General features: G+C 57.5%; 46 protein-coding genes and 9 pseudogenes (1 of these 55 running past the window's edge). 32 read left to right on the plus strand and 23 right to left on the minus strand.

Annotated elements, in window-relative coordinates:
* Positions 1–1,028 (minus strand): annotated as a pseudogene (locus KFO72_RS21120) (ISNCY family transposase); the annotation flags it as partial.
* A 799-nt stretch (positions 1,029–1,827) separates the two neighbouring features.
* Between KFO72_RS21120 and KFO72_RS21125 the strand changes: the two are divergent.
* The 3 genes and pseudogenes from KFO72_RS21125 to KFO72_RS21135 all read left to right on the plus strand — a co-directional run.
* Positions 1,828–3,294: an amidase family protein gene (locus KFO72_RS21125; RefSeq protein ID WP_225032931.1), complete on the plus strand. Its 1,467-nt coding sequence runs from the start codon at positions 1,828–1,830 to the stop codon at positions 3,292–3,294.
* A gap of 63 nt (positions 3,295–3,357) precedes the next feature.
* Complete coding sequence (locus KFO72_RS21130) at positions 3,358–3,849, plus strand: DUF302 domain-containing protein (RefSeq protein WP_042265381.1); 492 nt, start codon at positions 3,358–3,360, stop codon at positions 3,847–3,849.
* A gap of 27 nt (positions 3,850–3,876) precedes the next feature.
* A pseudogene (locus KFO72_RS21135) lies at positions 3,877–4,047 on the plus strand (TetR family transcriptional regulator); the annotation flags it as partial.
* Between the two features lie 228 nt (positions 4,048–4,275).
* Here the strand turns inward: KFO72_RS21135 and KFO72_RS21140 are convergent.
* Positions 4,276–4,566, minus strand: a complete 291-nt coding sequence (locus KFO72_RS21140) for a hypothetical protein (protein ID WP_225032980.1) — start codon at positions 4,564–4,566, stop codon at positions 4,276–4,278.
* A gap of 301 nt (positions 4,567–4,867) precedes the next feature.
* On the opposite strand from KFO72_RS21140, the gene KFO72_RS21145 reads away from it, so the two are divergent.
* On the plus strand, positions 4,868–5,332 hold the full coding sequence (locus KFO72_RS21145) for an SOS response-associated peptidase family protein (protein WP_225032932.1): 465 nt from the start codon (positions 4,868–4,870) through the stop codon (positions 5,330–5,332).
* A gap of 734 nt (positions 5,333–6,066) precedes the next feature.
* Here KFO72_RS21145 and KFO72_RS21150 read toward each other — a convergent pair.
* The 3 genes from KFO72_RS21150 to KFO72_RS21160 all read right to left on the minus strand — a co-directional run bounded on the left by KFO72_RS21150 (position 6,067) and on the right by KFO72_RS21160 (position 8,701).
* Complete coding sequence (locus KFO72_RS21150) at positions 6,067–7,206, minus strand: sensor histidine kinase (RefSeq protein WP_225032977.1); 1,140 nt, start codon at positions 7,204–7,206, stop codon at positions 6,067–6,069.
* 838 nt (positions 7,207–8,044) lie between these two features.
* Positions 8,045–8,398, minus strand: coding sequence for a response regulator (locus KFO72_RS21155; protein WP_225032933.1), 354 nt, complete (start codon positions 8,396–8,398; stop codon positions 8,045–8,047).
* 123 nt (positions 8,399–8,521) lie between these two features.
* Entirely contained in the window at positions 8,522–8,701 is a 180-nt protein-coding gene (locus tag KFO72_RS21160; RefSeq protein WP_225032934.1) for a hypothetical protein, read from the minus strand.
* Between the two features lie 251 nt (positions 8,702–8,952).
* Here KFO72_RS21160 and KFO72_RS42580 point away from each other — a divergent pair, with 251 nt between their 5' ends.
* Positions 8,953–9,144, plus strand: a complete 192-nt coding sequence (locus KFO72_RS42580; protein WP_225032978.1) for a helix-turn-helix domain-containing protein — start codon at positions 8,953–8,955, stop codon at positions 9,142–9,144.
* A 664-nt stretch (positions 9,145–9,808) separates the two neighbouring features.
* Here the strand turns inward: KFO72_RS42580 and KFO72_RS21170 are convergent.
* Together KFO72_RS21170 and KFO72_RS21175 are read right to left on the minus strand one after the other, a co-directional pair.
* Positions 9,809–12,196: pseudogene (locus KFO72_RS21170) on the minus strand (PAS domain S-box protein).
* Positions 12,197–12,711: 515 nt separating this feature from the next.
* Positions 12,712–12,966, minus strand: a complete 255-nt coding sequence (locus KFO72_RS21175) for a hypothetical protein (protein WP_225032935.1) — start codon at positions 12,964–12,966, stop codon at positions 12,712–12,714.
* Positions 12,967–13,072: 106 nt separating this feature from the next.
* Between KFO72_RS21175 and KFO72_RS21180 the strand changes: the two are divergent.
* Positions 13,073–14,050 (plus strand): annotated as a pseudogene (locus KFO72_RS21180) (IS1182 family transposase); the annotation flags it as partial.
* Between the two features lie 183 nt (positions 14,051–14,233).
* Here KFO72_RS21180 and KFO72_RS21185 read toward each other — a convergent pair.
* Both KFO72_RS21185 and KFO72_RS21190 read right to left on the minus strand, forming a co-directional pair.
* Positions 14,234–14,485, minus strand: a complete 252-nt coding sequence (locus KFO72_RS21185; protein WP_225032936.1) for an AbiEi antitoxin N-terminal domain-containing protein — start codon at positions 14,483–14,485, stop codon at positions 14,234–14,236.
* Positions 14,486–14,814: 329 nt separating this feature from the next.
* Positions 14,815–15,642: a hypothetical protein gene (locus tag KFO72_RS21190; protein WP_225032937.1), complete on the minus strand. Its 828-nt coding sequence runs from the start codon at positions 15,640–15,642 to the stop codon at positions 14,815–14,817.
* Between the two features lie 541 nt (positions 15,643–16,183).
* On the opposite strand from KFO72_RS21190, the gene KFO72_RS21195 reads away from it, so the two are divergent.
* The 5 genes from KFO72_RS21195 (at position 16,184) to KFO72_RS21215 (ending at position 22,976) form a co-directional block, all read left to right on the plus strand.
* The gene (locus tag KFO72_RS21195; RefSeq protein WP_225032938.1) at positions 16,184–16,864 is read left to right on the plus strand and encodes a hypothetical protein; all 681 of its coding nucleotides are present in this window, start codon (positions 16,184–16,186) and stop codon (positions 16,862–16,864) included.
* On the plus strand, positions 16,861–18,828 hold the full coding sequence (locus KFO72_RS21200) for a hypothetical protein (protein ID WP_225032939.1): 1,968 nt from the start codon (positions 16,861–16,863) through the stop codon (positions 18,826–18,828). The genes KFO72_RS21195 and KFO72_RS21200 overlap by 4 nt, the downstream gene beginning before the upstream one ends.
* An 11-nt stretch (positions 18,829–18,839) precedes the next feature.
* Positions 18,840–19,913, plus strand: a complete 1,074-nt coding sequence (locus KFO72_RS21205) for an ATP-binding protein (RefSeq protein ID WP_225032940.1) — start codon at positions 18,840–18,842, stop codon at positions 19,911–19,913.
* Between the two features lie 123 nt (positions 19,914–20,036).
* A complete protein-coding gene (locus tag KFO72_RS21210) occupies positions 20,037–21,299 on the plus strand; it encodes a hypothetical protein (RefSeq protein WP_225032941.1) in 1,263 nt (420 codons plus the stop codon).
* 252 nt (positions 21,300–21,551) lie between these two features.
* Positions 21,552–22,976 (plus strand): hypothetical protein, encoded by a 1,425-nt coding sequence (locus KFO72_RS21215; protein WP_225032942.1) that lies wholly within the window; start codon positions 21,552–21,554, stop codon positions 22,974–22,976.
* A 779-nt stretch (positions 22,977–23,755) separates the two neighbouring features.
* Here KFO72_RS21215 and KFO72_RS21220 read toward each other — a convergent pair.
* Positions 23,756–24,052, minus strand: coding sequence for a helix-turn-helix domain-containing protein (locus KFO72_RS21220; RefSeq protein ID WP_225032943.1), 297 nt, complete (start codon positions 24,050–24,052; stop codon positions 23,756–23,758).
* 194 nt (positions 24,053–24,246) lie between these two features.
* Between KFO72_RS21220 and KFO72_RS21225 the strand changes: the two genes are divergently transcribed.
* From KFO72_RS21225 to KFO72_RS21255, 7 genes and pseudogenes are all read left to right on the plus strand, one after another.
* Positions 24,247–24,660: a hypothetical protein gene (locus KFO72_RS21225; RefSeq protein ID WP_225032944.1), complete on the plus strand. Its 414-nt coding sequence runs from the start codon at positions 24,247–24,249 to the stop codon at positions 24,658–24,660.
* A 355-nt stretch (positions 24,661–25,015) separates the two neighbouring features.
* Positions 25,016–25,678, plus strand: coding sequence for a type IV toxin-antitoxin system AbiEi family antitoxin domain-containing protein (locus tag KFO72_RS21230; RefSeq protein ID WP_225032945.1), 663 nt, complete (start codon positions 25,016–25,018; stop codon positions 25,676–25,678).
* A 584-nt stretch (positions 25,679–26,262) separates the two neighbouring features.
* Complete coding sequence (locus KFO72_RS21235; protein WP_225032946.1) at positions 26,263–26,706, plus strand: antitoxin Xre/MbcA/ParS toxin-binding domain-containing protein; 444 nt, start codon at positions 26,263–26,265, stop codon at positions 26,704–26,706.
* A gap of 412 nt (positions 26,707–27,118) precedes the next feature.
* The gene (locus KFO72_RS21240; RefSeq protein ID WP_225032947.1) at positions 27,119–27,367 is read left to right on the plus strand and encodes a hypothetical protein; all 249 of its coding nucleotides are present in this window, start codon (positions 27,119–27,121) and stop codon (positions 27,365–27,367) included.
* 303 nt (positions 27,368–27,670) lie between these two features.
* A complete protein-coding gene (locus KFO72_RS21245; protein ID WP_225032948.1) occupies positions 27,671–27,955 on the plus strand; it encodes an HU family DNA-binding protein in 285 nt (94 codons plus the stop codon).
* A 303-nt stretch (positions 27,956–28,258) separates the two neighbouring features.
* Positions 28,259–28,354 (plus strand): annotated as a pseudogene (locus KFO72_RS21250) (alpha/beta hydrolase); the annotation flags it as partial.
* Positions 28,355–28,456: 102 nt separating this feature from the next.
* Positions 28,457–28,692, plus strand: a pseudogene (locus tag KFO72_RS21255) (DUF2164 domain-containing protein); the annotation flags it as partial.
* Positions 28,693–29,519: 827 nt separating this feature from the next.
* On the opposite strand, the pseudogene tnpC reads toward KFO72_RS21255, so the two are convergent.
* The 5 genes and pseudogenes from tnpC to KFO72_RS21280 form a co-directional block, all read right to left on the minus strand.
* Positions 29,520–31,063: pseudogene (tnpC, locus tag KFO72_RS21260) on the minus strand (IS66 family transposase).
* 41 nt (positions 31,064–31,104) lie between these two features.
* Positions 31,105–31,392 (minus strand): IS66 family insertion sequence element accessory protein TnpB, encoded by a 288-nt coding sequence (tnpB, locus tag KFO72_RS21265; RefSeq protein WP_225032949.1) that lies wholly within the window; start codon positions 31,390–31,392, stop codon positions 31,105–31,107.
* Positions 31,393–31,524: 132 nt separating this feature from the next.
* Complete coding sequence (locus tag KFO72_RS21270; RefSeq protein ID WP_225032950.1) at positions 31,525–31,809, minus strand: YciI family protein; 285 nt, start codon at positions 31,807–31,809, stop codon at positions 31,525–31,527.
* A 78-nt stretch (positions 31,810–31,887) separates the two neighbouring features.
* A complete protein-coding gene (locus KFO72_RS21275) occupies positions 31,888–33,408 on the minus strand; it encodes a CoA-acylating methylmalonate-semialdehyde dehydrogenase (RefSeq protein ID WP_225032951.1) in 1,521 nt (506 codons plus the stop codon).
* 301 nt (positions 33,409–33,709) lie between these two features.
* Complete coding sequence (locus tag KFO72_RS21280; RefSeq protein ID WP_225032952.1) at positions 33,710–34,651, minus strand: NAD(P)-dependent oxidoreductase; 942 nt, start codon at positions 34,649–34,651, stop codon at positions 33,710–33,712.
* 550 nt (positions 34,652–35,201) lie between these two features.
* Between KFO72_RS21280 and KFO72_RS21285 the strand changes: the two genes are divergently transcribed.
* The 7 genes from KFO72_RS21285 to KFO72_RS42585 all read left to right on the plus strand — a co-directional run bounded on the left by KFO72_RS21285 (position 35,202) and on the right by KFO72_RS42585 (position 41,915).
* Positions 35,202–36,857 (plus strand): MFS transporter, encoded by a 1,656-nt coding sequence (locus KFO72_RS21285; protein WP_225032953.1) that lies wholly within the window; start codon positions 35,202–35,204, stop codon positions 36,855–36,857.
* Positions 36,858–36,942: 85 nt separating this feature from the next.
* Complete coding sequence (locus KFO72_RS21290; RefSeq protein WP_225032954.1) at positions 36,943–37,482, plus strand: NAD(P)-dependent oxidoreductase; 540 nt, start codon at positions 36,943–36,945, stop codon at positions 37,480–37,482.
* Entirely contained in the window at positions 37,464–37,841 is a 378-nt protein-coding gene (locus KFO72_RS21295; protein ID WP_263627758.1) for an NAD-binding protein, read from the plus strand. Before KFO72_RS21290 ends, KFO72_RS21295 begins: the two co-directional genes overlap by 19 nt.
* A 387-nt stretch (positions 37,842–38,228) precedes the next feature.
* On the plus strand, positions 38,229–39,158 hold the full coding sequence (locus KFO72_RS21300) for a LysR family transcriptional regulator (protein ID WP_225032956.1): 930 nt from the start codon (positions 38,229–38,231) through the stop codon (positions 39,156–39,158).
* 144 nt (positions 39,159–39,302) lie between these two features.
* Positions 39,303–40,277, plus strand: a complete 975-nt coding sequence (locus tag KFO72_RS21305; protein ID WP_225032957.1) for a quinone oxidoreductase family protein — start codon at positions 39,303–39,305, stop codon at positions 40,275–40,277.
* Positions 40,278–40,463: 186 nt separating this feature from the next.
* The gene (locus KFO72_RS21310; RefSeq protein ID WP_225032958.1) at positions 40,464–41,453 is read left to right on the plus strand and encodes a protein NO VEIN domain-containing protein; all 990 of its coding nucleotides are present in this window, start codon (positions 40,464–40,466) and stop codon (positions 41,451–41,453) included.
* A 243-nt stretch (positions 41,454–41,696) separates the two neighbouring features.
* On the plus strand, positions 41,697–41,915 hold the full coding sequence (locus tag KFO72_RS42585) for a UPF0489 family protein (RefSeq protein WP_225032959.1): 219 nt from the start codon (positions 41,697–41,699) through the stop codon (positions 41,913–41,915).
* Here KFO72_RS42585 and KFO72_RS21320 read toward each other — a convergent pair.
* A complete protein-coding gene (locus tag KFO72_RS21320) occupies positions 41,880–42,311 on the minus strand; it encodes a hypothetical protein (protein ID WP_225032960.1) in 432 nt (143 codons plus the stop codon). The two genes, KFO72_RS42585 and KFO72_RS21320, sit on opposite strands and share 36 nt — an antisense overlap.
* Before the next feature lie 639 nt (positions 42,312–42,950).
* Positions 42,951–43,121 (minus strand): annotated as a pseudogene (locus tag KFO72_RS42590) (transposase domain-containing protein); the annotation flags it as partial.
* A gap of 125 nt (positions 43,122–43,246) precedes the next feature.
* Between KFO72_RS42590 and KFO72_RS21330 the strand changes: the two are divergent.
* From KFO72_RS21330 to KFO72_RS21345, 4 genes and pseudogenes are all read left to right on the plus strand, one after another.
* A complete protein-coding gene (locus KFO72_RS21330; protein ID WP_225032961.1) occupies positions 43,247–44,491 on the plus strand; it encodes a tyrosine-type recombinase/integrase in 1,245 nt (414 codons plus the stop codon).
* Positions 44,488–45,414, plus strand: a complete 927-nt coding sequence (locus tag KFO72_RS21335) for a tyrosine-type recombinase/integrase (RefSeq protein ID WP_225032962.1) — start codon at positions 44,488–44,490, stop codon at positions 45,412–45,414. The genes KFO72_RS21330 and KFO72_RS21335 overlap by 4 nt, the downstream gene beginning before the upstream one ends.
* A gap of 14 nt (positions 45,415–45,428) precedes the next feature.
* Positions 45,429–46,412 (plus strand): tyrosine-type recombinase/integrase, encoded by a 984-nt coding sequence (locus KFO72_RS21340; protein WP_225032963.1) that lies wholly within the window; start codon positions 45,429–45,431, stop codon positions 46,410–46,412.
* A gap of 242 nt (positions 46,413–46,654) precedes the next feature.
* Positions 46,655–46,858: pseudogene (locus KFO72_RS21345) on the plus strand (transposase domain-containing protein); the annotation flags it as partial.
* 288 nt (positions 46,859–47,146) lie between these two features.
* Here KFO72_RS21345 and KFO72_RS21350 read toward each other — a convergent pair.
* From KFO72_RS21350 to KFO72_RS21375, 6 genes are all read right to left on the minus strand, one after another.
* A complete protein-coding gene (locus tag KFO72_RS21350) occupies positions 47,147–48,814 on the minus strand; it encodes a 3-(methylthio)propionyl-CoA ligase (protein ID WP_225032964.1) in 1,668 nt (555 codons plus the stop codon).
* A 136-nt stretch (positions 48,815–48,950) separates the two neighbouring features.
* Positions 48,951–49,325, minus strand: a complete 375-nt coding sequence (locus KFO72_RS21355; RefSeq protein WP_225032965.1) for a BON domain-containing protein — start codon at positions 49,323–49,325, stop codon at positions 48,951–48,953.
* A gap of 76 nt (positions 49,326–49,401) precedes the next feature.
* Complete coding sequence (locus tag KFO72_RS21360) at positions 49,402–50,460, minus strand: porin (protein ID WP_225032966.1); 1,059 nt, start codon at positions 50,458–50,460, stop codon at positions 49,402–49,404.
* A gap of 472 nt (positions 50,461–50,932) precedes the next feature.
* A complete protein-coding gene (locus tag KFO72_RS21365) occupies positions 50,933–52,369 on the minus strand; it encodes an MFS transporter (protein WP_225032967.1) in 1,437 nt (478 codons plus the stop codon).
* A 24-nt stretch (positions 52,370–52,393) separates the two neighbouring features.
* Positions 52,394–52,699 (minus strand): DUF4387 domain-containing protein, encoded by a 306-nt coding sequence (locus tag KFO72_RS21370; RefSeq protein ID WP_225032968.1) that lies wholly within the window; start codon positions 52,697–52,699, stop codon positions 52,394–52,396.
* Positions 52,686–54,080, minus strand: coding sequence for an acyclic terpene utilization AtuA family protein (locus KFO72_RS21375; protein WP_225032969.1), 1,395 nt, complete (start codon positions 54,078–54,080; stop codon positions 52,686–52,688). Before KFO72_RS21375 ends, KFO72_RS21370 begins: the two co-directional genes overlap by 14 nt.
* A 160-nt stretch (positions 54,081–54,240) precedes the next feature.
* Between KFO72_RS21375 and KFO72_RS21380 the strand changes: the two genes are divergently transcribed.
* The 3 genes from KFO72_RS21380 to KFO72_RS21390 all read left to right on the plus strand — a co-directional run.
* On the plus strand, positions 54,241–55,410 hold the full coding sequence (locus tag KFO72_RS21380; protein WP_225032970.1) for a citrate synthase family protein: 1,170 nt from the start codon (positions 54,241–54,243) through the stop codon (positions 55,408–55,410).
* A gap of 87 nt (positions 55,411–55,497) precedes the next feature.
* The gene (locus KFO72_RS21385; RefSeq protein WP_225032971.1) at positions 55,498–56,526 is read left to right on the plus strand and encodes a cyclase family protein; all 1,029 of its coding nucleotides are present in this window, start codon (positions 55,498–55,500) and stop codon (positions 56,524–56,526) included.
* Between the two features lie 1,009 nt (positions 56,527–57,535).
* Positions 57,536–57,671 carry the 5' portion of a hypothetical protein gene (locus KFO72_RS21390; protein ID WP_225032972.1) on the plus strand. 44 nt of this gene lie beyond the right edge of the window, so only the first 136 of its 180 coding nucleotides appear in the window; its start codon is at positions 57,536–57,538; its stop codon lies off the right edge, out of view.

Genomic DNA, 57,671 nt, shown 5'->3' on the forward strand with positions numbered 1-57,671 from the left:
GCGTGAGCCAGCCGCTTGTGCTCGATCACCGCGCCCTGATCGACTTCCGCGAGCTTGTCGTAGCGCCGGCACGCCAGCACCTGGCCATCGGCGCGGATCTCGATGCGCCCGTCCGGGTACTCCCAGACGTCGATGTACCGGTGCACCAGCCTGCGGTTATCCGGCGTGTCGTCGAGCAGGTACAGCACGCGGTCATACAGCACGGTCAGCGCCTTCGACACGCGGCGTGTCTCGCGCCAGGTCATCAGCAGGTCCAGATTCTCGTCCGCCCGCAGCGGCCGGTGCGCGTCGAACGCGCTCTTCGGCGGCTTCGCGAAGCGCGCGTTATAGGCCGCCACGAAGCAGGGCGCGTACGCGTTGGCTTGAGCGACCGTGCTGATGCCCTTCAGGCGCAGTTCCTTGACGAGCCGGTCCTGCAGCGTCAGGTGCGCGCGCTCCACGCGTCCCTTGGCCGGGCTGCTGTTGGCACAGAAGGTGTCGATGTTCAGCTCGTACATCGCACGGCCGAAGTGCGTCACGCTGCGGCCCGTCCTGCCGGCCGCCGGGCTGCGGAACACGCTGGCCCTGTCGCTGTAGAACGCGACCGGCTTGCCGTGACGCTCGATGTACGCGCGCGTCGCCTCGAAATAACTGAAGGTCGACTCGGTGGCCGTGAAGTGCAGCGTCATCAGCCGGCTGGTGGCATCGTCGACATACACCAGCAGCGTGCAGGCCGGCGCCCGGTCCTCGAACCAGCGGTGATCGCTGCCGTCGATCTGCACCAGTTCGCCCAGGCAGGCGCGCCGCGCCCGTGGCTGGTAGATCTTCGGCGGACGCTGCCGGCGTGGAATCCACAGTCCGGCGTCCGTCATCAGCCGGCGCACGGTTTCCTTCGACAGTACCAGCCCGTGGCACTCGCGCAGTTTCTCGCACGCGAGCGTCGGCCCGAAATCGGCATAGCGCTCGCGAATGATGGTCAGCGCACGCAGCGCCAGACCTTCGTCGAGTTTCCGGTTGCCCGGCTTGTCGCGTTTGCGCGAGGCCAGTCCAGCGCGGGGAACTAAATAATGAACTTTTCGCATAGTGAAAACCTTGCTGTGCGGGCATTTCACGGCTGTGGGGGCAAAGGGAAGAAGGACTAGGTATTGAAATTACTTCCAGTTTTGCGGAACTAAATATGTGACTTTCCTGCTTTTGGAACTAAGTTTCGTACCATTATGAGAGGTCAATGAGTCACGTAAGCGATCGAACCGTCTGATCAGTGAGAATAAAGTCGGTCACGCGACAATAAAGTCAGCCGTGGCGCCCCGGCGGCGCGGACGAAGCGAGACGTGACCTGTGGAAAGGCGAGGAAAGGAATATTGCCGAGCTGTGCGCCGTCGGCGGGCCGGTGTCGACCCGAGGCAGACGAACGTTGAGTCGCTAAGTCGGCGACGGTTTCCGAGGACACAGCAGCCATTCGTCGACCAACCGTGCCTTCGGTCCAGCCACGCCCCATCGCGCTGCCCCGGAACAAACCGCGACAATGGGACGGCGACCCACTGTCATCGTTCGGATCGGCTCGCGAACAGTCCCAATTTTCTTACCCGTTCGAAACCCACGGATCTCGGCATCTCTCGTTCAACTGCGGGTAAGACCAAATAGTAGTCATCGAGCACTGCACAGTTCCGCAGCGAGTGGGACCCGAGCACAGTCCAGATCCTCCCGCGCTTCGCAACGAAGTGGTATACGCTGCGAACCCTATTGCATTACGTTCATAATTCTATATTATGAGCGTAATGCGATGCGGCTGCGACCCTCTGCGAGGTCGTGAAATGCTGGGTCACACACCATTCTTGTGAGGAATTTATGAACGACACAATCGCCAGCTCTAGCCAAACGTCTGCGCCAGAAATGCAGAGGTTCGCTTCGCTCGGGCTCGCCGCGGCCGCCGACGCGATCCGCGGCGGTGAGATGACATCGGAGGCGTACGCCACGGCTTTGCTGCGGCAGGCTCGGTCGCACGCTGACCTTAACGCTTTCATCACCATCGACGGAGACGCCGTGCTTGAGGCTGCGAAGAACGCAGACAAGGCGCGGTCGGCCGGGGCGGAGGCTCCCCTACTGGGTGTGCCGATCGGGGTGAAGGACAGCTACCTGACGACGGGGCTGCCCACGAGCATCGGCCTCGATCGTCTGGCGCACTTCATTCCGACGGAAGACGCCGATGCGGTCCGGGCGATCAAGGAGGCAGGCGCCCTCGTCTTCGGCAAGAACAATCTGGTGGAGATGTCCTATGGGCTGACCGGGCACAACGAACGCTACGGCCAGGTGAAGAACCCGCGCGCCCACGATCGCGTCACGGGCGGGTCATCAAGCGGTTCTGCCGCATCCGTGGCCGCCGGGATAGTGCCCGCCTCCTTGGGTGGCGATACAGTCGGATCGATCCGTGTGCCCGCGTCGCTGTGTGGTGTCGTAGGGTTCAAGCCGACCACAGGACGCTGGCCGCGTAACGGCGTCGCACCGATCTCCCACACTCTCGACACGACGGGTGTGTTCGCGCGTAGTGTTGAGGATTGCATACTGTTGGACCAGGTCGTCACCGGGGAGCAGGCTGCGGAGCCCGTCGAGCGGGATTTCAACCTCAAGGGAGCCCGACTGGCCTTCGCGCCGCGGCAGTTTCTGGGTTTGGTGGACCCGGAAGTCGAGAATCGCTTCCGCGAGGTAGTTCGGCGGTTGCAGGACGCCGGCGCCGAGGTCTTTGAGATCGACCTCGGGGAAGATTTCAATGCACTCATCCAGACAACTACGTGGGGCATTTTCGCCCATGAGACCCAGGGCGCGATCTCGGAATTCCTCCGTCTACACAATATTCCGACCACATTCGAGGCGATTTACGAAGGCCTCAAGCCTCAGCTTCGCCAAGCGTGGGAGCATATCGTACTGCCGGGCGGTGCTGGTGCTACCTCAGTGGAGGCCTATCAGACTGCGCTCAACGTAAGCCGTCCGGAAATCCAGCGCCGCCTGAACCGGGCATTCGTCACGCGAGGGGCGCTTGCCATTCTGCAGCCGACGACGCCCTGCACGGCGCCTTCGATCGAGGAGCAGGGAGAGTTCCACATCGCGGGCCAGGAAGTCAGCAACCTCGCTTTGGCGAACCACACTTTGTCAGCGAGCAGCGTGGGGCTGCCGGGTATCAGTCTCCCTGCGGGCATGTCTCGCGCGGGCCTTCCGATCGGTCTTGAGCTGGACGCCCCGCTGGCGAGCGACCGGGCGCTCCTGAAGCTTGCCCGCCAGATCGAGGCAGTCTTAGGCACCCAGCCGCCGACGCTCTGACGTTCTAGCCCTTTCCGTGGGAAACGGGCCAACCCGAACAGCAACCGAAACGAGGATCAACAGATGGCCAATGCACTGTACTCCACGCGCACCATTTCGATTGAGCACGTCACAATCAAATCGATAAAGCCATTCGAGGAAGTTCGAGCCAAGCTCGTGGCCTTGGCGCCTCGCATCGATGACGGCATCTTCACGCTTCTGCGATACGGCGAAAGCACGCGCGCGCTTCGAGAGTTGGAGGCATGTCCGCCACTCACAATTTTCGGCCAGCGTGACCACGGGGCGCTGCTGGCTATTGCTGGGCTGACGCGCCGATCCATCCAGTACGATATCGGCAATCCGCTCACCGCATCGAAGATGACCCGCCATCAACTGTCGGCGGGACTCTATGCACCCATCCGTGTGCTGCTGCGCGAGGACGGCGATGGCGGTGTCGGGTTTGAATATGATCGACCAGCCTCCGTTTTCGGCCAGTTCGGCAGCGAGGAGGTCAATACCGTGGCTCAGCAGCTTGATCGCGACCTCCAAACCTTGTTGGAGGCGGCTGCAAACTGACGGCTGCGGGACACTAGTGGAGAGAAAATGCGTTTCGAAAAAGGTCACAAAGCCGTGACTCGGCAGCATATCCTTGAGGTCGCCTCGAAATGCTTCCGTCGGGAAGGGGTCTCGGCTGCGGGCATCAGTGGGATCATGGGAGAGGCCGGCCTAACCAACGGCGCGTTTTATCTCCACTTTGAGTCCAAGGAGGCGCTTGTCCGAGAGGCGGTTGGGAGCGCGCTAGCGGAGCGGCAACAGAACCTCGAAGAGAAAGTTCAGGCAGGCGTTGACCTCGAGGGAGTAATTCGAAGCTATCTCAATCAGGCGCATCGCGAAGACCCAGCATGCGGATGTCCATCAGCGGCCTTGCTTCCGGAAATCGCTCGGCAGTCTGTGCCAACACGGCAAACCTATGAGGATGGGCTGCAAAGCTTCGTTTCGACGCTAGCCGCATTGCTCCCAGAAGCCGATTCCGCTGCAGCCGGTCGTCGGGCGACAGCCATCTTCGCTCTCATGGTGGGAACTCTCCAATTCGCGCGCGCCGTGCCAGACGTTGCACGCGCGGAGCAAATCCTGGAAGGCGGCGTCGAGGCAGCGCTCCTCCTTGCCCGAGCGTCGCCCGGCTGAAGATCTCGTGGCGCGCACCCCAGCCTGCTCGGGCTGAGCCAGCTCAGTGCCGAGATCCAAGGTGACGGATGAACCGCCGACTGCCACCGGCGTGAAGCAGCTGTTCAAGCATCCGCCGTGTGACCCCATTGAACGGCAGAAACTGGCCCGGTTGTAGCCAGTCTCGCAGATTGGGGAGGCGCATCCGGGCAATCTCACCATTTAGCGCCAAAGCCAGGCTTCCGACGACCCGGATAGTTGATTAATTCATTGATCTTGCGGCCGCCCCAGTCTCACGAATTCCGTTTCCCGGCACTCTGGAAAACTTTTGCGCGGCACGGATTCAGACCACTGTGTTTATATACAGTTGTTTAGCGTATCACGCGTCCGATGGGCAGCGGCTATTATCAGTCTTCAAGGAGGGCGCTATGTGCACGAGCTACGAAGCGAATCCGAACGACGCGTGGGACGTATTCAGCTTCCCGTTCCAAACTTTGATTGCAAAGATAACGTCTACAAGGACTATTACGCGCCGATTTTCGTGCGCGGTGGCCACGCCGTTGAAACTGTCCCTGCATCATTAGGAATTGTGCCTCGGCGGCACATCCTGCCTGGCGTGAAGGTCTTCGACACGATGAACGCGCGTTCAAAATCGGTCGATCAGAAGCGCAGTTTCAGCGCTGCATGGAAGAACCTGCAGTTGTGTCTGATACCGTGTCGAACGTTCTACGAGCCGAACTATGAGATGGGGAAGGCAGTGCGCTGGAAAATCGGCATGGCAAACGGCGATCCGCCTGCAATTGCTGGACTGTGGCGGAAGTGGAAGGAGGTCGACGGGTCGCAGACGCTCGCGTTCACAATGCTGACGGGTAACTCAGACGAGCACCCGCTATGAATCGCTTCCACAAGCCGGGCGATGAAAAGCGCGCCGTTGTGATCGTTCCAACAACCGATTAAGTCGATTGGCTGTCGTGTAAATCGACAGACGAGGCGCGGTCGTTCCTGCAGCTCTATCCTGTAGAGGCTATGCATGCTGCGCCTTATCCTGTGCCGCCCCGCAGGTCGACACCGAAAGAGGTCGACAACGGACAACAATCACTGCTTTAACCAGTCAATATGTCCACAAACAGTCTTGACGAAGAAGCGCGGGCCGAGCTGCTTTGCCATCTCGTCGTCGCACAACTCCTCGCTCGCGCCAAAACCGAGGAATGGTTGCGGACAGATCACCTCGTCGAGTCGACGCGGATCTGGGCACATGCCAATGGCGCCACGCCACGTTGGACAGAGAGCGTTCGGCTGTCTCAACTGTCGGTGCACCTTGCATCATCCATATGGGCTATTGAGCTACTGCGGGATGCCGGGGAACTGGCGCAGCTGTTCACTAACGGATGGCGACTGGACTATCGGTCGCCGATCGTCCGTGGCATCCACGATGTATGCGCGGCACGGCTGGAAACCTGGTGGTACGAGTCGTGGCGATCAGCGGCCACGGCACCTCTGAACGCCCAGCACCGCGTACTTGGGACCCCAAAAGCGCCACTCGGCGCCCCGACGGACAAATGACGGCTTACTGTACAGCGTGTGCCTGCGAGGTCGACTGTCGGGCCCGCTTCCTGCCGCGATGAACTGTCAGCGCGTTGTCATAGTTCCGTCCGCGCGAGGGAGCAGCACTGAAAATGAAGTTTCGTTCCCGTCGGACCGCGCTTCGATTACACCTTGATGTGCCTTGGCAATTTCGCTTGCGATATACAGACCCAGTCCAAGACTACCGGCCCTCTCGTGTGTACCTTGATGGTCTGGCCCCCGACTTAACGGCTCGAAAATCTGCGCCAGGATTGCGCTGTCGATGGCAGGTCCGGAGTTGCTGACGTTGATCCGGACATGCGTTAGGTCGCCAGTTAGTGTCACGCGAACTGGAGAATCCTCCGCTCCATACCTGACGGCATTGAGAACCAGATTTCCAACCAGTTGCTGTAGGCGCGGACCGTCCCAGACCCCCTGTGGATCTCCGCTAACGTGTAACTCAATCTGCCTGTCAGGGTGAATTGCGCGCAGCTCGTCCACCTCATCGGCAAGGACATCCGCGAGATTGATGCTCGTGGGAACTACATTAATACCCAAGCCAAGGTTGGTCCGGTTGTAATCGGTCAGGTCATCAAGCAATGCCTGCATTCGTGCTCCGCTCCGTATCAGGCGGTCCGCCGCGCCCGAGACGCGCTCCCCTTCATTCAGTGCCGCGAGAAACGAAGCAGTCGCCAGAATCGCCTGCAAAGGGCCGCGCATGTCGTGTCCCAGCATGCCAAGCAGGAGGTTACGGCTCTGCTCGATTTGCGCACTGAAAAAGGCGACCGATTCGGCAATTGCCTGATCGATCGCTTCGTTAAAACGGATGACGTCGTCCAGCTCAGGCGCTTCGGGTGCGCAGTCGTCCATCCACAAGCGCAGTACGCTTGCCCGCAGGGCTCGATATTCGGCGGCGAGCTGGTTGATGTCGAAACCGGACCGTGCCCTCAACAGCGCATGAGTTTGCGCGGCGGTTTCGGTCGCGTCGATCGGACCGGGTGCGCGACCCAAGGATTTTTCGCGTTGGGCTTCCCTGGTCTGCGAAGTCCGTAGGTCCTTTACTATAGCGAGAAGAATGTGCTGCGCGTGGTTGCGTAACGCCAGCGATCCCATGTTTGCCGCCGCCGGCAGGAGGGTGGCGGCGAATGCCTCCCATTGCACCAGAATCGGCTCCATATCGCGCGAGATGAAGTCAGCAAGTCGCATGTAGGCGGCCCCGAAGACGTACACGGAATATAAAAGCGTACCCATCTTACGCGGAAATCAGGGATGGACTTCAATCGGGGTAAGCCCCATTGTGGGGCACGGGCGGGTTTGAACGGAAGCGGTCGTTTGCGCAGCGCAGTCGAATGTCTCAAAGGGAGCGCCGTTTGTCATCAAACGAGCGCGCAACCGGGGACTGAGGTAGTCCGCGGATTCTTGCGGGAAATTCCCGACGCTACAGATTTGTTATAACAGGACGCCGAGGTCACATAGCACTGGGTCTTTCCTGTCATTCCACCCCTGAACTATCGCCGCCCAGGAAGGCTCCGCAAAGGGACTTTGACCGTCCCGGTTCGACCCTCAACTGCCGGCCAAGTCCGCATGCCCTGACGGGCAGGGCTGCGAATCATAACCGACGTTAGCATCGTGACGCTGTTGTGCGCGCATCGGCCAACAGCTGCCGGCGCTTGTAATATAAAAAGAAGCCGACGTATTCAACGTCAGCCAGGCGGATTTTGGCATGCGAGGGCCAACCAGAACCCGCGAAAACTGAGACCCAGCGCTCAATCCGCCATACCTGCAGCTCAATCGGATTAAACATTTCGGGTTATAGATGAACCCCATCCCGAGCCCGCAACCAACGGCGCTCTGATGCGAGAGACCGGATTCACGAGCGTGGTGGTATGGCCTGCGGGAGCACAACAATGCCTAGCTTCTCGTGATTACGCTATTGTACTAATAGACGCGTTCCATCTCTCGTCTCCCTTGCGAGACCATTCCAGGCACGAGTATCCCTATGTACTCGTGTGTTCAGCCATTTCCCGTTTCGCCGCCCGCAAAACTAGCTGCCAAGCAAGCGCTGTATCGAAGATCGTAGGCATTCCGCCGACACTGGCTTTTCCAAAAACTCGTCGCACAGGGCTGCGTTTGCCACAGGGAACAAATCCGCGCTGGTCAAAATCAGTCGAACAGTTGAAAATTTCTCATTCGCTCGCAGACGCCTGCACAACTCGACCCCGCCCATGTAGGCCATAGACTGGCCAGCGATAAGGAGTGCTGGTTTGGCTGCCACTGCGGCCGCGAGCCCCGTCAGTCCATCGGATGCCGTTTCCACCGTGTATCCTTCGAGAGACAGGAGGCGGCGCCACGCACGCACGACGCCAGGATCGTCGTCGACAATAAGTATGGTGGTCATGTCCCTGACCCGGACGTTTGTGCTGCATTTACTGTATCGCAAACGGAATGTAACGATGATGCACGGGCGCTAGGACGCCTGGACCGCAATTGTTCTATGCCAACTCGAGAACGACATACAGTCTCAAAAAGAATCAAGGCAGGTGAGATGCTCATGGCCGGCCACAGCGTCCTGCATATCGTGCAGGAACTTGGCCTTTCCGACAATACGGTGCGAAAATATCGAGCGATTATGGAACGTGGCGGAATGGCCGCCCTTCGAAGCCTTTCCGTTGGCGGCCGACGATCGGTGCTCGATATCCATGCGCGAGGGAAGCTTGCCGACGCACTGGCGGGAATACCCGAGACTGTGGTATCGATGCTGATCGTTGGACTATCGGTGTGGTGGGGCGGTTGCTCCTGCGGGACTTCGGGCTATCATTTTCGCGTGTCTATGTGCGACAGCTCATCATCGACCTCGGGTTCGGCGACAGGCTACGGTCTACGCCGTTGTCCAGTACGCCCGGCAATTCGGCGAAGCTCGATGAGGAAGGTTTCGCGTGGCTCCGCGCAATAGTGAAGCAGTCGCCCCGGGTTTGCGGCATCGATGCGGATCGTTGGACAAACGCCCAACTTCGCCAGGCCGTCAAGGCGCGGTACGGTGTAAGTTATTCGCACTCTCACATGTGGAAACTTATCTCGGACTTCGGCATTTCCTCCCGCGTCGGTCGTGGGCGAGAACCGGCAGCGAAGGCGGAAGGAGGATAACGAGCATCGACTGCCAGCTTGCTAGCGGACCGCTGTTCGGCGTGAGGTCCCCGTCGAGCGGCATCATGAAGGCGCGACCGCAGAAAGTCACCCGACTGCGGTCAGATGGGCCGGGGAGAACAACCGACGCGTTGGAGTGGCCTTTTGCGATAGTGTCGGTGCAACGGTCGTTTCGCGCTGATCCCCGCTCCGCATGTTCGGATCGCCGATCCTGCAAAGACGCTTGTGTAGACCACCGCCGATGATGTCCGGAAAAAAAGCCGGCCCAAACCGCGCCGGCGGAAAAACTCCGACTTTCCCGAGGGAGGTCAGCCAGAGTTGAGAGCCATAGCCGAACCCACGCCACGCTTCGACTCCCAGCAGGCGCATTATATGATCCTCAATGAATGTTCTGCTCGAAGATTTTGCATGGAAGCTGGTCGAGAAGACAACAAAAGGCGCAGTTGCCACGAAGCCTGACGAAGCAGGGTGAGATGTCGCGCCGTCCCAGCGGCCGGCTGTCATTCATCCTGCAAACGTGCGAACGATTTTCAAGAAACCGCCGCCGACAATGCTGCACGCGGGCCGACCGTTAAGGCCCGACTCAAAAACGGCAGGCAGGGGGAGCACTGAAGGGGGCAATGATGACGTCGCCTGGCGCCAGGGTGTGGCCCTGCAAGGTGCCTCAACTCTTTCTTCCCGTTTCGCCGCCGCCATGTATTGCCCCGATTAATGCATGCAACTGCTCGATCGCAAATGGCTTGCGCAGCGATGTGCAATCGAATCCAACCTCGTTTGGCCTCGGGCCATCGCTACCCGACACGAACACGATCTTGATGCCTGGGTTGCGTTCGATGGCCGCCTTGGCCAGTTCAACGCCGGACCGCCCTGGCAGTACGATATCCGTGAGAAGCACATCGATCTTTCCCGTCATCAGGGTATGCAGTCCCGCTTCTGCATCCGCGGCCTGGCGCACGTCGTACCCCATGCCGGTCAGCAATTCGCTGATTGCCTCGCGCGAGCCGTTGTCATCATCTACGACGAGGATTGTCAGGTTTGCCGGCGCCACCGGGGGCTCGTGCGGCGGAGGTTCTGTCGGCGGTGCCGCGAGCGGCGGCTGCACGTCGGCCATGCCGCTCGGCCCCAGCATCTGGCGAATTTTTGATGCGAGCTGCTCCCGGCTGTAGGGCTTGCTCAGCAGATGAAAACCCGCGTCCAGCCGGCCACCATGGACGATTGCATTCTGCGTATAGCCTGACGTGAACAACACCTTGAGATGCGGCAACGATCTGGTCGCCTACGTGGCCAGTTCAGTACTGCGCATCGGGCCGGGCATTACCACGTCCGTGAAGATCAGATCGATAGGTATCCCGCTTTGGACGATGACGAGCGCACTGTGGGCGTCGTCTGCCTTGAGTACTCTATAGCCCAGTTGCCTGAGGGTTTCGACGACAGTCGCTTGAACACGTCGGTCATCCTCGACAACGAGAATAGTCTCGGTTCCGCCGGTAAGCGCAACCGATTTTCTGGATTCTAGGTCGACCGCCGCCTCCGTCGAACGAGGCAGATAGATCTTCACCGCGGTCCCGTGGCCAGGTTCGCTGTAAATCCTGACGTGACCTCCACTCTGCTTCACGAAGCCATACGCCATGCTCAGGCCAAGTCCGGTGCCCTGTCCTTCTGGTTTGGTCGTAAAAAACGGTTCAAAGGCGCGCTCGAGGACCTCCTGGGTCATACCTGTTCCGGTGTCGGTGACAGCCAGCAGCACGTACTGTCCATCGCGAACGTCTTCGGTCAACGCGGTATAGTGTTCGTCGAGCATGGCGTTCGACAGCTCCAGCGTCAGCTTGCCGCCCTCCGGCATTGCGTCGCGCGCATTGATGGCCAGGTTCAACACCACATTTTCGAGGTGGTTTGGATCGACCACCGTATTCCATAGCCCGCCCGCGATGACCGTCTCAACGTCAATGAGTTCGCCTAGCGCCCGCCTGAGCAGGTCGTCCATTCCCCGTAACATCAACGCCAGGTTCACGACAAGCGGCTGCAACGCCTGACGGCGACCGAACGAAAGCAGCTGGGAGGCGAGAGTGGCGCCGTGCTCGACGGCTTCAATCGCTTTGTACAGGCGTTCGCGTGTCCAGACATCACGTCCATGGCGACCTTCGAGCAGCTCAAGGTTGCCTCGTAACACCTGCAGCACGTTGTTGAAATCGTGTGCGACGCCACCCGTCAGTTTTCCGAGGGCCTCCATCTTCTGGGACTGAAGCAGCGCCGCCCGCGCCTTTTCAAGTTGTTCCTGCGCGGTTTTGCGTTCGGTGACGTCGCGCGTGATCTTGGCGAAGCCGACCAGTTCCCCATTCTCATCGCGGATTGCATCAATGACCACATTGGCCCAGAACCGGCTGCCATCTTTCCTGACCCGCCAGCCCTCCGTCTCGTAACGCCCTTCCGTCGCAGCCGTATGCAGGCCGCGCTCAGGCAGACCCTGGGCCGCGTCTTCCGGCGTGTAGAACCGCCTGAAGTGGGTGCCAACCACTTCGCTGGCCTCATAGCCCTTGATGCGTGCGGCGCCCAGATTCCAGTTCGTCACGTGTCCCTCAGGAGACAGCATGAAGATAGAGTAATCGGTCACCCCCTGAACCATCAGCCGGAATCGCCGCTCGCTCTCGAAGACCGCTTCAGTGGCCCTGCGCTTGTCGGTCACGTCGCGCACGATCTTGCCAAAGCCGACAAAGGTGCCATCGGCCGTGTAAAGAGGCGTGATGAGAACGCTGGCCCAGAAGCTTGTGCCGTCCTTGCGCATGCGCCAGCCTTCGGAATCGTATTGGCCATGCTCGCGCGCCGTGCGAAGCGCCGTCTCGGGAGCGCCGCTGCGCCGGTCCTCGTCAGTGTAAAAGACGGAGAAGTGCCGGCCGATAATTTCCTCGGCCTCGTAACCTTTAATGCGCCGGGCGCCGGGATTCCAGCTGGCCACTTCACCGCTCCCGGTCAGTCTGAAAATCGCGTACTCCGATACGCGCGCAACCAGCAGCGGCAACCACGTTGATCCCACATCGTCCTCGTCACCGTCCATCAGATTTCCCGTTCAGTTTTAGCGGCCCGGCGTGCGATCGATTGAGCCGTTACTTGTGGGCATCCCGCATAGGCTCATTTGCCTTATACAGGCGAGGAGAGGCCCACGAGAGCTGACCACGACTACCTACATGGCGACAGTCCTCTCCGCTCCCGCCTCGAGTTCCTTCAGGCACGCTCAGGAGTGAAAAGGACACATAGCGCGTCAGCTTCGCGTACCCAGAACGTATAGGGTACCTGCCTGCTTCCTCAGTTCCTTACTTTACATGCTTGCTTCGCGGAATTTCCCACGAAGTAGAAGCACTAGACGTTAATCTTTGCCTGCTCCGAACGTCGGGCGTACAGATCCATTAGGCATATAGAGGTTTCAGGGTGGGGTTGCAATATCAGTGGCCGCTATGCGCCAGGGAGGGGACGGTGGGACGTCCACCCGCCGACACATGTGAACGGCGGCTTTTGGCCGAGACCGTGTAAAAACGCACGCAGAATGCCTCGAACGAGAAACTACCGTTCAATTCACGCGGCCTCGATCCAAATCGGTTCGGCGGGATGGTGCTCTTGAATTACGGCAACTGCGCACGCCATTTCCTTGGTGTCTCCCGCGCGAGCATGGCCCGCGAAATTCGTGACGAGTGCTCCTGTAGAGCGAAGCACCGCAATTTCTTCCTCAGTTAGCACGCCTGCATCCACCCACAATTGATGGTCGTTGTTATCGCGCCATAGACTTTCGAATGCGGCAACCCCGATCTTCGAGCATGCAAAAAACACCATCTCCGTCTCCATTGTGTCGCGACTGACCACGTGTTGAACGGATATATTGCCCGGAATCCAGATCAATCACCTAGACTGAATCAACCTGTTAGCGCGAGAGGCGGAGATGGGGCGATTTGTCGAAGGTGCAAACCGCAATCAGGCAACGCTGCTGCCGGAATGTCTCGAAGACTTTATCGCCGAAGACAATCCCGTGCGGATAGTTGATGCGTTCGTCGACGAACTCGATCTTGCTGCGATGGGATTCGAGGGCACCACGCCTGCGAATACGGGCCGACCGTCTTACCATCCGGCCGTTCTGCTCAAACTCTACATCTATGGCTATCTCAACCGCGTGCAGTCGAGCCGACGTCTGGAGCGCGAGTGCCAGCGTAATGTCGAACTGATGTGGTTGACCGGGCGCCTCGCGCCGGACTTCAAGACAATCGCCGAGTTCAGACGCAACAACGGTGTTGGCATTCGCAATGTATGTCGGCGCTTCGTGGTGATATGCCGCGACCTGAAGCTCTTCACGCAAGCAGTCGTTGCCATCGACGGCAGCAAGTTCAAGGCCGTCAACAGCCGCGATAACAACTTCACGCCCAATAAGATCGCTAGGCGTCAGGAACAGATCGAACAGAGCATTCAGCGTTATCTGGATGCTCTGGAGACGGCGGATCGCACGCAGCCAGTCGAGGTGGAAGCCAAAACCGAACGGCTAAGAGAAAAGATCCAGACGCTGCGCGAGCAGATGCGGGAACTGGATCGAGCCGCAGAACTGTTGAATGACTTACCGGAAAAACAGGTCTCGCTGATTGATCCCGACTCGCGCTCGATGATGTCGCAGGCAAAAGGCACAGGCGTGGTGGGCTACAACGTTCAGGTGGCTGTTGATACGAAGCATCACCTCATCGTGACACACGAAGTGACGAACGTCGGTAGTGACCGCGCGCAGCTAAGCCCAATGGCCAAAGCCGCGCGCGAAGCGATGGGCAAGAAGAAGCTCAAGGCACTGGCCGATCGTGGATACTTCAATGCAACGGAAATCAAGGCTTGCGACGACGCGGGTATTGCGGCGCTGGTACCGAAAACACAGACATCAGGCCGACTACCGTCCGACGAACCGGCGCTCCGCATCCGACGGGGCTTGCTCCAGAACGAGCAGCCCTGCTGCGGTGCCCGTGACAGACTTTATTCCAAAGCGCGTGCCAATCTCGTTGCATTGCGCTGGTGTGACTGACTTTGCAGCCTGCCACGCCCGGGCCTGATGTGCCGTGAAATCAAGGTTCTATGAAGAACATCGATGACTGACTTTATTCACACGGACCACGTCCCTCGTGGAAGGGCCCCTTGTGGGAAAGTCCCTGGCGAGAAGGTAGACGCCCTGTGTGAGCCGCTGCAACCACCCGGACTCGGCCGTGTTTGCCGCGAGTGCAGCGTTGATCCTCATGTCCCTTAGCCTGTCGGAATCGATAGCATGACCGTGCAGGCTTCCACGCAATATCTGGCGGGCGCCAAACTCGTCCGGCCCCGAGATCATGGCCGAACACCAGGGTGCTGCCGCTCTGGCCGTGGAACGTCACTAAGTTGTCTTGCTGCCTTGATCATTACGTTGATCTTGACCGCGGCCGTCGCTCCGACAGCGTGGCTTGACTATCGAGACTTGTCAGCGTGATTCCGTTCCGAAGTATTCAGCGGTGCGGAGTCGGGCCCGGAACTAGGAGCTTCGGCAGTCCGCGCAAGACGCTCATGGTGTCACCTTGTGTCACGCTTGCCTTCGGAGCCAGAAAGGCCTCGGGTTTTTCCATTCTGCGCGCCGGCGGGACACGACGTAGTGGCCTGGTTACGAACCGGGTACCGGGTATCTGGTCAACCGTCCGAAGTCCGGCGCAGTCTGCTAATGCGTTTGCTTATTCTCCTGCCGTTTCCGAGGTCAACCATTTCGAAATACTCATCATAAGAGGGTAGAGGTGGTTGAGATGCCAAAGGCTCTTTGAGCAGTTCCTCATCAACTCGCGCCTTTGGCCATTTGGCGTCGATGAACGGACAAAAATATGCTGGGCCAAGGTTCTCGTGGTAGGTGTATGAAAAGAATGCTCTTGCTTGAGCGTGCAGTTCCTCGGGGATGAACAGGAAGGCAACGTCCTTGGGTTCGAACATCAAGTCGCCAATATGGCGCCACTCTCTCTCCCATTCATATTCGTACGAAGTCAACCCATATACGCCAGGTGCGTCGATCATCGCAGTGATTCGCCAGACTGGATGATCAGGGTCGCCTTCGCCCATTCTCATCAACTTCTTCAGTGCCTTGTTTTGTTCACTGCCGTTTCTCGCGTACCAGATTGGACCACCGCCTCGCTTCGAGATGAATTGCTTGGAAAACCCAATACCGTAAGCTGAACGGCGGCGCTCGCTCAAGCGCAGCCATTCACCGGGAGGTATCTCACTGAAGCAAACCGCACGTTGTCGCGCGGGGTCGGGGGCCTCTTTTCTGCCGATCCCGAACGCTCCTCCCGGCCTAAGGCGACCGGTGGACAGGACGCTCATCATAGTCCAGTAGCCGGGATCGGCTGCGCGCGTCGCTGTAATCGTACTACTAAACGTTTTATGAGCTCTGCCATTCCCCTTTGCGAAGTGGACAAGATAGTTGGACATGTCAGTCCAGTGGCTAGGATAGTCGGTCGACATCTTTTTCATTGTGTTCCAGGCTAGTCGTGGGGCCGGGCGGAGGGTTTACACCACTAGGATAGCGTTCAGGACGTTTTGTAAAGAAGGTTCGTGCCCACAGTTTTGAACGCGGGGCGGGAGCGCAAACTGTGCGACGCCCATCGGCAACCCTTGATCTGAACAACCGGCGGATACAAGCGAGGCTTCCTTATTGAGATAAACCGAATTGTGCCACGGCATGGAGGTATGGCACATCTCAACGCCGGCCCTTACATTTTCACCGTGAAAACGCACGCGACGCCGACGCCACATTTCAACTCAAATATGCAGACGGCCCGGTTCAGCATGGAACCGCCGATTTCGAGACCGTTCGCGGCTCTACTCGCGACGGGCGCGTATTGATTTCACGATGACGTAGTCGTCGGTAGGTGGAGGAGGGCGCCCCACTGTGGTCCTCTGTGTTTTACATACTTCTATCCAGGAACTAAATTTTGCACCTGACTAGAGAGTGACCTAAACTCGTCAAGCATGCCTAAGTTGGGCCGCGGTAAATAGCATCTGTGGAGGTTCGATGTCGAAAAGTCGCACCTTGCCGTCAAGACAGCGATCGAATGTAATCCGCGCATATCGTTCACGCGGGAAAACGAATCGAGACCTAACGCTTGTCTATAGCCTCAAGACGAATCGTGACTGGATCATCCGCAGTGGTCGTCATCTCGTGCATTGGGCTATTTTTCTCGAGACGAATCCTGAAGTCCGGACCTTTAATCTTGATCTTGACGACGCATCCATAGGAGGCGCTGAGAAGAAGCGAGGACTGGACTTTGATGCAGAAGTGGAATTGGCCTCCGGTGCGAGTGAGTACCATAAGCTTCTGTTCGGCGAAAATGCGTCGGACAGCTGCGCCCAAACAGATGTTCTCTCCAATGCCGGCCAGAAGACTGTGCGTACTTTCGTCGAGACGGATTTTTCGGGGCGCGGCGAGGAGGCAATGAGGTGGATGAAGGTTCTCGCCTACTGCGCAGCCATACGCGATGAACAGCAGACTGAGGCTAGCCAGGTTGCTATCACAGTCATGCGCGGGCTCAGCCATGGGGTCATTCTCGATGTGACTGAATCGATGCACGACTTCGATTCCCAGATCGCTCTCGGGGTCATTTCTCGAATGGCTGTTCTGGGCGATATCGGACTTGACCTTTCTTCTTCAGGATTCACATTGTCATCCACGTGGGTTTGGAGGGCAGACCAATGAGATGGGCGAAGAGCGTCGCACGTGCGGAAGCGCCGCCATTAGACGAATGGCCCAAGCTCGACTATTCCACGCTGTCGAAGGAGGATAAGGAATTCCTCGAGAACAGGGAGCTGGCCGTCCGAATGCTGTTTCAAGGTGCGAAATATGCTGATATCCGCGACGTGACGGGAGTGAGCAAACAGCAGACTATCCAGATAACAAAGACTTGTCTCTCAAGAGCGAGCGACGGGAAGATTATGGGCTTCCGCGGACTGCTCCCCTTCACGCGGACGAGCCGAAATACTCGCAGGAATGAGATAAAACCGAAACGGAGGGATCAGCAGGGAGGGATGGCGTGCGCCCTGCAAGATACACTCGCACGCTATCCGGACCTGGAGAAGAAGCTGATTGCGCAGGTACGCAAGGAAAAGAAGGAGGGCTTGATACCGGAATTCAAGATCAAAGGCTCCCATCTACATCGCCTCTTCCTTAACGAATTAGAAAAGTACGACCCTGCCAAAAGTGGCTGGCCCTTCACCGCAAAATATAGGGGAATCAAAAGTGTGGTTCTATTTATGCGGGATCTGCTAGACAAGAACCTGGGTGATGCTGTGCGTGCGCGCGGCGGAAGCGACGCAAAGGCGCATTTCGCGACAGGGTCCGGCATCTCGCCGATAATTCCCTTCTCGGATCCGTTCGATGCGGTTGAGATCGACGCGCATCATATCGATGCTCTCTTTACGGTCGTATTCAAGACTCCGATCGGCACGGAGGTCGAGTCTGTCCTTGAGAGGCTTTGGTTGCTTGCTGTGGTGGAACGTCTTTCTACCGCCGTCCTCGCTTACCGCGTTGTCTACCGGACAGAGGTGACTGCTGTCGACGTCGCGGGCGTGATACGTGACGCGATATGCAAACGATGGGTGCCGAAAGATTTAACGTTAGGAACACTGGAATATCCCCCCGGTGGCGGATTTCCGAGCGGCTTAATACCCGAAGCGGAGGGAGCCCTCTGGACAGTAACGCTGTTGGATGGTGCTCTGGTCAATCTCTCGAACTTGATCCATGACACGATCCGTAAAGATACCGGTTCGATGGTGAACTGGGGCGCCCCGGGTCACTTCGAGCGTCGCCCGAACATCGAGCGGACGTTCAAGCAGATAACTGACAATATTTTTCTCCGTCTACCTTCCACGACTGGCTCCAATCCGAAGTCGGGACGAGCGGCGGATGCCGCCGACGCTGCCAAACGGTATCGGATTCGTGCCGACGATATCGACCAGTTGTTGGACGTGGCATTTGCCGCGCACAATGGCTTGCCGGGTCAGGGAAACTTCTATAACTCTCCACTCGAAACGCTTCGGCAATTGATAAGTGGGCCGTCGCCACCCGTAATGGTTAGAAAGCTCCCGTTGTCGGGGAGCACCCGTGTGCGTTCGTTGCTTCGGCGGGAAGTACGAAAGGTGCGTGGCGGTATCCAAAGTGGGCGCAAACCCTATATCCAGTACGAGAACGCGCTGTACACGAATCCGGTCCTGAGCATGAGCGGAGCGCTGGTCGGGAAGGAATTGACGATCTACATCGACGACGAAGACCTTCGTAGCGTCAAGGCATACACATCGAGCGGTTACGAGCTGGGTGTTCTGTCCGCAATGCGCAAATGGAACTTGACGAAACATAGCCTCGCAACCCGCCAGGCGATATTCCAGCTGGTTAGCAGACGAATTATGGTCCTGAGTGAGTCGGAAGATCCGGTTCAGGCATACCTGCGCTACCTGGCACAGCAGGTGGAGAAATCAAGAAAAGGGGGAAAGGGCTCTGCGAAAGACGCAACTAACCTCACCCGAGTCGCAAAAGAAGCGGGGGAAGGGATCCCTGCGTTGGCCGGTCCGGATTCTGCGGTGTCAATACAGGCTGTACTGCCCGGGGGACCACGCCTCCGGCTCGTTCCACTGTCCGGGAAGCGCTACAAGGTAACTAATCGATGAGGAAGGCTGCCATGTCGACACCAGCAAGCGAACGGCCTCAAAGGACATCAGTGCGTAAAGCAGCTGACGACATGCAATCCTCTGAAAAAGAATCGAACGAAAGTGCTAAGTCCCCGTTCGACGAGGCTTCGACCGAAGCAATCCCGGAAGGGGTGCCTTCCTGGTCGATTGCGCGACGTGAAGAAATACTCAGTGATCACCCCGTCTCACGAGGCCAATACACAATCCCAACGCCGATGTTGATAAACGTCCACGAAGAGGCGCGCGAGCGGGTGGGGGCGCGCAGGACAGGTATTGTGTTTACCGGAGAAACGCGTGCTGGCAAGACTACTTGCGCAACAAGCATCAAAAACTATCTGGCTGAAGAATTCAACAACATCTATGTCGTGATGGCCAGTGCACGACACTCATTGAGGCCGAAACAGGGGTTGATGTCACGCCTGATCCTGGAGGGAAGCGGACACGTACTGGCTGCACGGCGTGACCCTGAAGCACTTTTGCGTAACGTGATCCTTGACGTGATGACTAACGTTTCGAATCTGGGGGGAGACCAGTTTGTTCTGATACTTGACGAGGTCAACCTGTGCAACGAATCGGACTTCGGGGAACTTCTCGAGATTCACAATATCCTCTGCATGAAAGGCATCACGATGACGACGATATCGTTCGGGCAGCCAGAGATTTTGCACCTGATTTCCGCGCTTGCGCTGAGTAACCAGAGACAGATTATTGCACGTTTCTTCAGAAAGCCAATTCAATTCCAGTGCTGTAATTCAAAGGAAACTCTCACCAGGATCTTACGAAGCCTAGACGAGGAGACTGAATGGCCGGAGGGATCGGGATGGAGCTACACATATTTCTTTTTTCCGGAGGCGTTCGGGGCCGGTTTTAGAATTCACAAATACGGAAACGCGATCTGGAACGCCCTTGTCAGCGCAACGCCAGGGAGTAAAGGGGGCTTTACCATGGAAAGCATAGTACTGACGATCAACGGGCTTTACCTTGGAAAGAAGGACGCGGATAGCAAGACAATGGTCCTTTCGGAGGAGGACATTGTGCAGGCAATCGCCCTGGCAGATCTGTGAGCGGAAGCGACTTTTTTCAGTTGCCGACTTTATATGCCCTTCCTGTCGACACTCGAGCGACTTACCTGGAGGAATCAGGGCCCAGCCCCATTCGAATCCGCCTCAAATGTTTTTTTTAAAGTCATGTCGCTCAATTCGCTGACTTTTGGTGAGTTACGCGCCCTCATTCAAAGGGAAGAGGAGAAAATGCATGACTTCCCCTGGGCGCTGACGCATGGGAACTGGGTGAACTTCTTCCGCTATTCTTCCCTCTTGCGCGTCGATCAGGCTCGGCTGAAAGAAGGCTTTCTGGATTGGCTGGGTTTCGATTCTCCGAACGGAGGTGCAATTGGCTTCCGGCATTGCACCGAATGTCTCGGACTCAACTATCACTGCACGCTCTTTAACCTCGCAATCGTGACAGAATGTCCATGGCACCGATGCCCGCTTGGCAAAGGCTGCTACGCCTGCGCGGCAAGGCTCCAAACGAAGGGCACACCAAGATGCGCAACGGATGTACCTTGCAGTTGCGGAAGCGACTGGAGCTATCTGTTTGAGTGGCCTGACGTCAACCTGGTGCCGACTGCGCTGGCGAACCAGATTAACAGTTACTGTCGACGGTTCGTTGGTTGGTGGGCGTATGTGAGACAGAATTCTCACAGCGCTTTTCCGCTGCTTGCGCCAATCATAGAAACATTTTCGACACAATATCAGCTCAACGAACAGCGAGACATGGCTTTTTATTTCGCGGACAAAATAGCGCCATTTCCGTCGCCGTGGCGCCATTCCATAACGCCGACCGCGGCGCGAATTGTCAGGCTAAATCGACCTGAGCAAGTGGAATTCACCCGAGCGAGTAAGAAGCAAAGAATGCAAGAGCTACGATCGGTCCGGCGGTACATCTTCAAACGCTTCGTCAAGCCACATCGTCGATGCCTTCGGACGCTCCTCATCATGAACGAGGCTGAGCGCCGACCGCGGGATTCAAGCCTCTTTTGTAGCGTTTGCATTGCTTACGTCTCGTGGCTCGGCCCCCAGGCTCAAATGCGGGAGACCTGGAGTCAGGCGACGTCAGACGAGGCGAACGCAGAACAAGCGGTGTTTGAAAGACTCGTGCGCACCCGTTCGGACGATTGGGGAAGGTTCGCCGAACAGGCATTGTTGGGTTTTCTGACAACGTGGGCCAGCATCGAACATTTCGTGTCCTGCTCCAGTTCTAGTCTGCACAACTACGTGGACGTAACTTTTCGTGTCCGCGTCAATCGGAGATGGACCGCCGACAGGCAGCACGTATTTTTCGAAGGTGCTTCAGGCTGCGAGACCTCGTCGGTGGGATTTCTGCTCATGGATGAGGTCGAACTGGAGAACCGTGCCAGATGTCGATGCGGAACAAGAGAGCCAAAATGAGATGCGATGACGAACCTTATTGGATTTTGTAATGCCAATTACGTGGTCAACGGGCGGACTTTCAGCGGAGCTGCGGCAAAATTGAAGATAAGAGAATACGCGCGTTTCGTATCGAATTCCTATTTCAGCGTTCTATCTGGGTAAAACTTATGGGCTACATCGCGTTTCGTGGAGCTGATGTCGGAGCCATTGGAAGAGAGATAGATAGCAGCTGCGAACCGATCGCATGGGTTGTGAAAAGGATGAACTTTGATGAGGAAAATGCGGGAAGGAGCCGACGGCACTGCCCGTCTGACCTGGGATGTCAGGGCGCCGGCACCGTTTGAATCTGCCTGGAACATCCTGATCAAGATTCAGTTGCTGAATGCCATTGGCTCTGAGGAAATACAACGGATCGGAGGAGTTAACTTAGGGGAAGCCGACCCGCATCGGTTGTTTCACTCGTCAGCAGGCTGGGACGTGCCGTATATCGCATCCTGTTTGCACGTCGACTCGGCTCGGATTCGCACCGCCTTCATGGAGCACCTGGGTTTTCCGAGGCGGGAAGGAGAGAAATACGCAGTACGTCACTGTCCAGATTGCAGCGCGTTGAACTATCACTGCACACTGTTCAACCTGCCTCTTATATCCCGTTGTCCGTGGCATGGTAAGGATTTGACGCAAGGCTGTGAACGCTGTGGATGGTTGCCGATTCGCTGGAGATGGCGCGCGAACGCAGATTTGCTCCGGTGGGCGTGTCCGGACTGCGGTCATGTCATTGATCTGGGCGGTAACCTGACGGTCAAATGCATCCCAGCCGAGACAGAAGAAGCAGTCCGTACGCACTGTCGACAGATGCTGAACTGGTGGAGCAAAGTTCAAAAGGCAACTGGCGACGCATCGAGCCTGTTAAATCCGCTAGCTTACGAAGCCCGACCGTTCGACTATGAGTGGATGTGGCGACTCAACTGGGCAACGGGTGTATGCGCTCCGCCCGCCGAGTGGGGCGTAGTTCCTCCTACGCTGAGTGCGGGCGTGCTCGTGAGATTGCCTGGAGAAGGTCTGCCACAGTGCAATAGCCGCGAATGCCTGAAGGCACATCGATTGGTTCGAAAATCCATCTTTCGGCGCTTCATATCAGGTCATGCAGAATGTTTCTCCGAGCTGATGGCAATGGGTCCATTCGAACGGATATCGCTGGACTGCTCTGCCATATGTACTCTATGCGTGGCCTTCCTGAGCTGGCGCGCGGCCCACGAGAGACGGCTTCCATCTTCTGAACGGCAGGCAGATCAAATGCCTTCGCCGCGCTTGCGGGGAGTTACCCTCTCGGGGATTTCGTCGAATGGCCAGTATGACGCTATGCTCAGTTTTTTGAACTTTGTTCGGATCTGGGCACAGATAGAAGAGCAGTCATCGGTGTCCGCGTTCCGGATCATTGCTTTGCGTGGAGAGTCTGAGCCAATGCTCATTCCGCATGTCGTTGTGAACGGAGCGCGCGAGCAGGTCGTCTGCGTGATTCCCCGTGCTGCCGATCTCTTTGAAATTGCGACGAAACGATGTGCGAAACGGCGCTCCGGCGATGTACCGATGGCACATCCTGTCGGCTGGAACACGGTGATTGATGGAAAGGTGCTGTTCGCAGCTCGTCACCATCAGCCGCACTATAGAAACTCGTACCACCATATTTACGTTTGAGACGGGTGTTTTTCTTCGTACAGACGAATGTCGGTCGCCAGTATCGAATGTCACTTTTCTGAAGCGAGTACACGTGGACGCGGTGCGGACGAGGGCGTACGAAAGTTCGACAGGGAAGATTCGCCCACGGCTCGTCACGGTCATTTCGCGTCGCCTGTTTAGCGCGCGGGATTCTTGGCAGGATCGCCTCGTGCACAGGTATCTCATGGTCAACGTGACGGGCGTGGAGATCGACGCGACTGCGGTCATCGCGGCTGATGGCGCGACGTGCGGGGCGGCGGGTTCTGGGATAACGTTTCTTTGGTGGCAGTCAGCGGCTCTGTGCCGTGGTCTCATCCCAGATTCAACATCATTTTCGGTTTCTATTCACGCTCCTGCAAACACTCGAGGACGCGGCATGAATCGATGAGGAAGCTGATCTATGACGGTCAACTTCATCGGGAATGGGGCGGTGGCATCGTCCTATGCTCGTATGAGCAGAGATGCGCTGGAAATTTCATCGTGGAGGTGCGTGATTCGGAAGCCGATGAGCGCGCGGCTCCCGCTACTCTAAACTTTTACGCCCCGAAACGACTAGCGAAGAAGTGTCAGTTTCATGCCGACGGCATGGAGATACCAGGTCGGAGGCGTTGCATTAGACGCATATCGAATTCTTCGCGAACCACGGTCCATTTAACCGCCTCAGTGAAAGGTGAAGCATTTGCGGATAGTGGGCGGAGCCCGGCCCGGACGACCGTGTGAGGAGCAGGGAACGTCCATGGGCGCAACACCGAGCAACGCTAGTCGCGCGCGCTGTCGTATTTTTCAAGCCCGGCAATCTCAGAGCGCACTACTTGTCCCAACTCCCGAACTTCCTGAGGCGTCAGGCCGACTGCGTATGCATAGAAGAGCACGCTGAGAGGATGAACGCCTATCGCCCGTGCGATTTCGTCGAGCTTGTCTAGCGTAGGCGTCTGCTTTCCAAGCTCGAGCGCGCTTAGATAGGTTCTGCTTGAGACGCCAAGACCGTCCTGAGACACGCCGCGCATTCTGCGTGCTGCCCTCAGTCCGCGCGCGAGGCCAAGACGAAGCGTCATCAGTCATGTTGGTGAATTTGAAGACGTAACTGTCGTTGGATGCACACAATTGCGCTACAATTGATAATGTGCAAAATGTAACAATCGACCAGTTTATGCTCGCAGAAATTCGCTTGACCCAGAGGGCTGAAGCGCAGGGCATTGCGCTCAGCGCTGTGCTGCCGGTAATTTCAGTCCATTGATTTCTTGAAAAGATGCTGCTCACAAAATCTCAGTGGGAGACGCCGTTCAGGACGAGGCATGACCCGTTCAACCGTTGGCGCCTCGCTGGCATCAACCATATAGCTACAACGTTCCTGGTACGCGCTGCCGGAACGCGGCCCGATGATCCGGACGGTTATTCGTTTATCGTTGCCGATCCATCGATCCTTGTTTCAGTTCTCGAGGGGTACGGCGCAACAAAGCCTCGTTTGCTGGCGATCGACTGGGAAACGATGGTTCCTGTTTCGAGCCTGTGGTCGTACCTGTGCGCCGATCGTGGATCGAATTTTCTCGCCTATGCGGACGCGCATGGCCGCCTGAGAGCATGCGAGCCTCAGCAACCTGATCCTCTTGAAGCGAGTAGCAAGGTGCTTGTCTGGGCGCATGCTGATGCAGACGCGGCCTAACCCACAGCTTATGCATAAGAATGGGCGACGAGACTGCCGGGCGTCTCTGCGCAAGCATCTGCCCGTAAGAGATTGTGGTGCACCGTTTTTTTTGGTTTGGATGGCCTTTGCTGCATTTGTGGGCAAATCTGCGCCGCTGCGTTCCAGCGTGGACACCGCGACTGGATAGATCATCCGGAGGGCGATTGCGTATGTGCGAGTCTGAGGTCGTATCGGCACAGCATGCCGATTTACCATGCGCTTCGGAGCGGCTTCAAAGCTGGCGCGAGGCCGCAGGGGCGCGGACGGCGAGGGATAGTCAAACATGAGTCAGTGTATCGGCGTGTCGTCAGAGATGACCAACTGAGGAGCCGGCATGCAGGACGCAACAGAAATCGTGCAGTTCCTCATGGATTTCGCGCCACGGTCGCAGCCGGTGGGCTTGCGCTACTTCGCGGAGCTTGAAATCGACGCGCGTCAGGTCGGCGAACTCGTCAAACGAGGGTGGTTGCGGCAACTGTCTGACGACGCCTATCTGCTGCGTGGAGACCAGCCAGGCATCGATGGCACGATTGCCTATTTGCAGGCATACACTTCAAATCTCCACGTGGGAGGAAGAGCCGCGCTGGAGTGGCACCGGATGATGCATCATCTTCGCTTCCGCGACCGGATTGATTTGTGGGGGCGGGGATATTGCAACATTCCTGGCTGGGCGGTGGAAAGGCTTATGTGTTCCTACTATTCCCTGGCTCTGTTCGATGCGCGGATGGATGAAAGCTACGGATTGAAGCCGCTTGCGTGGCGCCATCCACAGGTGCTCGTTTCAGTCCCGGAACGCGCAATTCTCGAATACATGAGTGTCTCGCTGGACTTGGTCTTGATAGAAGACGTGAGAGCCATCATCGGGAGCCTTAGAAACATCCGGCTGAACATCCTTCAGGAACTGGTCGATTGCTGTTCACGAAGAGACGTAGTGTGGGGGCTGAAATTTCTCGCCGAGGACGAAGACATAAGCTGGGCTCGCCAGTTGCGCGTCTGAGCACTGTGGTGCGATGGCAGCGGTAATCCTGTCCGGAGTACGGTTTGAAAACGCGTCGATGAGCTCGTATGCCGGTTTGAGCGTCGACGTCGTTTGCGGGCTTTGGGAGCGCTACCGAGGGGGGCGTTAGCAGTTCGATTGAACGCTTGTTCGAAGGGAGCTGGGACGGATATTCGGTGGTCGTCGGCTTAGAGAAGCCGACACAGTTTTCGGTGCGGACACCGGCGAGCCATCCCTCGTACGCGTGGGGATCCACGTTGCATTTGCAATCGGTGGGGCGATATTTTCACACCCGGGATAGGGATGCGATGGATCTTCGGGTAGATGATGTGCTGCTCGTGGTGATCTCGTTCACCGAGGAATCGTGCGAAGCGTATAGCCACTCGGAGGACCGGAAAGTGCGAGGGAAGAGCGGTTTGCCCGAGCCGCCCGGTTGGCGGCCGTTGTCCTAGTAGCAGAAGGGTGCTGTGAGAGCGAAAATAGCCGGGTTGGCCCGGAAACAGGGCTGAAACTTTTGTCATTCCCCACCGAGGTCGCTGTCGCCTCGTGTACATCTGAGACTCAAGATCCGTCGGAGTTGCTCCATGACAGACCATCCCGAGCATAACCTCGCCACGAAGGAGGCCATCGGGTTCCGTGACGAGTTGCTCCGACAAGGGTGGCCCGACGCTCGTCATGTTGCTGAACTGGTGGGTTTTTCGACCGGACATGAGGGCACCGCGTACGCGATTCAGGCCCGAGCGACAGGCGCTTTGCTTGGTGTCTGGTCTGAGCTGCAGCATCGGTTCATCTATCCGGACTTCCAGTTCAATCGATTGGGCGCAATCCGGAAGGACGTCGCTGAACTTCTCGCCGCCCTCCCGCCGGACAAAGACGATCGCGGAGGCTGGCGACGTGCTTTTTGGCTCTATTCGCCGCATCCAATGCTGGGCGGGCAGACGCCGGCAGACGTGTTTGCGAACATTCCGGTTCGCGTGATCGAGGTCGCAAGAGTGGAATTTCTGGGCGATCCCGGGACGACCTGGTGAACCTCCGACCGGAATGGGAGCGACGGTGGATGCGGTTCGCGCTGGGCCTGCATACTCCTCTGATCAGGACGACCCGCAGATCCTTCAGCGAGTCGTGGTGAAGACGCAGGCGAGGCGTACGCCGTGCGGGGTCGCGAACGTGTGGGGCCGCCGCTGTTCGGCCCGGATGGCTGCGGCTTGCATCAGCGCCTGGGACTGGTCGGACTGGCACGACGGATGGAGCTGAGCGGAGCGGAGGAACGTCCCCATGGACGGCGGCGGCTCGGCGCGCCAGGGCCACGCACGCGCAAGTCCTGGCGGCGCTCGCGATACGATGAGCGTCCGGCGCTCGAGGACATCCCAGCTCGATATGCCGAAAGGTCATCGCTTGTGAGGTTTTCGCGGGCGCGAAAATATCGGAGACGTGAGCACGATGGCAACCATCAAGGTTTTACGGCCCGACGATTTTCCCGGAGACGAGAATTGTGGGGACAATCGGATGAGAGGGCTTGCACAGGAAAGCGGCCCGTCCGATGTTAACGCCACTGGCGCAGATGAACGGTCTGCTCGTTGGCAGAATGAAAACTCGGAAGCGATCGTGCTACAACGATTACATCGAGAAGAATGGGATGCTTCTCGACCAGTTAAGAATATTCTGATGGTCAACCAGTTCCAGTCCTGACCCGCAGGCGCGGCTACACGCATACGAATTCACCGCGCTGCGCGCATTCGCCCAGAGGCTCAGTGCGCAGCGGTGGCATGCCCGTCCTTTGCGCCGGACGACAATGGTAATGACGCTGCTTCGGCGCCATACGGGGAAAGAAGTGTTTGCGTCGGGCGATTGCCCTAAGGTTGTCCAACCTCGGGACTTGTGCCCGGCACGCCGGCCAGGTTAGGGTATGCGTGCGGTCGTGCCTTGCGCTTCGTGATAACACTCGCGGGAAGGCTAAACTTGATTGAACTTGCAGTAACAGGAGGAATGTCTGTGAACAAGCAGGAACTGATCGACGCGGTCGCGGCGTCTACGGGTGCAGGCAAGGGCGTCACCGGCGAAGCAATCGATGCGGTCATCGGCGCGATCATGCAGGCCGTCACGAAGGGCGAAAGCGTGCAGCTGGTTGGCTTTGGCTCGTTCAGCCAGGGCACTCGGGCTGCCCGTACGGGTCGTAATCCGGCGACCGGTGAAGCTATTCAGATTGCAGCGGCCAAGACGGTCAAGTTCACTGCCGGCAAGGCGTTCAAGGATGCGGTCAACGCCGCCAAGCGTTAGTTCGCCTATCCCATAATCTGTCACCCCCCTCTGTACTCGCACTGCAGATGCCGTTACCGGACACGAGGCGCAAGCACCTTCCCGACAGACAAGGATGTGGTGCGTTCTTCGAATTGCTGCCGAAGTCGCCCATCGGGCGGGTGAGGGGAATTACCGTTCATGGACTGGTACCGCTGAGTGCAGCTGGACGGCGCGCAGATCTGCGCCCGATTTCATAGACGCAAGCGTCCATTCAATGATTCAATGGAGCGTGGCCATGCCGCAGGGCATTGTGAACGACGGTTGCCGCCACGTGAATTAGTCGCGACGCTCGAGGTCTGCGTAGGTGGCGCGCACGCTATGTGCGTGACGGAAGCCGACAAGGTCAATGCCGATCTGCTGGCGTTCATCAATGGCTGAGTTGACGGCAGGGCCCGGAAAACGGCGCTTCCTTGCGGGGCGCACTGTTTTTCATCTGTGATGCTGCATCGCCCGGTGCAGATCACACACAGATGAACCCGCATGGCAATCGAAGTGGACAAGGACGTGCGCAGCGAAGCGATCGCTTCGTTGCAACACTACTTCGTGGAGAACATGGACGAGCCGATCGGCAAGATCCGGGCGGGCGCGCTGCTCGCGTTCTTCGTTGAGAAAATCGGCCCGGTGATCTAGAACTCGCAGTGCAAGACGCGCAGGAACGTCTGCTCGCGCGCGTGTCGGAACTCGATATCGAGTGTCATGAGGACGCGTTCGGCTACCGAAGAAGTAGTATGTCAAGCGCCGTTAGTACGCGGCGCGGCCTTGCATCAGGGCACGTCGCGGCGACGTTGTCGCGCAGCACGAAGTCGACGAACGCGCGCGAGGGCGCGCGCCGGGAACGATGCCTGCATCCGGATCTATCACGAGCGTGCCTTCATGGGCGCCATCACCGTGTCGAGCTACCGCTGCGGTGAGGCTCCGGTCGGAATGCCAAGCACCTGACCCCACGGAGGCATGGCGTGAGGAGCGGTCCGCTCGTGTAGAAAGATTTCTTGAGATCGGTAGTTGGTTAACTGCTGTGCGATGTGACGAGATCGCCCCTTGGCTAGGCTAGGCTTGGCGAAGATCACGCTGCGGAGTCTTTGCAGCTTCCCGGTATGAATAGCACATAACGACGAGCTGCTGTAGGAGCGCATGCCCACGGCTTCGGCAACTTTCGATCAAACAGATTACGGGTCGTCGCGAAAAGCGAAGTGCGAGCTGTATGGCTAAAAGTGACCAGATCGGCGAACTCGGAACTCAGCATCAGCGGCGGCAGCAAACATCGTGGCTGTTGCAGGTTGTATACATTTGGCAGACGCCTCGATCAAGTCGCTGATATCCACCTGCGCCGCAACCAGAGAAATAGCGCCTCTCGACAGCCGTCATTCGCGACGTCCGTCGCAGCGTTTACCGTGCTCACCGTTCCCACAACATCTGCATTCAAGTGGGTCGCCGAACCTTTTGGCGTTTCGGCTCGTCGGCTTTAGTGACCAGGTACTTGGTAACCGTCCGACCACGCGCGTTCTGTAAGCGTGGCACCAGCGACGTCTTGACTGGGCTCGTTTCAGGCTGCTGTGCGCAGCTGAGCGGCAATGACCCACGGTGCAAGTTCGTCGATGCGGTTGATCGCATGGTCGGCAATGCGTGTGAGCACATAGCGCAGATACGCCTGAGGATCGATGCCGTTGAGTTTTGCAGTGCCAACGAGGCTGTAGATCGCGGCGGCACGTTCACCGCCAGAGTCTGCTCCAGCGAACAGATAGTTGCGGCGGCCGATTGCCACCCCGCGGAGGGCGCGCTCGACTGGCAGGTTGTCGATTTCGGGCTGGCCGTCATTACAGTAGCGTGTGAGCGCCTCCCACCGGTTCAACGCATAGAGGATCGCCCGACTCGTGTCCGATTTGCGCGAGAGCGTTTCCAGCGTCGCTGTGAGCCACGCATGGAATCGGTCGAGTAGTAGCCGCGCGTGCTCTTGGCGAAACGCGCGGCGCTGGTAGGGCGGTTTGCCCCTGATCGTTTCCTCGATCCGGTATAGCGCACCGATGTGTTCGAGCGCTTCGGTGTTCAACGCATTGGGGCGCGCTACGTGCAATTCATAGAACTGTCTCCGGGCATGCGCTCAGCAGGCTGCCTCGGTGACGCGCCCACTTTCGTAGATGGCCTGGTAGCCCCCGTATGCGTCGGCTTGCAGCGTACCGTTGAATGACTCGAGATGCTGTTGCGGATGGATGCCCTTGCGGTTCGGCGTATAGGCGAACCATACCGCCGGCGGCGTCGTGTCGGCCGATGCTCGATCATCGCGGACGTACACCCACAGGCGACCGGTCTTCGTCTTGCCGTTGCCCGGTGCCAGCACTGGAACCGGCGTGTCGTCGGCGTGCAGTTTCGTCGCCGAGATGACGTGTCGACGCAGCGTTTCAACGAGCGGCTGCAGCAGCGTCGCCGCGTGACCGACCCACTTCGCCAGCAGCGAGCGATCAAGCTCGACGCCTTCTCGCGCGTACATGACCGACTGCCGGTAGAGCGGCACGTGGTCTGCGAACTTCGAGACCAGCACATGGGCCAGCAGCCCCGGGCCGGCGAGACCGCGCTCGATGGGACGACTCGGTGCAGGCGCCTGAGCGATGTGGTCGCAACACACGCAGGCAAACTTCGGGCGCACATGACGGATGACCCGGAAGCTTGCCGGTACGTACTCAAGTTGTTCGGCGACATCTTCGCCCAGCGACTTCATCAGGCCACCGCATTGCGTGCACTTCCCGGCGGATTCGGGCAAGTGCGTTCGGATCTCGCGCGGCAGATGTTCAGGCAGTGGCTTGCGCGGTGTCTGTTCCACAGCCGTGCGAGGCGTCTTCGGGATTTCGAGCGGCGCCGCGCCTTCGTCGGCCTCAAGCTCTTCGAGGCGCAGCTCGAGTTGCTCGATCTGATGGTCCAGCTTCTCCGACTTGCACCGAACTGCATACGGCCAAGCTTGGCAATGAGGAGCTTCAGGTGTTCGACTTCGGCTGCGCGCGAAGCCAACGCGGCTTGTTGCGAGTCGACTGTTTCTTGCAGTTTGAGCACTTGCGCGTCGCGCTCGCGCAGCGCCGCTGCCTGGCTGAGCAGCATGGCCTTCAGCGTTTCGACATCGGGAAGTGGGCTCGCGCGCGTCATGCAGGCAGTTTACGCGCCGGCAACGACGTTTGCAACGCTGAGGTTGGCTGTGCTGTTCTCGTCGGTTGCCGCCAGTCGATGCCTTCCAGCAGCATTGATAGTTGCGCCGGGCTCAGGCAAATAACGCCACCGTCGGCTTGAGGCCATACGAAGCGCCCCTTCTCGAGTCGCTTCATCAGCAGGCACATGCCATCGCCGCTCCACCACAGCACCTTGAGCAGGTCGCCGCGTTTGCCACGAACCACGAAGACGTGCCCGCAGCGACGGTTGGGGTTAAAGTGCACTTTCTACTGAATCCGGTGTTTCCCGATGGTTGGCCTGATCGGGCGACGACTCGAGAAGCAAATAGCTTCCGCGAGTCGAATCAAGTGCCAGCAATCGCGATAGGAACTGCACGGGAGCCGCTGTTAGCGATCTCAACGCGTATCGATGTTCTTGATGAAAGGGTGTATGCGCACGTCTTTCCATACCTTGTTGACGAAAAATGGATCGTTGTGTGCAAACTTTTTGGCTTCATCTAGCGTTTGAGATTCGACGAGAAGCATACTGCCAATTTTTCTGTTCGAGCCTTCCTCGGTATAAGGACCTGCTACGAGAATCTTTAATGGCGCCTTCTTCAGATGCGCGCGATGTTCCGCGTAGTGGGCTTCGCGCGCATCTGAGGTAGCGGGATCATCAACGCAATATATAACGGTTAACATGTTGCCTCCGGAAGTTGTTTTTTGCTCGAAGAACTCCCCGCTCCGGCCTGCAGAAAGTAAGGAGCCTTCGAACTTGGCTTAACGAAGATTGATCGTGGTGTTGACGCCGTCATTCACAGTGGCGTCATCAAACCAGCGCGCTGTAACTGTCTTCGTCTGCGTATAGAATTGGATGACCTGCTTTCCATAGGGACCGAGATCGCCGAGCTTCGAACCCCGGGAGCCCGTGAAGCTGAAGTAGGGAACCGGCACCGGAATGGGGATGTTGATCCCAACCTGACCAATATCGATTTCACTCTGGAAATGACGAGCAGCAGCGCCACTTTGGGTGAACAATCCAACGCCATTACCGAATGGGTTGCTATTCACCAGTTCGATAGCAGCGTCAAGAGTGGGTACCGTCAGCACGACTAGCACGGGGCCGAAGATTTCCTCACGATAGATCGTCATATCGGTCGTCACGTTCGAGAAGATCGTCGGACCGATAAAGTTCCCGCTCTCGTACCCCTTCACTTTCACATCGCGACCATCGAGCAGAAGGGTCGCACCTTCATCGACGCCGCTCTGAATCAGTCTGAGGACGCGTTCTTTCGCGGCGCGCGAAACAACGGGTCCAACATCTGTTCCCGGTTCGTTGCCCGCATTCACCTTCAGTGTCTTGGCGCGTTCGACCAGTTCGGGAAGCCATTCTTGCGCTTTTCCAACAAGCACCACTACCGACGTCGCCATGCAACGCTGTCCAGCCGCTCCAAAACCCGCGCCGGCCAGTGCATTCAGGGTATGCTCGCGCGACGCGTCGGGGAGAACCACAGCGTGGTTCTTGGCGCCCATCATTGATTGAACACGCTTGCCGTGTTCGCTCGCGAGCCTGTAAACGTGTGTGCCGACGGAGGTTGAGCCGACGAACGAGACAGCCTTGACATGAGGGTGAGAGCACAGGGCGTCAACTACTTCCTTGCCGCCGTGAATGACATTGAGAACCCCGCTTGGTACACCTGCCTCGATCGCGAGCTTCACAAGCTCGATCGTCGACAGCGGATCTTGCTCAGATGGTTTGAGCACAAAGGTGTTCCCGCACACGATCGCCATTGGGAACATCCAGAGCGGAATCATGGCGGGAAAGTTGAACGGCGTAATGCCGGCACACACGCCGATGGGTTGGCGCAAAGTATACGTGTCCACCTTGCCCGCGACATTCTCGAGAAACTCTCCTTGTTGTAGGGTACCTATCGATGCCGCGTGTTCTACGACTTCCAGTCCTCGGAAGATGTCACCTTCGGCGTCGGGAATCGTCTTTCCCTGCTCAGCGCTGAGGATCTTGGCGATCCGCGAACTGTTGGCGCGGATCAGGTCCTGATATTTGAGCATGATGCGCATGCGAGCGCCGACAGACGTGTTTTTCCAGGACTGAAACGCCGTATGCGCTGCGTTGATAGCCGCTTCGATTTCCTGTCGGGTGGAGTAGGGGACGGGACCGATGACTTCCTGCGTTGCAGGATTCACGATGTCTCGCCACTCCTTCGTCTCGGAGTTGACGAAAGCCCCATTAATAAGGAGCTGAGCCGTGGAAAGTGTTTCCGGGGATTTGGGTGAGTTCATGGCTGGGTATGGTCAGTTTGTCGGAGAAGCCTCACCGTGTCGCGGCGCGCGCCTACGGGCAGGTTTTTCTCGTGTCAATAACGGGGCAGAGTGCAATGCTGCGGTAGACGAGTCAATCGAACCGGGGACTTGCTGGTGCTTGTGCCCGTGACTGATTCCCGCCCGGTGCATAAAGGGTTTCGGATGTCGGCGCGGGCACCATCACCGCTATCTATGCAGGAACACGCCTCGTGTGTGAGCTAATGTCTACTGCACGCCCCGATCAGATTGTTCAAATCGGGGCGCTTGAGGCACGTTGGTATCAGGCTGCCTTCGCTGCCTTTGCCTGTTCTGCCAGATGTAGTACAAGCGAGGTCGCATCCATATCCGCACCACCGCTCTTGGCATGCTCGGTCATCAGCATGTAGGCCGCCTCCGCGGTCTCAAGCCGAGCACCCACGTCTCGACCAGCTTCGACCGCGAGGCTAAGGTCTTTGGCCAGAAGCCAGGTCTTGAAACCAGCTTTGTATCCGTGGGACGACGGGGCCTCGGCCACAACGCCCGGTGCCGGGTTCCAAAGACGGAACGACCAGTTGTCCGCTGACGAACGAATAGCGATTTCGAAAAACTCCTTCATGTCGAGACCCAGGCGCTGGCCCAAGGCAGTCGCTTCGCAGTTGACAGTGACGCTTACCGCCATGATGAGGTTATTCACCACTTTTGCGGCCTGACCCGCACCCGGGCCGCCTACGTACGCGATGTAGTCACCGAGCGGCTTCAGTCGCTCCTTCGCAAGATCCGCATACTCTTTTTCACAACCGGTCATGAAAGTGAGCGTGGCGTCCCGCGCACCTTCCGTGCCGCCGGAAACCGGCGCTTCGACGAAAACAACCCCCGCTTTTGCCGCAGCTTCGTGGAGCTTCTTCGCATAGGCAATTCCGACCGTTGAGCAATCGAGAATCATGGTTCCCGGTCGGACGCTTGCGAAAACGCCATCGGGCGCTGTCATTGCCTGGTAAACGTCAGTTCCGGAAGGAAGCATCGAGTAGACGACGTCTGCATCGGCCGCAGCCTCTGCCAGACTCGCGGCGACCTTGACTCCGTTATCTTCGGCCCGCTTCGCTGCTACTGGGTCGATATCAAAGCCATTAACGGAAAAACCGGCATTGATAAGGTGTTTGGACATGGGATTGCCCATGAGACCAAGGCCGATCCACGCAATAGTGGGCATGGAAACTCTCCTTCGCTGTGAGGTTGTCGACATAGCGTCCGTGATAGCGATGGTGACGTCTCCGTGTCAACCGTCGCTGGACTGAGAAAAAGCTTATTGCTCGGCTTTCTGAGGGAACAGTGGACAAACGTACCAACGGTTGTGCATTAATCACACGTCGCTAGCGCTATCAGGCCTGTGCGCCTATGGACTAGGTGTTTGTCCGGATGTGGAGGCCAGGCCCGGGTGCGTAGCGGCTTGGCCAGTAGTTGGCAAAGGCGGGCAGATTGCACTCCATGACATGGCGCGCGTTATACGGCGGTTCGGGTTATCACTGAATTACTCGATTTACGCACATTCACTGTTGATTCATCGACTACCGGGTCAGCAGGTGACGAGACAACATAGTCGTGCAGCCCGATGAATCGCGCATCGGAACCGGCTCTGCTTCACACCATCAGGGCACATGCTTTCTCTATATCGGTTCCGTCTTCACGATCTGCCCTGGATGAACTGCGGGACCCTCGTCAGTAATCGCAGGCACCGGTGATTACGGTCATCGCGGCGCAAAAAATACATACATGAAAATATTTTGGAGACAGATATGAGTGCAGTTCTCGACAAATCAGTATCCGAAAGAATGGGGGCGAAGGATCGCCTGGTCATCTTCGCTTCGTCGCTCGGCACTATATTCGAATGGTATGACTTCTTTCTCGCTGGGGCATTAGCGCCTTACATCAGCAAGTCAATTTTCTCCGGTGTCAATTCCACAGCGGGCTTCATCTTCACCTTGCTAAGTTTTGCAGCGGGTTTTGCGGTGCGACCGCTCGGCGCAGTTGTCTTCGGTCGGCTCGGTGACAAGCTAGGTCGGAAGTACACTTTTATGGTCACGATTGTCGTCATGGGCGCTTCCACGTTTTTCGTCGGACTGCTGCCGGGTTATGCGACGATCGGACTGGCCGCGCCGATCGCCTTTGTGAGTATGAGATTGTTGCAAGGTCTGGCGTTGGGCGGAGAGTACGGCGGCGCCGCAACCTACGTTGCGGAACACGCGCCGTCGAACAAGCGGGGAGGCTGGACATCCTGGATTCAAATGACTGCCACGTTGGGGCTGTTTCTTTCGCTCCTCGTGATTCTTGTTGTGAGAACGGGAACTGGCGAGAGCAACTTCACGAACTGGGGGTGGAGAATCCCCTTCCTGCTTTCGATCGTACTTGTGGGTGTGTCGGTCTGGATCCGGATGATGCTCAGCGAATCGCCCGTCTTCCAGAAGATGCACGCGGAGGGAAAAACATCAAAAGCGCCGATAAAAGAGGCGTTCGGCCAATGGAAGAACGTCCGATTGATGTTGATAGCTTTGTTCGGTGTAACCGCGGGCGAAGCCGTGGTCTGGTATACCGGTCAGTTCTATACGCTGTTCTTCCTCAACCAGACGCTGAAGGTCGATGGTCAACTTACTAATCTTATCCTCATCGTAGCGTTGTTGGTCACGTCGCCGTTCTACGTTGTGTTTGGGACCCTGTCGGATCGAATCGGCCGCAAGCGAATCATGCTCGCAGGTTGTCTGCTCGCAGTCTTTACCTACGTCCCGCTCTTCAAGGCATTGACGCACTACGCGAATCCGGCGTTAGAGCAGGCACAGGACAGTGCTCCGATCGTTCTCTACGCCAATCCCGAACAATGCTCGGTCCAGTTCAACCCGGTAGGCACTGCTCAATTTACGAGTTCCTGCGACGTGGCAAAGGCCGCGCTCTCAAAAGCGGGCGTCGGCTACGAAAATCGCGTTGCTAGTGGCGGAACGGCAGTAATCGAGGTTGGCGGGAGAAGCGTGCATTCGTACGATGCGAAATCCACAAGTGCGTCTGTGGAAACGACACGATTCAATACCGAACTGCACGACGCCTTATCGGCGTCTGGCTATCCGCTGAAGGCTGATTCGGGCCTGGTCAATGTACCGATGACAATCGTCGTGCTGATTATACTCATGCTCTACGGAACAATGGTGTACGGGCCGATGGCAGCGATGCTGGTCGAATGCTTCCCAACGCGCATACGGTACACGTGCCTATCGGTCCCGTATCACATTGGCAACGGTTGGTTCGGCGGCTTCCTGCCGGCGAGTGCGTTCGCAATAGTTGCAGCTCAAGGAAATATATATTCGGGCCTTTGGTACCCAGTTGTGGTGACTGCGATGACCTCTATCGTCTGCATTTTCTTCGTCAAGGAAACGGTCGGGACGAAGGTCGATGCGGAAGTCTGAGCCGACTTGTCGGTGATTGTGAGGATGTCGCGTGGCGTAAGTGAACATGCGACTTCATCGTACGGTGAGTCTTTCGGGAACAACTATGAAGATAGCATTCATCGGAATCGGCAACATGGGCGCCCCGATGGCGCGAAATCTCCTACGTAGAGGGCACTCGGTTACGGCATTTGACGTCTCGACAAGTGCGCGTTCTTCGCTCGAGCCGGATGGAGCAAAGACCGCTTCAACTGTCCGGGAAGCAGCTATCGATGCCGAGATGGTTTTCACAATGCTGCCGAACGGTGCGTGCGTGGAGCAGACTTATCTCGGCGAAGGCAGTCTGCTCGACGGACTCGTTCAACGTCCAGTGCTGGTCGACTGTTCAACGGTTTCTCGCCAGACGGCAGCGCTCGTCGCAACGGAAGGGAAGCGGAAAGGCTTTTCTGTGGCTGACGCGCCCGTCTCCGGCGGGGTCATGGGCGCACACGCTGGCACCCTGACATTCATGGTCGAAGCGATTCCAGTGTTTTCAACGAGATCAGAAATGTGCTTCTTGACATGGGAAAAACCGCATTTCACGCGGGCGGAAACGGTGCCGGGCAGATGGCAAAGATATGCAACAACATGCTTGCAGCGATCTTGATGGCAGGGACAGCCGAAGTCCTGGCTTTGGCTGAACGGAACGGTGTTAGCGCGGCAGCTATAACTGAGATCATCAACGCGAGCACCGGCGGGAATTTCACGTCGCAACGGTGGAACCCCTGGCCCGGGGTTCAGGCCGATTCACCTGCGAGCAATGAGTTTAAAGGGGGCTTTCAGGTCGGGCTGATGATCAAGGATCTCGGATTAGCAATGAACTGTGCCCAATCGGTATCCGCATCGGTGCCGCTTGGCTCGCTTGCGAAAAATCTTATGGTTATACACGCTCAGGCCGACGCAAATTATCTAACGAAGGATATTTCCAGTATTCAGACACTCTACGCGCCCGACGTCTCCGCGTGAGATACCGGCTTAGCACAGTATCTTATCAGTGCGTCGATATCCGGAGCGTGCCGTCCTACGGATCGTGGAATCCAATACCGTTTTACTGCAAGGAGAATTCTCGTGAAAATCGCCAGTGTGATGTGGGTGGATCAAATGACCGAGGTTGGCATGGCCTCAATATTTGATGGACCTCCCGCGCACCTTGCCAGGCATACTACCGCGATGGAAGCCGAAGGGCCGAGCACATACAGGACGCTTCTTCATATGCCAGCGGCGAGCTTGTTCGCTCCGATGGACGACCATGCGCACTGTTTTCACGCTGCGATACTGGGGTATAACTGAGGATTTCGCGATCTACGACTAAAGTAAAATGGGGGGTATTAACGCTTGAGCAACGCGCCACATATGCCCCCCCGCAAACCTGCTGAAAATTGGGACGACTTCCGGTACTTCCTTGCTGTCGCCCGGAATGGAACGTTGTCTGCTGCTGCCGAACGGCTCGGAACAGAACATACGACGGTCTCTCGACACATTCAGTCGCTTGAGAATGCTTTGAAAAGCAGGCTCTTTCATAAAAGCAATATCGGGTACGAGCTTACCGAAGTTGGTCGCCGCGTCCTCGAAACAGCCGAGGCAATCGAGAGCGCTTACGTGCTTTCGAAAGCTGCTGCCGACCACGATTCGGTCGAAATCGAAGGGGTCGTTCGGATAGGCGCACCGGATGCCTTCGGAAGTGTATTTCTGGCGCCTAGGGTGCAGGATCTTACTGAGAAGAACCCTCGGCTGGAGATTGAGATATTCGCCGCACCTCGCGTTTTCAGCCTCTGGAAGCGGGAAGCGGATATCGCTATCAGCCTGTCCGGTGCCGAGCACATGCGCGTGGCGTCGCGGCGTCTGACGGACTACAGGCTCTTCGTTTATGCAACGAAGGGATACCTTGAAAACTCTCCGAAAATACGCACGACTGCCGATCTCGCATCTCATCCTTTTGTCGGCTACGTCGAAGAAGGTCTGTTCGCCCCGGAACTTAATTATTTTGACGTCGTCAGCCCGGATTTGCTTCCTCGCGTCCGAAGTACAGCATTGCTTCCACAAGTCTTTGCTACGCTGGGAGGGCGAACGCTGGGTATCTTGCCGGCGTATGTAGCCGCTTCGTTCCCGGAATTAACGCCGGTCTTGCCAAAAGCCGTGTCTCTGGTGCGCTCGTTTCACATGCAGGTCAACGAGGACCATCGCAAGGCAGCGAACATCAGGGTGGTTGCCAACTTTGTTGCAGACCTTGTGCAGAGTCATCGCTCCTTGTTCATGGGGCGTGAAACGGACCCCAAGGCGTAAGTTAAGCTTGCGTTACTCCTGCACAGCGATTGTGCGGTTTTGGGGTACTGTTCCGCTCACAGGTTACCTATAGTTTTCTATTCTCGTCCAGGAGCGGACGAGTCCGAAAGGCGCGCAGCAGTACGTCTGAAATAGGAGTTGCAGATGACACAAGCCATACGGCTCACGAATACCGGTGGTCCTGATGTGATGAAGTGGGAGACCTTCGATCCTGGTCGACCAGGGAGTGGAGAACTGCGGATAAAGCACACTGCGGTTGGACTGAACTTCATCGACATCTACCACAGGGAAGGAGCCTATCCCTTGCCACTACCGACAGGGCTTGGGGTCGAGGGAGTGGGTATTGTCGTCGACGTCGGAGTAGGGGTGACAGATTTCAAGCCGGGCGACCGAATCGCGTACGCAGGCGGCCCTCCGGGGGCTTATGCATTCGAACGTTTGATACCTGCTGGTCGCGCGGTCCTTTTGCCCGAATATATCGAAGATGAGGTTGCGGCCAGCGTCTTCTTTAAAGGGCTGACGGTTGAGTATCTGATCCGGCGATGCTACCCGGTCGAAAAAGGCGACACTGTGCTCTGGCATGCCGCAGCAGGTGGTGTAGGTACGCTGGCCGGCCAGTGGCTGTCCGATATCGGCGCCACGGTAATTGGTACCGTAGGCAGTGACGCGAAGGCCTCACATGCTCGTCAGAATGGATACACACACACCGTCAACTACAAATCCGAAGACTTCGTTGCACGTGTTCGTGAACTGACGGATGGCGTGGGCGTTGCGGTAGCATACGACTCGGTCGGAAAGGATACCATCATGGGGTCGCTCGATTGCGTGCGAACCCGTGGAACATTGGTAAGCTTCGGGACTACTTCGGGGCCCACGCCACTGATCGATCTTGCAACGCTCGGTGGTAAGGGATCGCTGTACCTCACACGCGCCTCGGTCGCTCACTATACGGCAAAACGTCCAGAGCTCGAGAATGCAGCCAATGCCGTGTTCTCTATGCTGAAAGCGGGCAAGCTGAGAGCGGCCGAGCCAACCCGATTCGCGTTGAAGGACGTCGCGGATGCACATCGAGAGTTGCAGTCTGGCAAAACGTCTGGTTCCGTAATTCTGGTTCCCTGATGTAGGAGTTTCCTCATAGACGGTCTGGTCTGTGACTTCTCGCGACAGCCGGAAGCCGCACGCTTGCCGACACGGACCGCGTTTTTATCGGCTCGACGCATACGGAGAAGACTGTAGATTTTCGGATGATTGCCGATAACTCGTTCTTGAACCTGTCTCGACAATGAACATTAGATTGAGAGAAAGATGAACGAGCCGCTTGTCTTTGTGAATATCGGTTGGATGGTGTCCTATCAGGGAACCAGGAATGACCCGACCCTAGGGGGACACGGCTGGCTGAAAGAGCATGATTCGGGACTGGAAGCCTGGAACTTTCTGCCGCACAGAAAGATGTTGTATGGATACGTCCCGCGCTCTGCACGTATTGACATTCGAAAGCTTGGCGCCGCGAGCAGTGACGAGCAAATGACCGGAGTAACGGTCGTCTGGCTTGCTCGCAATCCTCGTGACAAGGTCACATACGTTGCTGGCTGGTATCGGAATGCGACGATTAGACGAGAGTCCGGCTACTTTCGCGTTAATCGCAGCCCGAAACAGGTCGTCGAGTATCAGATTGAGGCGCCGCACGATACAGCAAGGTTGTTGGTCCCGGATCAACGACTATTGCAAGTCCCTACTGCGAAGATTAAGGGAAATCTCGGTCAAAGCCCCGTGTGGTACGGCAACGACAAATTTGTAGCCGAAGTTCGCGACTATCTGAAAAACGATGGGGTGATCCCGGCACAGCGGAAATCGAAGAAGTCTGGTGGGTCACGACAGGCGGATCCCGCGACCCGCAAGCTTGTCGAGCTTGCGGCCGTAAGGCACGCGATCGAGTACTACACATCCGAGATTGGCGGTAGTCGGACTGTGGAGTCGGTCGAAAAAGACAACGTTGGCTGGGATCTTGTCGTTTCAGGCGCGGAGGTCACGCTCAAGGTTGAAGTTAAAGGCCTTGCGGGCACTGAACTTCAGGTAGAGTTAACGCCGAACGAATACGCACAAATGCGATCCACGCAGAATCGGTCTTCATACACGATCTACGTGGTGACTGAAGCGCTGAGCGCGTCACCAAAGGCGCACATATTCTACTACAACGCCGAGGCTAGCACTCGTACCGACTACGTATGGGCGTCGGAAGACGGTCGAAAACTTGCCATCAAGGAATTAATCGGTGCGCGGCTGACGGTGCAATGACCAACAGGTTACGCGTCAGGCCATTCTACGTGTTAATTATCTCGTCTCGCTACCGCGCCGAAGCCACCGTCAGTGTAGGGACGGCCGCGCGCGAAGTGATCACGTGCTCGCTCTAAGGTGGCGGGCGAGTTATCGATTTTTGGAGAGAACGTTGGCTGGCATATGGCACATTCCGCGTAAAAAAGTGGGATTTCGGGTCACGGCACACAGAATTTTCTATGGCAAAACGGCCCGGTCTACATCATGGACAACCACAGGGCGGCTTGGTGGTGCTGGATGCAGCAGCTGTCGCCGGAGGAATCGATTGACGTTTTTCATATCGACCGCCATACCGATACGCTCCCAAGCAACCTTGAAATCTGGACGCGGCACCTACCGCAACAAATGAGAGGGAAATCTCTGGACGATTACTTGGGCCTCGAGTGTTTAATGAACGGATCCAAAGGCCCTGTGATCCGATAGGATAATTATCTCAGTCTCTTTTTCGAGCATGAGAAAGCGAGACTTGGTCGAGTTTACTTCGCTACGCATGGTGACGGAGACGCTCCTAATCTTCCGGACGGCTCCTGGCGAAATGTTGCTTCTTGGGATCTTCCTGCAAATTTTGATTATTGGCTCGCGGATGGGCATAACTGGATTATCAATATTGATCTGGATTACTTTTTCTGCGAGATGGAGAACGGAGAGTGTCGTCGCTTTCTTGCGCATGACTACGTGCAAGATTTGTGCGGTGCGATTAAACGCCACCAGGATAGTGAGCGCATTAAGGTCCTCACGATTTGCCTGACTCCGGATGAAGAAGGCTATAGCGGCGGTTGGGCGTCCGCGGAAGCCTTGTGCGCCGAGTTTTGCCGCCATCTTGGTATCTCCGACTTCGCTTTACCTTGAGTCCGTTATTCAACTGCCGTTTGCTCTAACGTGTACAATTCTGCTCACGCAGTTTGCTTTCGCAGGGCAAACGGTCGCCACTTCTGAGGGGAGCGGCGCGAACGCCGCCACCATGGGTGCCTTTGGCACTCCGGGCGGCGAGCCACTGCTCGCGCATCACACCTCTGTACGCTGCATGAACGCCGCGCCAGACAGCCACACGTGAGTCTCCAGCCATCCTTGCAGGTAGCCCGAGAACGTGGTGGCCACCTCGCACCGGAACACGGACATCGGTGCCCACGTGCGGCAGACGTTCAGTCAACTTCTGCCCGAGACGGGCGATGACGCCCGCCGCCGCAGCATGCACACCCCAGCCCCGTCGCGATGCGTACTTCACGGCACCGATGATCCACGTAGAGGCTGGGTCAATCCTAATCGGTTCAACGCCTGTGCGGAAGCATTTGGCCTCGAGCAGTTGCCGGCAATTCGCGTAGAGCAGCGCGGAAAGCATCCGCGCTCCCTTCGGGCTGAGCTGTGCCATCACAGCGCTTTTATCGCAACAAGGCGTCGCGGTGCGCTTCCGTTTGCACCTGGTTCCGGAACGTTTCGCTTCACGTCGCAGACCGTCGGTTACTCGTTTAAACGTAAGCGGTCTATCGACCACGCCCCTCTGAGGTTAGGGGTGTCAGGCAGCGCCCACGGCATGAGCGCCGCATAGTCATCAGCGGTTGCAGCAAGGGGCAACTTCCCGAACAGCGAGACGAGATAGCGGTATGGATCGATGCCATTCGCCTTGCAGGTTCATGCCGAGTCCCGAACTATGTCGAGTTGAAACACACGAGCGGTTGCTGAACGACATACAGTGTTTTTCCATTCGGCATAGTCTGGAGCTCTATCCCGCCAGGTGACGGGAAGGAGCAACAGACATGAGCATCGAATCGTACTATCACCGTCCTGCAATGTTGAGCCGCCTGCGAGAAGGGCCACTGGGTTGTTACATGGACCTGTTCGCCGAACAACTGAAATGCGAGGGACATTGCCAACAAGGGGCATGGCGCAATCTGCGCGTCGTCAGCGACTTCAGCCATTGGCTTGCTCGCCGACATCTTGATGTCGGCGATATCAGCGAACAAACCGTGGGCGCATACCAGTCGTTTCGGCGACGATACCGATGTCCAGCGATCTTTGATCGTCCTGCTCTGGATAGGTTGCTCCGCACGCTGCGTGACCTCGGTGCATGTCCGCCGCGGCCAATTACAGCGTCGGATTTCGCTGGGCAGATTGAGGAAGAATTCATACACCATCTACTGCAGGATCGCGGACTCGCAAAGGTATCAGTAGTTCGACATCTTCCCGTAGTCCGCATGTTCCTGCAGGAGCGGCGTATCGCCTGTGTTCGTGATATTAACAAGCTAACCGGCAAGGACATTCTCGATTTCGTCGAACATCATGTTCACGATCACACTCCGCGATCTGCACAGCTCATGTGCTGGACCCTTCGCTCATTTGCGCGATTCATGCGGTATCGAGACTACGTGACTTCTGACCTGGCGGCCGCAGTCCCGAGCATAAGACGATGGAAGCTTGCTTCACTTCCCAGCTATTTATTGCCAGATCAGATTCAATCGGTACTGCTCGAAGCCAGCAAACGTGGTACTTCCGTTGGTCGGAGGGACTACGCGATTCTTCTGCTATTGGCTCGTCTGGGCTTGCGCGCAAACGAGATCGTTTCTCTCGATCTCGGCGATATCGATTGGAGCGCCGGCACTCTCCTGGTTCACGGCAAAGGACGTCGGTGTGCTGAGTTGCCGTTACCTGCTGATGTCGGCGTCGCGCTGGCAAACTATCTCGAGCGGGGTCGTCCTCACTCGCGTAGCAGGCGGGTGTTCGTACGTCATCTAGCCCCCCACAGGGGATTCGCGTCATCATCGGCAGTGTTCTACATTGCGCGGTCAGCACTGGACCGCGTTGGAATCAATGCAGTCGCAACCAGGGGTGCCCATCTGTTCCGGCACAGTCTCGCGACCCAGTTGCTGAGGTCCGGCGCGTCGCTTACCCAGATCGGCCAGCTATTGCGTCATGAGAGTCCGGATACGACGAGAATTTACGCGAAGGTCGACATTGACGCGCTGCGTGCGCTTGGGCTGCCATGGCCGGGAGGTGTGCGATGAGTTCCATCCGGAAAGCCCTCTGCTGTTACGTCAACATGCGTCGCGGGTTCGGCCTCAAATTTGATAACCAGGAGAAGCGGCTGATCGACTTCGTTCGATTTATGGAACAGCGACGCGCAACAGTAGTCACGAATAGCCTTGCTCTCGGGTGGGTCATGCAGTGCGCTGACCATCGTCCAACGTGCGCTCTGCGGCTCGCCGATATTCGCGGATTCGCACGTTATCTGAGTATTTCAGAACCCGCTACCGAAGTACTCCCGGCGAGTCTTCTTCCCTGGCCGCGGCGCACCGCACCATATCTGTACACCAATGCCGAAATCGACAAGCTGATGTCGGCGGCACTGGATCTGCGGCCAGCGAATGGCTTGCGTCGCTGGACGTATCATTGTCTGTTCGGTTTGCTTGCTGTGACAGGAATGAGGATCAGCGAAGCGCTCGCGTTGCGTCGTGATGATGTTGATCTCAACACCGGCATTTTAGTTGTCCATGAGACCAAATTCGGTAAGTCACGTCTCGTGCCGGTTCACGCAACGACTCGAGCCTCGTTAGTCCGCTACGTCCAACAGCGCGATGCACACGTCTTTCCCGCACGATCTCCGTATTTCTTTGTCGCAGAACAGGGCGGCAAACTTCTTCACCAGCACGTGAATCAGGTGTTTCTCACGCTTTCCAGGCAGATCGGCCTGCGAGGGCCTGACGATCGTAGCGGACCTCGTATACACGACTTTCGACATAGCTTCGCAGTTCGCACCCTGCTGACCGGATATCGCAAAGGCCGTGACGCCAATCTGCTGCTGCCCGTGCTCTCGACGTATCTGGGGCATGCCTACGTACGGGATACCTACTGGTATCTGTCCGAGTGTCCGGAGCTTATGCGTTACGCCGCGAACAAACTCGAGCAACGGTGGAGGGTACCATCATGAGGCCTGATCCAGGCTTGGCGACGCTGATCGAGCGGTTCTTCACCGAGAGGCTGATACGTCAACGGCACGTTAGCCCCCACACGGTCGCATCATACCGGGACACATTCCGGCTTCTGTTTAGATTCGTGCAGAAGCGGCTGCACAAGTCCCCGGAGAAGCTCGAGCTTCCGGATCTTGATGCTGCGCTGATTAGCGCATTCCTCGACGACATGGAGGAATGCCGCGCCATCGGTGTCCGTACGCGCAATCTCCGCCTGACAGCTATCAGGTCATTCTTCCACTTTGTCGCGTTCGAAGAGCCGACCCACTCCCGGCTCATACAGCGGGTTCTCGCAATTCCTGGGAAGCGAGGCGCCAAAGGAATTGTGTCGTTCCTCAATCACGACGAAATCGATGCGCTCCTTGCCACCCCTGATCGCAGCACCTGGATCGGGCGCCGCGACTACACGCTACTGTTGCTGGCCGTCCAGACAGGATTGCGGCTCTCCGAACTGACTGCGCTCAATCGTGATGATGTTCATCTGGGGCGTGGAGCCCATGTACGATGCTTCGGAAAGGGACGTAAGGAGCGCTGTACGCCACTGACAGCACATGCGACCTTCACGCTGAAGGCGTGGTTGAAGGAACTACCCCGAAGTAACGAACCCGCTCTGTTTCCAAACGTACATGGTGGGCGTCTCAGTGCGGATGCTGTCCAATACCTGCTGCACAAATACGTCAGGCAGGCAAGCGCAGATTCTCCAACGCTGATGCGCAAGAGGGTATCGCCACACGTGTTGAGACACAGTGCGGCGATGGAGCTCCTGCAGGCAGGCGTGGATTGCTCCGTCATCGCTCTGTGGCTCGGGCATGAGTCCGTCGAGACAACCCAGATATATTTGCACGCGCATCTAGCCATGAAGGAAGCGGCGTTAGCGAAAGTGTCTACGCTTTGCAAGGGGCAGTCGATACGATACCGCGCGCAGGGTCGTTTGCTCACGTTCCTCGATTCGCTTTAATCACGGGCCCGGACTATGCCGAACGTGAATTGCTCGACGTCACACAGAACGATACGCTGCCGCCCATCAGCCATGGCGGCGACACTCAATTCGGCATAGTTCGGGACTCGGCATGAACCTGCCTATGCCGCATGCGGCATAGGCAGGTTTCAACCAGTGAGTAGAGATTGGCGCTCGCTTGTGCGCCTGCAACGGTGTCGGCGAACAGGCACCCCCGGTGTTTAGAGAAGCTTTTCCATAAGAGAAAGAACTGGTTATTTGCGGGCTCACTGCGCGCCGGCAAACGGGCTGCAGTCATCATGAGTCTGATCCGTTCTGCACAACTGAACGGGCACGATCCGCTCGTCTATCTGAGGGACGTGCTCACGCGCCTGCCAACACATCGCGCCGCTGTGATCGACGAGTTGCTGCCTCATCGATGGCAACCTGACGTAGCCGCGCTATAACTTCCGCTCGCGCCACGCAAGGTGCTTACACCGGTTGCTTACACCTTGCCGGAGCAGGTGCCGGAAGCGCTTAATCTAATCGACGACTTCATCGCAGAAGTGAAGCGGGTGAGGACGTCCCTGGAGCTGCTCGAAGCGTGGTCTCCGGACGACGACTACGGCGACGTCTGGGAGACATCATCTTCAACGGTTCGCCACGTCGGGTGGCGACCGGCCAACTCCAGTCATAGGATCGACCAAGGCCGCAGCCCTTCGTATGGCTCCTGCGTACTTGACAGCGGTCGGGCGTCAGTTTGTAACTTGGCGCGCTCCTGAAGGGTTACACGTCTGTGCGATAGTCTGCTCCTCAACATGTCCGAATTGCTGCCTCAACGCGAGTTTATTTATCTTTCCTGTTGGTGTTAAAGGCAGAGACTTCACAAATTTTACGTCATCCGGCAACCACCACTTGGCGACTTTGCCTGCAAAAAACTCCAGCACGTCTTCAACAGAAAGCGCGCTGCCTTCTTTCAGCACCGCTATCAAGATAGGACGTTCGTCCCACTTCAAATGCGCCCGGCCAATGCAGGCGACGGCCTCAATTTCCGGGTGGGATATTGCGATATTCTCCAAGGCGATGGATGAAATCCATTCGCCGCCCGATTTGATGACATCCTTGCTCCGATCAGTGATATGCAAGAAGCCATTCTCGTCTATAGTTGCCACGTCTCCTGTAGCGAACCATCCGCCACTGAGCGCTGAGGCAGACGCGCCGAAGTAGCGTTCGAGCACCCAATGTCCTCGCACAAGCAGTTCCCCACTCGTTCGCCCGTCCCGTGGAAGTTCCGCCCCGTCAGGTCCGACCGTTTTCAGTTCAATCCCCGGCACTGCTCGGCCCTGTTTGGACTCAGTCAGCAACCGTTCTTGAGGCGTTTTTTTGCTGCAGCCTCGTGAGGGCGTGCACACCGTACCTAACGGTGAAGTCTCCGTCATTCCCCAACCATGCACGGAGCGAATCCCGAAATTCTTGAAGCTTGCCGCGAGACTCGGAGGACAGGCGGCACCTCCGACGATCACCCGTTGAAGGGTGCTACATCGCTTTCCGGTGCGTGCAAGATGCTCCACGAAAGCAAGCCATACGGTCGGCACTCCAGCCGACATCGTGACGCCTTCCTCCGCGAACAGTGTGGAAAGTGATTCCCCATCCAGCTTGGCGCCGGGAAAGACAAGCTTCGCCCCCACCAGAGGAGCCGAAAAGGGCATTCCCCAAGCGTTAACATGGAACATCGGAACGACAGGCGCAAGGGTATCCGTGGTCGAAAGACACAACGCGTCGGGCAACGCGGAGGCGTACGCCATTAGCGTAAGCGACCGATGGGAATACAACACGCCTTTCGGATCGCCCGTAGTACCAGACGTGTAGCAGAGTATCGCCGCGCGTTCTTCATCGAAGCTTGGCCAGACGAAGTCCGGTGCTCGTTCCTCAATGAGTACCTCGTAGCTTTCAAGCGGTACCGGGAAATCGCGAGGCAGCGCGTCCTCGGAGCACAACATGACCCACTTCTCGACATTCGGGCACTGCGGCGCGATTTGTTCGATCAGCGCGGCGAACGTAGCGTCAAAGAAAACATACCGATCCTCGCCGTGATTAATGATGTACGCGATTTGCTCGGGAAACAGGCGAGGGTTGATCGTATGGCAGACAGCGCCAATGCCACTCACCCCATAGTAGAGTTCCATGTGCCGGTAGCCGTTCCACGCCAAGGTGCCGACACGATCACCAGATCCGATACCTCGATTGATCAAAGCCTGCGCTACCTGCTTACAGCGGACGTGACAGTCTTCGTAGTCATAGCGATGAACGTCGCCCTCTACTCGGCGGGACACAATCTCGACATCACCATAGTGCCTAGCAGCCGCCTGAATGATAGACGAGAGCAACATAGGAATGTGCATCATCTGGCCGAACAGTTCCATGGAATTTTACTCCTAACAGTGCAGTTTCCTGCTAACAGATTGATACGAGATCCCTCAAGAGGAGAGGCGGCGTACGATTTTGGGATCGCTGGTTTGCGAGACATACGAACCGGCGTGAATTGCACGGTGCGGTCTATCACTGCGTCGGTTGCGTAGCTAACCGAAGGCTCTCGCGAACGGACTTCACACCTTCGACGTTACTTGCCGCTTGGACCGCGAGAGGGATCTGACTGGCTTCCGGGACCACTCCCGACAGGATAATGTTGCCGTCAGAAGCCTTAACAAATATTCCCGTAGCGTCTAGTCCCTTGATGCGCGACAGCGCCTTCAAGACGCGTTTTGACAAGGCCCGGTTTGCGGCGCGTATGACCTTTGGTACCTTTGACGATGTCGGTGCCGACGCCACGTCATAGTTCGAATTGCCACTTGCCGGCTGTCCCGGTTGTGCGACCGCATTTAATGTGAAGAGCAGGCACACCAATGTGATGCCCCTCACTATAATCCGATGCATATCATGCTCCCATGAGTGTTTGTTAGATCGCTGGGGAAATCGACGGTGACTCCATGCGCCTGCCGGTGCGCCGTCCTTAGAATTTGGTTTGTAGCCCGACCGATACGCCGGTGATACCCGAACTCCCCGGGCTTCGGTTGAGAACAGCGATATTTGTTGGGTCCTTCTTGTACGCGCCCGAAAAATGATTCCGGTCCGCTTCCACGTAGACCTCGGTTCGCTTGGAAAGAAAATATTCGGCTATCACATACGCAGTCTGCTTGTGACCACTGGCGCCTTTAACATTGCCCAGGTTACTGGCGATGTCATCGTAGTAGGCAGCAGTCACCGCAAATGCCGGCGTAACTTGCCAGACGACGCCGCCCTGCGGCACATCATCACGTCGCTGAGAAGGAGCTTTCGTCGATCCACTCACGGTTAATACCAGATAGCTGAGGTAGGCGCGAACGGGTCCAATCTGCCACACGCCGCCGGCGTAATAGTTCTGTGCCATCTGGCTTGCATCCGCATTATAGGTACGTTGATATGCAATACCGCCTCTTAGCGGTCCCGTATCGTAGCTAACGGCCGCCGAATAGTTGGATCCTGCTCGCTGGTTCCCGGCGACACCACCGAATGAATAGCTTGCACTAAGCTTCGCTCCGGCGAGGCCGTTTGTGTACTTCACGGAATTGTTGAAGCGGCTATCCAAAGTGAAAAAATTCACACCGAGAAGACCGCTCGGAGTGATCGCCGGATCTGCGCCCCCAATCTGTGACGGATCCAGAGAAATACCCAAATCCTCAAAGGAACTGAACTGGCGTCCCATCGTCAGACGACCATAAGTCCCATCGAATCCGACATATGCCTGACGGGACCAAAGGACGTTATTTGTGGCCAAGGTGCCATTTGAGGAGTTGAAGCCGTTTTCCAGACGGAAAATAACTTTCACACCGCCGCCGATGTCCTCGGAACCGGTCAGACCGAATCGATTCGGCGCGATGATATTGGAATATTCGACTGTCGAGCCTCCCTTCGTTCCATTAACCCATCTGACGCCTCCGCCAACAATACCGTAGAGGCTCACGCTTGACTGTGCGTGCGCAAGATTGAATGTCGAGGAAAGCAGGATTGCGGCAAGCTGACCTTTATTCATTCGTAGACCTATATAAATAATCGAATTGTGACGGCCTAAACGTTACCGACGATCGCGTTTGCTCCGCATGGAGCCGACAACGCGAGTCATAGGAAACGATCTCCAAAGGCAAGGCGTCTGTCTCCTTGACGCCACAACATCTCCGCCGCGATGCCGCCGCACCAGTTTCAGCTTTGCGGCAAATGGCGGACAAAACTGGCGCTACGACCGCAGCCTATCGCTTGCGGTTGAGCACCGAAAATCATCATTTCAAGGCGCGGAACACATAGGGTGCACCGTCAGACTCAGAGATGGCAGCGGCGGCGGCAGCGCTATAGACCTGCACGTCCAACAGTCGCCGTAAGGGTCTTGCTCTGCCTCGCTGCCATGCTGAGCGCGAAAGAGAAGGGGACTTTCACAATTTTTGGCTCAGGTACTAGAAATTCCTTTGCCATGTGTCCATGCGCAATTTAGTCATCCCGGTTCGATTCGATCATGGTTGCCCCGTTATTTGCTCGAAGGTCTTGTTGCGTGTTCGCGGGCCGGCCAGTCCGATGGTGAGCACCGCGATGAGCATGCAACCGCTGATCGTGAGGAACACTGTCGCCACGCCGCCGCGCGTCAAAGCGAAGGCTACGATGTATCCGCTGATCGCCGCCGACAATCTCGTAAATGAGTACACGAAGCCAACTGCGCGGGCCCTTATCGACGTTGGAAAGATCTCGCTTTGGTATGCATGACCGTGAAAGCTCAAGGCTGCATTCGCGAACGTCAAACCGATGCCCGCGCTGATCCAGCCGATGGCAGAGACCGAGTGTGCAAAGATGAGACCCAATACAATCGCAACCAGGCCGATAACGATGATTTGGTGCTTGCGTTCGAATCGATCTGCCAGCAACGCGACCAATATGGGCCCCAAGGGCGCTGCAAGACTCACGCCGAAGGTATAGAACAAGCTGTGCTTCAGCGGCACACCCTGTGCCTCCAGCAGGGTGGGGATCCAGTTGCTGAATCCGTAGTAGGCAATGTTCTGAAAGACGAAGTAGACGATCATCATCAACATCGCATTCCGCACGTAGCGATGCGAAGCGCGGTGCGCCGTACGAAGGTTGGTCGGCACTGGCGCAAGCGGCGCGGGCTGGCTTCTAGCCTGCCCTCCACCGTCAAAGGCATCGAGGATGGCGTGTGCCTCCTCCCGATGCCCTTGGGAAGCAAGCCAGCGCGGGGACTCCGGCAGGTTTCGGCGAAATATCCAGAATATCGCTGCGCCCGCTGCTGGAAGGAAGGTCAACCACCTCCAGCCTGTGATGTCGAATAGCGAGCGCGGGATCAGGAAGGCCGCCAGCAGGGCTGCGATGGGGATTGCAGAATACTCTATGGATTTACACATGCCGAATGCCTTTCCCCGGAGGTGCTTGGGCATGATTTCCACAATGAAGCAGTCGATCGCAACGGACTCGGCACCAAGTCCGACCCCCGCCAGAAATCGCCAGAAGCAGACCCAGATCGAATCGTTTTGCAATCCCATGACCGACGTCGAAAGAGCGTAGAAGACCAGCGCATAGCCGAACACGGCCTTGCGACCGAACCGGTCTCCGAATCCTGCAAAGGCGATTACGCCGACATACAGCCCAAGGAAGGTCGCTGCTATGAAGGTTGCCTGATCGGAAAATCCGAACAGGCCAGCATCACCGGTCTTGAAAATGCCGGCTGCCACAAGCCCGGGCGAAAGCGGGGCCGTCAATGCAAGGTCATAAACCTCGAAGAAGCCGCCCACGGCGATCAGCGCGACCCACCCCCAAAGGCGCATTGACCCCTTCAATGCATCAATGCGCGCACCAATCTGCGCTACTGCGGTGGCATGGTCGGGATCGTTGCGAGTGGACGCGCGACTTTCCCTAGCCCTGGCGGCTGTCAATATTTTGTCCATGTTGTCTCCTCCTGAGTCGACCTGTCAGTCGATGCAGACGCTTAATAGCGGAATGAACTGCTGCCCTCCGTGCAGATCGGATGCTCCCAGTGCACCTTGTGTCGTTGGATGCGGGATGCTGAACTTGAACGCACGAGCGCTGTCGCATTCGAAGAACCGGACCTTGTCGGGCGTAGTGCGATATAGGCGCGAAAACATCCCCACGTTGAGTGCCCCGGAGCGCTTGACGCGCTGGTAGCTGTCGTCGTCGCCGAACAGAATGTCAAAGGTCAAAACAAAAGGGCCAGCGTTTTTGCTGCGGACCATCGCCGCAATGTCAGAGAGTTGCATCCTTGGCTTCCTGGATATGCGTGATGACGGTCCGAAACATTGATACTGGCGAATCCGGCAGCACGACGTGATTCATGTTGAAGGCATACACCGGTCCGCGTTCAATGTGCGCCGGGTTGTGCAGGCAAGCGAAGCCCGTGATTGATCCTTTCCACTTGGTCGTGGGCTGGTGCAACAACGGTTGCCGTGTCAATTGCACCAGGGCGCTGGCGGTCTGCTGGTCCGCAGCGGTTGCTTCGACAACGAGCCCGATCTCGTGCGGGATTCGTGCGCGATCTGGCTCGAGCGCCCCCATTACGCCGTCGCGGCCGTATGCGTGGTAGTCGATCCTGGCGCCCATCGCTTCCAATGATTTACCGAATACCTTTTCCACCGACAGCTCGACACGCTGGCTCACTTTGCCGAGCCAGTCGTCAAATTCCCCCAGGATAAAGGGATCGCGGATGCCGCCTACCATGATGCTTTGATACCCCACAAGTTCGGCGCCCTCTAGTTTGATGGTGGTCTGCTCGGCTGGCCTGAACTTGCTTCCCCGTATCCGCACGCTTGTCGCGTCGATCTGTTCGTAAACGGCCTCGCTAATATCCAGTACGCCGGAGGCCTCAGTGAAGCGAAACGGATCGGCATTCTCGTAGAGACTATGCGCGGCGACGGATTGTGTCGTGCAACGCAAACCTGGGCCGATCGGCTGGATCACCACTTCGTCGGGCCGCACATAGCCGACGATCATGCCGTGTGCGGGCCTTTCGCAAACCGAGGGGCCGCATTCGACGACCTTGCCCGCGTGCCAGGCCAGCCCATGCGGCAGCCCCATCTGGATCGGCATAGCCGCATAGAGCGCCGGATCGCTGCAGCGCCCAGCCACAACGAGGTCAACGCCGGCGGCGAGCGCGGCTTGCAACGGCTCGACGCCCATCATGCCGACTATGCGCTCGCTGCGCCGGATCGTCGTTTCATCGAGATGGGGAGCCGGGTTGAGTGCGCGGATGCGCCCCTGCGCGAGTTTTTCCACCAGAGAGTCCTTCGACTGCTCCGAGCGAATCTCGGCTACCCTGAGCTCCAGCCCTTCGGACGCTGCGACCTCACGCACGATATCCATGAACCAGTCAACGTGCACGTCTGCGCCGCCCGTACCCACCGAGCCAATCAGCAGTGGAACCTTCGCGGGCATGGTGTTTCGTAGCAGGGTGGTGAGGTCTCGCAAGATCGCTTCACGTGGAAAGGCGCACACTCCCATTCCCAATGCAAACGGTCCCGCGTCCGTGGTGCCGGCGTCGGCAGCAACGAAATGTGGCTCGCATGCCATCGCCTTGCGCAAGCTGTCTTCGGGGACGCCGATGCCGAGCATCCCGCTCGCGGCAATAAACCTGCATTCCTTCATGTTGTCTCCATCCGGGCGAATAATGGCCCGGTAGGAAGTAGTGTCGACCTGTGTTGCTTCGTCAGTCAATCTCGATAATAATCGTCGATATATCGACTGCAAACTTTACCTCATGGCAAGCGTCCCTCCCGTACCGCTCGGCTCCAGCGATGGCCTCTACATGACGGCCGAGGAAGCCGCAAGCGCGCTGAATGTCAGCGTGCCCACGCTCTACACGTATGTCAGCCGCAAGAACATCCGCGCGCACAAGATTCGCGGCAGCCGTGTCAGCCGGTACCTGCGCTCGGATATTGAACAGATCAGGTCGGGGATTGCGCCTGCCTCGGCGCGCGACACCGCACCGGGTCTCACGGGTTCGTCGGCTATCACCCTGATGACGGAGGCCGGCTCCTTTTATCGCGGTGTGAGTGCCATCGATCTGGCGGAGCAGGCCACCCTGGAGGATGTTGCCCGGCTGCTGTGGGATGCTGGCGACTTTAATCCATTCGATGGTCCTCCAACCTCGCTTCCTCCGAACAGTGATGCCTTGCTCAAAGCCTGTACGGGCTATGCCGCGCTGGATCGCGCCATCATGCTGCTTCCCGCCGTCGAGGGAGCCAATCCTCGCGCGCATGACCTCGGCAAGCGTAGCTTTCTTCGATCCGGGGCAGACATCTTGCGCTGGTTCGCCGCCTGGATGCTGGGCCAATCAGCTCCCGCCGCGCTAGTGCCACTTCACCGCTATATCGGCGCGACAACCAGATGCGGATCGAAACTCGAAGACGCGGTACGCAGGGTGCTCGTTCTTTCGGCTGACCAGGCGCTGCATCCGGCAACTTACGTCGCTCGTGCGGCTGCCAGTACCGGCGCAACGCCCTATCGGTGCGTGATTGCTGGCCTGTCGGCTGCTACGGGTAAACGCTTGCCGGCCGTTCGCGTCGGTGCGTTTTCGCGCTTCCTGGCCGAAATCGACAACGCCCAGGATTCGACCGAGCCGATCAGGATTCGCATGCGGGAGAGCGAAGACATTCCTGGGTTCGGCTACTCGCCATTCAATGCTCCAGATCCACGTTCGGCGGCCTTGTGGGCCTCGTTGCGTGTTCTGTTGGCTACAGACCGGAACTTTGCACGCTTCGAGCGCGCTATCAACCTCGCCATTGATCTTACGGGCCAGCTACCGGATTTTGCCCTGCTGGCTGCCTATGTGAACCACCGCATCGGCGCCGAGCAGGACGCGAATCTCGTGCGGCTGGGGCGGATTGCCGGTTGGGTGGCACATGCGTGGGAGCAGCAAAACGAGATGCCCCTGGTACGATGGAAGGTCAATTACAACGGTGTTCTGCCGGGCTGATTAATATATCGATACGAACAATCGATATTGACACATTCCTTTCCGGAACTGTATGTTCAGCGAAAACCTGGTGTTCAAGGAGACAGCGTGAACAAGCGGTGGGTACATCGGCCGGAGGGGTCGAACTGGGGTGATTTCGGTGACGGGGATCAGATCGGCAGGCTGAATCTCCTGACACCAGAAAAGGTCAAACAGGGTCTCGCAGAGGCACGAGAAGGCATCACGTTTTGCTTGAGCCTGCCGCTTGACTATCCCGGGGGCGACGTCGCCAATCCCCGGCGACACCCGCCCCGGCTGTTCGGCGCAATGCATGGCGGCCAGTGCTTTCACAACCACGCGCGACTTGTGCCGGGCACTGGGCGGCGGTCGGTTGTCTGCGACGACGCTGTGCTCCTCTCCACCCAATACTCGACCCAGTGGGACAGCCTTGCACACGTTGGCACCGAGTTTGACGCGGATGGTGACGGCGTTGCCGAGGTCGTCTACTACAACGGATGGCGCGGTGGCGAACATATTGTGACGCCCCCGGCGCGAGAGGGCGTTGAGGAATGGGCCCGCCATGAAGGCGTCAGCGCCGGCCCGCTAGGTATCGACGCCATGGCTGCTACATGCGTGCAAGGGCGCGGCGTGATAGTCGACCTGTTCGAGCGTTTTGGCCGCGAGCACCATCGCGTCGGCTACGACGAACTCATGAGAATCTTCGATGACGACGCAGTGGAGATCGAATCCGGAGACATGCTGTGTTTATGCACGGGCTTTGACGAATTGCTGCTTGAGATGAACCGGGCACCAGATCCCTGGCGACTGCACAACAGCTGCGCAGGGCTCGATGGATCCGACTCCCGATTGCTGCAATGGATCACTGACTCCGGTGTCGCAGCCCTCATTTCGGACAATCGTGCTGTTGAGATCCTGCCGCCACCACCGGGTGCTGCGAGCACTATCCACGAACATTGCCTTTTCAAGTTGGGGGTGCCGCTCGGAGAGCAATGGTTGCTCTCGCCCCTGAACCGGTGGATGCGCGAGCATGGTCGCAACAGGTTCCTGCTTACAGCTCCGCCGCTGCGGTTGCCCGGGGCAGCTGGTTCACCAGTCACACCGGTCGCAACAGTCTAGAGCCTATGAGCTCACCCGCAGGTCTGTTGTTCGGCAGCAGGCCTGCCGGTTTGTTTGCGCGTACTCATTGCGCGACAGGATAATGGCAGGCCTAACTTGATGAATCGCTTCCGGGATTTGTAGTTCGGTCATTCGTGACAGCTTCGGGACGTTCCGGCATCGCATATGATTTGCCTTGGGCTGGGGACCCCTCTGTCCGACTGAATACCATAGTTGCGAAAGGAGAGCATGTGTGGTCATGCCCCAAACGTCGGCGCAGCACCTGACGCTGCACGTCTTCGAACAGGATGGAGGATGGCATTGGGGCATCGTTATGCCGCGCCTCGCAGGCACCGGTTTCAAGGTCCTCGCATACAGCAAATTAAGGTTCGCTAAGGAGGTTGATGCACGTCACGATGGCAATCGTGCATTCGACGCTCTCGCTCAAGATCAGTTTGTCCAATGCGGGTCCTGATGCAGGACAAGTTTCCCAGATCGAGGCACACCAACCATTCACCCGACGCAACGCAGGGAGAAGGCCAGGTCTTTCTTGCTTCCGGTACCCGCCTGAAGAGATCATGAGGTGAGCATGAACACTGAAACAAGATCGTTACGTATGCTCGTTGAGCGATGGCTCGCGCCAACCGCGGCGACACCGCTACAGGTTACTCGATTCGGGCGCACGGCCAGCGGCGTACGATTCGTCGAAGTGCACCGACCATCGAACCCCTTGACGATTGCTTTCTTTTTCCACCACGAAACCGGTGACTGGCGCGTGTTTCCGCCGAGGACTGGCCCGGCAGGTAATGCGAGAGTCCGACTGCAAAGTGTCGCACCGATCACAAAGCATGGAACTCTCTGACGTGCTGGCAATAGCGCCCATACACGATTACCGAGCACTCCACGAGGACCAATGGGCGCTGATTGCGGCGTTGGTTTGAGGCATGTGTGCCCAATTGCATCGAATGTAGCAGAGACAAGTCGGTCATGACGTCGCATGCATGAGCGGCGGATAAACATGATTTGAGCCTTGCTGAAAATCGATATTGCTATTTCCGTATTTGATATCGTGGCCGTGAGTGTGTGGATTGCCGAACGTCTCGCTGAGATGGGGCAACTTCCATCGCAGCAATCTTCGCAACGCCCACGCGATCGTTTGCTATCCG

Source organism: Paraburkholderia sp. XV (assembly GCF_020177535.1).
Lineage (GTDB): Bacteria > Pseudomonadota > Gammaproteobacteria > Burkholderiales > Burkholderiaceae > Paraburkholderia > Paraburkholderia caribensis.

Excerpts from the sequence above, each read along its gene's own strand:
- KFO72_RS21125 (WP_225032931.1), top strand. The coding sequence starts at position 1,828 with ATGAACGACACAATCGCCAGCTCTAGCCAAACGTCTGCGCCAGAAATG.
- KFO72_RS21130 (WP_042265381.1), top strand. The coding sequence starts at position 3,358 with ATGGCCAATGCACTGTACTCCACGCGCACCATTTCGATTGAGCACGTC.
- KFO72_RS21150 (WP_225032977.1), bottom strand. The coding sequence starts at position 7,206 with ATGCGACTTGCTGACTTCATCTCGCGCGATATGGAGCCGATTCTGGTG.
- KFO72_RS21155 (WP_225032933.1), bottom strand. The coding sequence starts at position 8,398 with ATGACCACCATACTTATTGTCGACGACGATCCTGGCGTCGTGCGTGCG.
- KFO72_RS21160 (WP_225032934.1), bottom strand. The coding sequence starts at position 8,701 with ATGGATATCGAGCACCGATCGTCGGCCGCCAACGGAAAGGCTTCGAAG.
- KFO72_RS21175 (WP_225032935.1), bottom strand. The coding sequence starts at position 12,966 with ATGGTGTTTTTTGCATGCTCGAAGATCGGGGTTGCCGCATTCGAAAGT.
- KFO72_RS21185 (WP_225032936.1), bottom strand. The coding sequence starts at position 14,485 with ATGATCTCGGGGCCGGACGAGTTTGGCGCCCGCCAGATATTGCGTGGA.
- KFO72_RS21190 (WP_225032937.1), bottom strand. The coding sequence starts at position 15,642 with ATGAAAAAGATGTCGACCGACTATCCTAGCCACTGGACTGACATGTCC.
- KFO72_RS21195 (WP_225032938.1), top strand. The coding sequence starts at position 16,184 with ATGTCGAAAAGTCGCACCTTGCCGTCAAGACAGCGATCGAATGTAATC.
- KFO72_RS21200 (WP_225032939.1), top strand. The coding sequence starts at position 16,861 with ATGAGATGGGCGAAGAGCGTCGCACGTGCGGAAGCGCCGCCATTAGAC.
- KFO72_RS21205 (WP_225032940.1), top strand. The coding sequence starts at position 18,840 with ATGTCGACACCAGCAAGCGAACGGCCTCAAAGGACATCAGTGCGTAAA.
- KFO72_RS21210 (WP_225032941.1), top strand. The coding sequence starts at position 20,037 with ATGTCGCTCAATTCGCTGACTTTTGGTGAGTTACGCGCCCTCATTCAA.
- KFO72_RS21215 (WP_225032942.1), top strand. The coding sequence starts at position 21,552 with ATGAGGAAAATGCGGGAAGGAGCCGACGGCACTGCCCGTCTGACCTGG.
- KFO72_RS21220 (WP_225032943.1), bottom strand. The coding sequence starts at position 24,052 with ATGACGCTTCGTCTTGGCCTCGCGCGCGGACTGAGGGCAGCACGCAGA.
- KFO72_RS21225 (WP_225032944.1), top strand. The coding sequence starts at position 24,247 with ATGCTGCTCACAAAATCTCAGTGGGAGACGCCGTTCAGGACGAGGCAT.
- KFO72_RS21230 (WP_225032945.1), top strand. The coding sequence starts at position 25,016 with ATGCAGGACGCAACAGAAATCGTGCAGTTCCTCATGGATTTCGCGCCA.
- KFO72_RS21235 (WP_225032946.1), top strand. The coding sequence starts at position 26,263 with ATGACAGACCATCCCGAGCATAACCTCGCCACGAAGGAGGCCATCGGG.
- KFO72_RS21240 (WP_225032947.1), top strand. The coding sequence starts at position 27,119 with ATGGCAACCATCAAGGTTTTACGGCCCGACGATTTTCCCGGAGACGAG.
- KFO72_RS21270 (WP_225032950.1), bottom strand. The coding sequence starts at position 31,809 with ATGTTAACCGTTATATATTGCGTTGATGATCCCGCTACCTCAGATGCG.
- KFO72_RS21275 (WP_225032951.1), bottom strand. The coding sequence starts at position 33,408 with ATGAACTCACCCAAATCCCCGGAAACACTTTCCACGGCTCAGCTCCTT.
- KFO72_RS21280 (WP_225032952.1), bottom strand. The coding sequence starts at position 34,651 with ATGTCGACAACCTCACAGCGAAGGAGAGTTTCCATGCCCACTATTGCG.
- KFO72_RS21285 (WP_225032953.1), top strand. The coding sequence starts at position 35,202 with ATGAGTGCAGTTCTCGACAAATCAGTATCCGAAAGAATGGGGGCGAAG.
- KFO72_RS21290 (WP_225032954.1), top strand. The coding sequence starts at position 36,943 with ATGAAGATAGCATTCATCGGAATCGGCAACATGGGCGCCCCGATGGCG.
- KFO72_RS21295 (WP_263627758.1), top strand. The coding sequence starts at position 37,464 with ATGCTTGCAGCGATCTTGATGGCAGGGACAGCCGAAGTCCTGGCTTTG.
- KFO72_RS21300 (WP_225032956.1), top strand. The coding sequence starts at position 38,229 with ATGCCCCCCCGCAAACCTGCTGAAAATTGGGACGACTTCCGGTACTTC.
- KFO72_RS21305 (WP_225032957.1), top strand. The coding sequence starts at position 39,303 with ATGACACAAGCCATACGGCTCACGAATACCGGTGGTCCTGATGTGATG.
- KFO72_RS21310 (WP_225032958.1), top strand. The coding sequence starts at position 40,464 with ATGAACGAGCCGCTTGTCTTTGTGAATATCGGTTGGATGGTGTCCTAT.
- KFO72_RS42585 (WP_225032959.1), top strand. The coding sequence starts at position 41,697 with ATGGACAACCACAGGGCGGCTTGGTGGTGCTGGATGCAGCAGCTGTCG.
- KFO72_RS21320 (WP_225032960.1), bottom strand. The coding sequence starts at position 42,311 with ATGGCGGCAAAACTCGGCGCACAAGGCTTCCGCGGACGCCCAACCGCC.
- KFO72_RS21330 (WP_225032961.1), top strand. The coding sequence starts at position 43,247 with ATGAGCATCGAATCGTACTATCACCGTCCTGCAATGTTGAGCCGCCTG.
- KFO72_RS21335 (WP_225032962.1), top strand. The coding sequence starts at position 44,488 with ATGAGTTCCATCCGGAAAGCCCTCTGCTGTTACGTCAACATGCGTCGC.
- KFO72_RS21350 (WP_225032964.1), bottom strand. The coding sequence starts at position 48,814 with ATGGAACTGTTCGGCCAGATGATGCACATTCCTATGTTGCTCTCGTCT.
- KFO72_RS21355 (WP_225032965.1), bottom strand. The coding sequence starts at position 49,325 with ATGCATCGGATTATAGTGAGGGGCATCACATTGGTGTGCCTGCTCTTC.
- KFO72_RS21360 (WP_225032966.1), bottom strand. The coding sequence starts at position 50,460 with ATGAATAAAGGTCAGCTTGCCGCAATCCTGCTTTCCTCGACATTCAAT.
- KFO72_RS21365 (WP_225032967.1), bottom strand. The coding sequence starts at position 52,369 with ATGGACAAAATATTGACAGCCGCCAGGGCTAGGGAAAGTCGCGCGTCC.
- KFO72_RS21370 (WP_225032968.1), bottom strand. The coding sequence starts at position 52,699 with ATGCAACTCTCTGACATTGCGGCGATGGTCCGCAGCAAAAACGCTGGC.
- KFO72_RS21375 (WP_225032969.1), bottom strand. The coding sequence starts at position 54,080 with ATGAAGGAATGCAGGTTTATTGCCGCGAGCGGGATGCTCGGCATCGGC.
- KFO72_RS21380 (WP_225032970.1), top strand. The coding sequence starts at position 54,241 with ATGACGGCCGAGGAAGCCGCAAGCGCGCTGAATGTCAGCGTGCCCACG.